Source organism: Neisseria sp. P0006.S009 (assembly GCF_051962915.1).
In the GTDB taxonomy this organism is placed as follows: Bacteria; Pseudomonadota; Gammaproteobacteria; order Burkholderiales; family Neisseriaceae; genus Neisseria; species Neisseria subflava_E.
The window spans coordinates 57,672-115,342 of sequence record NZ_JBQCUV010000001.1 but is presented as its reverse complement, the minus strand read 5'-3'; the positions used below and the strand labels follow the sequence as shown (position 1 = coordinate 115,342).

At 48.1% G+C, this 57,671-nt stretch carries 44 protein-coding genes, 1 other RNA gene and 2 pseudogenes (2 of these 47 cut by a window edge); 34 read left to right on the top strand and 13 right to left on the bottom strand.

From position 1 onward, the window contains the following. Nucleotides 1-2,294, bottom strand: partial view of a calcium-binding protein gene (locus ACTHTK_RS00510; protein WP_107723227.1) — the 5' portion only. It extends 175 nt beyond the left edge of the window; only the first 2,294 of its 2,469 coding nucleotides appear in the window; the start codon lies at nt 2,292-2,294; its stop codon lies off the left edge, out of view. Between the two features lie 185 nt (nt 2,295-2,479). Beyond that, nucleotides 2,480-4,108, bottom strand: coding sequence for an ABC-F family ATPase (locus ACTHTK_RS00505; protein ID WP_003683571.1), 1,629 nt, complete (start codon nt 4,106-4,108; stop codon nt 2,480-2,482). Nucleotides 4,109-4,294: 186 nt separating this feature from the next. Between ACTHTK_RS00505 and ACTHTK_RS00500 the strand changes: the two genes are divergently transcribed. From ACTHTK_RS00500 to ACTHTK_RS00480, 5 genes are all read left to right on the top strand, one after another. Next, on the top strand, nt 4,295-4,489 hold the full coding sequence (locus ACTHTK_RS00500) for a hypothetical protein (RefSeq protein WP_070632972.1): 195 nt from the start codon (nt 4,295-4,297) through the stop codon (nt 4,487-4,489). 12 nt (nt 4,490-4,501) lie between these two features. Further along, nucleotides 4,502-4,951 carry a DUF4124 domain-containing protein gene (locus ACTHTK_RS00495; protein WP_107723226.1) on the top strand — a complete coding sequence of 150 codons (450 nt, stop codon included), beginning with the start codon at nt 4,502-4,504 and terminating at the stop codon, nt 4,949-4,951. Nucleotides 4,952-5,111: 160 nt separating this feature from the next. Continuing rightward, a complete protein-coding gene (gene cysT, locus ACTHTK_RS00490) occupies nt 5,112-5,948 on the top strand; it encodes a sulfate ABC transporter permease subunit CysT (RefSeq protein ID WP_003683475.1) in 837 nt (278 codons plus the stop codon). Nucleotides 5,949-6,032: 84 nt separating this feature from the next. Further along, on the top strand, nt 6,033-6,893 hold the full coding sequence (gene cysW, locus ACTHTK_RS00485; RefSeq protein WP_107723225.1) for a sulfate ABC transporter permease subunit CysW: 861 nt from the start codon (nt 6,033-6,035) through the stop codon (nt 6,891-6,893). Beyond that, nucleotides 6,890-7,963, top strand: a complete 1,074-nt coding sequence (locus tag ACTHTK_RS00480; RefSeq protein ID WP_107723224.1) for a sulfate/molybdate ABC transporter ATP-binding protein — start codon at nt 6,890-6,892, stop codon at nt 7,961-7,963. The genes cysW and ACTHTK_RS00480 overlap by 4 nt, the downstream gene beginning before the upstream one ends. A gap of 54 nt (nt 7,964-8,017) precedes the next feature. Here the strand turns inward: ACTHTK_RS00480 and ung are convergent, their stop codons facing one another. Next, the gene (ung, locus tag ACTHTK_RS00475) at nt 8,018-8,677 is read right to left on the bottom strand and encodes a uracil-DNA glycosylase (RefSeq protein ID WP_107723223.1); all 660 of its coding nucleotides are present in this window, start codon (nt 8,675-8,677) and stop codon (nt 8,018-8,020) included. 125 nt (nt 8,678-8,802) lie between these two features. Here ung and ACTHTK_RS00470 point away from each other — a divergent pair, with 125 nt between their 5' ends. From ACTHTK_RS00470 to ACTHTK_RS00445, 6 genes are all read left to right on the top strand, one after another. Next, a complete protein-coding gene (locus tag ACTHTK_RS00470; RefSeq protein ID WP_107723222.1) occupies nt 8,803-9,228 on the top strand; it encodes an NfeD family protein in 426 nt (141 codons plus the stop codon). A 9-nt stretch (nt 9,229-9,237) separates the two neighbouring features. Continuing rightward, the gene (locus ACTHTK_RS00465) at nt 9,238-10,200 is read left to right on the top strand and encodes an SPFH domain-containing protein (protein WP_039863787.1); all 963 of its coding nucleotides are present in this window, start codon (nt 9,238-9,240) and stop codon (nt 10,198-10,200) included. 75 nt (nt 10,201-10,275) lie between these two features. Further along, complete coding sequence (locus ACTHTK_RS00460; RefSeq protein WP_063069006.1) at nt 10,276-11,538, top strand: multifunctional CCA addition/repair protein; 1,263 nt, start codon at nt 10,276-10,278, stop codon at nt 11,536-11,538. Next, nucleotides 11,538-12,149, top strand: a complete 612-nt coding sequence (locus ACTHTK_RS00455) for a hypothetical protein (protein WP_107723221.1) — start codon at nt 11,538-11,540, stop codon at nt 12,147-12,149. The genes ACTHTK_RS00460 and ACTHTK_RS00455 overlap by 1 nt, the downstream gene beginning before the upstream one ends. A 63-nt stretch (nt 12,150-12,212) precedes the next feature. Next, nucleotides 12,213-12,524 carry a hypothetical protein gene (locus ACTHTK_RS00450; RefSeq protein WP_003679235.1) on the top strand — a complete coding sequence of 104 codons (312 nt, stop codon included), beginning with the start codon at nt 12,213-12,215 and terminating at the stop codon, nt 12,522-12,524. Nucleotides 12,525-12,691: 167 nt separating this feature from the next. Further along, nucleotides 12,692-13,909, top strand: coding sequence for a uracil-xanthine permease family protein (locus tag ACTHTK_RS00445; RefSeq protein WP_003679234.1), 1,218 nt, complete (start codon nt 12,692-12,694; stop codon nt 13,907-13,909). A 117-nt stretch (nt 13,910-14,026) separates the two neighbouring features. On the opposite strand, the gene ffs is transcribed toward ACTHTK_RS00445, so the two are convergent. Further along, nucleotides 14,027-14,123: signal recognition particle sRNA small type (gene ffs / locus ACTHTK_RS00440), an RNA gene on the bottom strand. Nucleotides 14,124-14,383: 260 nt separating this feature from the next. Here ffs and ACTHTK_RS00435 point away from each other — a divergent pair. Beyond that, nucleotides 14,384-18,217, top strand: a complete 3,834-nt coding sequence (locus tag ACTHTK_RS00435) for a DUF3683 domain-containing protein (RefSeq protein ID WP_440378216.1) — start codon at nt 14,384-14,386, stop codon at nt 18,215-18,217. Between the two features lie 187 nt (nt 18,218-18,404). Here the strand turns inward: ACTHTK_RS00435 and ACTHTK_RS00430 are convergent, their stop codons facing one another. Genes ACTHTK_RS00430 through ACTHTK_RS00420 form a run of 3 tightly spaced genes read right to left on the bottom strand, consistent with a single transcriptional unit; the run spans nt 18,405 to nt 21,333 of the window. Further along, nucleotides 18,405-19,859, bottom strand: a complete 1,455-nt coding sequence (locus ACTHTK_RS00430) for a LutB/LldF family L-lactate oxidation iron-sulfur protein (protein WP_049333852.1) — start codon at nt 19,857-19,859, stop codon at nt 18,405-18,407. After that, the gene (locus tag ACTHTK_RS00425) at nt 19,856-20,557 is read right to left on the bottom strand and encodes a LutC/YkgG family protein (protein WP_371492925.1); all 702 of its coding nucleotides are present in this window, start codon (nt 20,555-20,557) and stop codon (nt 19,856-19,858) included. Before ACTHTK_RS00425 ends, ACTHTK_RS00430 begins: the two co-directional genes overlap by 4 nt. After that, nucleotides 20,554-21,333 carry a (Fe-S)-binding protein gene (locus ACTHTK_RS00420; protein ID WP_049323225.1) on the bottom strand — a complete coding sequence of 260 codons (780 nt, stop codon included), beginning with the start codon at nt 21,331-21,333 and terminating at the stop codon, nt 20,554-20,556. Before ACTHTK_RS00420 ends, ACTHTK_RS00425 begins: the two co-directional genes overlap by 4 nt. Nucleotides 21,334-22,000: 667 nt before the next feature. Between ACTHTK_RS00420 and ACTHTK_RS00415 the strand changes: the two genes are divergently transcribed. The 11 genes and pseudogenes from ACTHTK_RS00415 to clpP all read left to right on the top strand — a co-directional run bounded on the left by ACTHTK_RS00415 (nt 22,001) and on the right by clpP (nt 34,298). Further along, nucleotides 22,001-23,911: an alpha-amylase family protein gene (locus tag ACTHTK_RS00415; protein WP_371492924.1), complete on the top strand. Its 1,911-nt coding sequence runs from the start codon at nt 22,001-22,003 to the stop codon at nt 23,909-23,911. 155 nt (nt 23,912-24,066) lie between these two features. Then, nucleotides 24,067-24,891 (top strand): amino acid ABC transporter substrate-binding protein, encoded by an 825-nt coding sequence (locus ACTHTK_RS00410; RefSeq protein WP_440378215.1) that lies wholly within the window; start codon nt 24,067-24,069, stop codon nt 24,889-24,891. Beyond that, nucleotides 24,881-25,597 carry an amino acid ABC transporter permease gene (locus tag ACTHTK_RS00405; RefSeq protein ID WP_049336124.1) on the top strand — a complete coding sequence of 239 codons (717 nt, stop codon included), beginning with the start codon at nt 24,881-24,883 and terminating at the stop codon, nt 25,595-25,597. Before ACTHTK_RS00410 ends, ACTHTK_RS00405 begins: the two co-directional genes overlap by 11 nt. A gap of 9 nt (nt 25,598-25,606) precedes the next feature. After that, nucleotides 25,607-26,374, top strand: a complete 768-nt coding sequence (locus ACTHTK_RS00400; RefSeq protein ID WP_070826255.1) for an amino acid ABC transporter ATP-binding protein — start codon at nt 25,607-25,609, stop codon at nt 26,372-26,374. 169 nt (nt 26,375-26,543) lie between these two features. Beyond that, complete coding sequence (locus ACTHTK_RS00395; RefSeq protein ID WP_107723215.1) at nt 26,544-28,463, top strand: ATP-binding cassette domain-containing protein; 1,920 nt, start codon at nt 26,544-26,546, stop codon at nt 28,461-28,463. A gap of 47 nt (nt 28,464-28,510) precedes the next feature. Next, a complete protein-coding gene (locus tag ACTHTK_RS00390; RefSeq protein ID WP_070826253.1) occupies nt 28,511-28,864 on the top strand; it encodes a nucleolar protein in 354 nt (117 codons plus the stop codon). Between the two features lie 36 nt (nt 28,865-28,900). Continuing rightward, entirely contained in the window at nt 28,901-29,452 is a 552-nt protein-coding gene (locus tag ACTHTK_RS00385) for a hypothetical protein (RefSeq protein ID WP_070765493.1), read from the top strand. 188 nt (nt 29,453-29,640) lie between these two features. Next, a pseudogene (locus tag ACTHTK_RS00380) lies at nt 29,641-30,343 on the top strand (DNA translocase FtsK 4TM domain-containing protein); the annotation flags it as partial. A 101-nt stretch (nt 30,344-30,444) separates the two neighbouring features. Next, nucleotides 30,445-32,085, top strand: a pseudogene (locus ACTHTK_RS00375) (DNA translocase FtsK); the annotation flags it as partial. Nucleotides 32,086-32,277: 192 nt separating this feature from the next. Next, entirely contained in the window at nt 32,278-33,588 is a 1,311-nt protein-coding gene (gene tig, locus ACTHTK_RS00370) for a trigger factor (RefSeq protein ID WP_440378214.1), read from the top strand. A gap of 89 nt (nt 33,589-33,677) precedes the next feature. Further along, on the top strand, nt 33,678-34,298 hold the full coding sequence (gene clpP / locus ACTHTK_RS00365) for an ATP-dependent Clp endopeptidase proteolytic subunit ClpP (protein ID WP_003683589.1): 621 nt from the start codon (nt 33,678-33,680) through the stop codon (nt 34,296-34,298). A 65-nt stretch (nt 34,299-34,363) separates the two neighbouring features. On the opposite strand, the gene ACTHTK_RS00360 is transcribed toward clpP, so the two are convergent. Further along, complete coding sequence (locus tag ACTHTK_RS00360; protein ID WP_107723212.1) at nt 34,364-36,352, bottom strand: site-specific recombinase; 1,989 nt, start codon at nt 36,350-36,352, stop codon at nt 34,364-34,366. A 229-nt stretch (nt 36,353-36,581) separates the two neighbouring features. Next, complete coding sequence (gene clpB / locus ACTHTK_RS00355; protein ID WP_107723211.1) at nt 36,582-39,155, bottom strand: ATP-dependent chaperone ClpB; 2,574 nt, start codon at nt 39,153-39,155, stop codon at nt 36,582-36,584. A gap of 257 nt (nt 39,156-39,412) precedes the next feature. On the opposite strand from clpB, the gene trpS reads away from it, so the two are divergent. The 3 genes from trpS (at nt 39,413) to tpx (ending at nt 41,584) form a co-directional block, all read left to right on the top strand. Continuing rightward, nucleotides 39,413-40,423 carry a tryptophan--tRNA ligase gene (gene trpS, locus ACTHTK_RS00350; RefSeq protein ID WP_107723210.1) on the top strand — a complete coding sequence of 337 codons (1,011 nt, stop codon included), beginning with the start codon at nt 39,413-39,415 and terminating at the stop codon, nt 40,421-40,423. Between the two features lie 83 nt (nt 40,424-40,506). Beyond that, nucleotides 40,507-41,046 (top strand): hypothetical protein, encoded by a 540-nt coding sequence (locus tag ACTHTK_RS00345; protein WP_107723209.1) that lies wholly within the window; start codon nt 40,507-40,509, stop codon nt 41,044-41,046. 43 nt (nt 41,047-41,089) lie between these two features. After that, nucleotides 41,090-41,584, top strand: coding sequence for a thiol peroxidase (gene tpx, locus ACTHTK_RS00340; protein WP_107723208.1), 495 nt, complete (start codon nt 41,090-41,092; stop codon nt 41,582-41,584). Between the two features lie 110 nt (nt 41,585-41,694). Here tpx and ftsH read toward each other — a convergent pair whose 3' ends face one another. Then, nucleotides 41,695-43,656 (bottom strand): ATP-dependent zinc metalloprotease FtsH, encoded by a 1,962-nt coding sequence (ftsH, locus tag ACTHTK_RS00335; RefSeq protein WP_107723207.1) that lies wholly within the window; start codon nt 43,654-43,656, stop codon nt 41,695-41,697. A 70-nt stretch (nt 43,657-43,726) separates the two neighbouring features. After that, nucleotides 43,727-44,347 carry an RlmE family RNA methyltransferase gene (locus ACTHTK_RS00330; protein ID WP_107723206.1) on the bottom strand — a complete coding sequence of 207 codons (621 nt, stop codon included), beginning with the start codon at nt 44,345-44,347 and terminating at the stop codon, nt 43,727-43,729. Nucleotides 44,348-44,458: 111 nt separating this feature from the next. Between ACTHTK_RS00330 and yhbY the strand changes: the two genes are divergently transcribed. From yhbY to ACTHTK_RS00290, 8 genes are all read left to right on the top strand, one after another. Continuing rightward, nucleotides 44,459-44,746 carry a ribosome assembly RNA-binding protein YhbY gene (gene yhbY, locus ACTHTK_RS00325; protein ID WP_107723205.1) on the top strand — a complete coding sequence of 96 codons (288 nt, stop codon included), beginning with the start codon at nt 44,459-44,461 and terminating at the stop codon, nt 44,744-44,746. Between the two features lie 224 nt (nt 44,747-44,970). Then, nucleotides 44,971-46,398, top strand: a complete 1,428-nt coding sequence (locus ACTHTK_RS00320) for a tetratricopeptide repeat protein (protein ID WP_107723204.1) — start codon at nt 44,971-44,973, stop codon at nt 46,396-46,398. 616 nt (nt 46,399-47,014) lie between these two features. Further along, nucleotides 47,015-49,678 carry a pyruvate dehydrogenase (acetyl-transferring), homodimeric type gene (gene aceE, locus ACTHTK_RS00315; protein WP_107723203.1) on the top strand — a complete coding sequence of 888 codons (2,664 nt, stop codon included), beginning with the start codon at nt 47,015-47,017 and terminating at the stop codon, nt 49,676-49,678. Between the two features lie 148 nt (nt 49,679-49,826). After that, nucleotides 49,827-51,437, top strand: a complete 1,611-nt coding sequence (gene aceF, locus ACTHTK_RS00310) for a dihydrolipoyllysine-residue acetyltransferase (protein WP_107723202.1) — start codon at nt 49,827-49,829, stop codon at nt 51,435-51,437. Nucleotides 51,438-51,514: 77 nt separating this feature from the next. Continuing rightward, the gene (gene lpdA, locus ACTHTK_RS00305) at nt 51,515-53,299 is read left to right on the top strand and encodes a dihydrolipoyl dehydrogenase (RefSeq protein WP_440378213.1); all 1,785 of its coding nucleotides are present in this window, start codon (nt 51,515-51,517) and stop codon (nt 53,297-53,299) included. A gap of 89 nt (nt 53,300-53,388) precedes the next feature. Next, complete coding sequence (locus ACTHTK_RS00300; RefSeq protein WP_063069030.1) at nt 53,389-53,727, top strand: P-II family nitrogen regulator; 339 nt, start codon at nt 53,389-53,391, stop codon at nt 53,725-53,727. Between the two features lie 412 nt (nt 53,728-54,139). Next, the gene (gene mpl / locus ACTHTK_RS00295; protein ID WP_440378212.1) at nt 54,140-55,516 is read left to right on the top strand and encodes a UDP-N-acetylmuramate:L-alanyl-gamma-D-glutamyl-meso-diaminopimelate ligase; all 1,377 of its coding nucleotides are present in this window, start codon (nt 54,140-54,142) and stop codon (nt 55,514-55,516) included. A 224-nt stretch (nt 55,517-55,740) separates the two neighbouring features. Then, nucleotides 55,741-56,394 carry a DUF1287 domain-containing protein gene (locus ACTHTK_RS00290; RefSeq protein WP_440366427.1) on the top strand — a complete coding sequence of 218 codons (654 nt, stop codon included), beginning with the start codon at nt 55,741-55,743 and terminating at the stop codon, nt 56,392-56,394. Between the two features lie 113 nt (nt 56,395-56,507). Here ACTHTK_RS00290 and ACTHTK_RS00285 read toward each other — a convergent pair whose 3' ends face one another. Both ACTHTK_RS00285 and feoB read right to left on the bottom strand, forming a co-directional pair. Continuing rightward, entirely contained in the window at nt 56,508-56,636 is a 129-nt protein-coding gene (locus ACTHTK_RS00285; RefSeq protein WP_003683546.1) for a FeoB-associated Cys-rich membrane protein, read from the bottom strand. After that, nucleotides 56,633-57,671 carry the 3' portion of a ferrous iron transporter B gene (gene feoB / locus ACTHTK_RS00280; RefSeq protein WP_049333813.1) on the bottom strand. The gene runs 830 nt beyond the window's last position, so the window shows 1,039 of its 1,869 coding nt (coding positions 831-1,869); its start codon lies beyond the right edge, outside the window; the stop codon is at nt 56,633-56,635. Before feoB ends, ACTHTK_RS00285 begins: the two co-directional genes overlap by 4 nt.

The window sequence follows — 57,671 nt, the reverse complement described above, 5'->3', positions numbered from 1 at the left end:
CGGAAGGTATCAATCACAGCATCAGTTTTACCGGAAACGAATTGGTCATTGATGGTTATGCTGTCCCCTTCTGATCCCTTGATGGTAATTTTCCAATCGATATTACCTCGAACATCAGTGATGGCATCAATATGCAGGTCATTAACAGAGATATTTTGGCCGAATTGCAGTGCATTATGTTCGCCCACATTATCGGTAATCGTATCCTTACCTTCTCCAAGGCTGAAAACATAAGTATCGGCACCCTTACCGCCTACCAAGTAATCGGTTCCTTGTCCGCCGAACAAAACGTCGTTACTATCGCCGCCATTCAAACGGTCATTGCCACTTTCGCCCCATAAAGTATCGTTGCCATTGCCTCCATGTACAGAGTCGTTACCAAGACCGCCATTAAGACGGTCATCTCCACCATAGCCGAAAATGATGTCATCACCTGAATCACCGTTAATCGTATCATTGCCCAAACCGCCTCTGATACGGTCATTGCCATCGCCGCCGCTGACAAGAGCATGGCTGCTGTCTGTAATTGTGATGATATTATCAGCACCTAAATGATTCGCAGCTTGGGTAAGACTGTGATCATCTATTTCCGCTACATTTTTTGCAGAAGTATTTTCTGCTACCGAAAGGCTATGATTATTTTCGATGGTTAATGTAGTCTCGTTTACAGGCTCCGGAATATTGCCTTCTTTAGGATTACGGGTTTTAGTAATCTCTTGGTCGGAAAGATTATTCACAATAGTGTTATTTTCAATTTTGATATTGTTGAGTTCTCCCAAAATAACATTTTCTGGAGTAGCATAATCCCTGCCTTCTTCCAAATCTATAGAACCTTTAACACGACCATATGTGTCCGTATTAGTCCCATTGTTTACCAGCAAGTTATCATGAACGGAAATACCCGTATCATTGAAATCAAAATTATGGCTGTTTTTGAATACAGTGTTTAAGCGTACGCCACCCCAATTGGCATTATCTTTAATAAGGTTATTGGCTACTTCATGACCTTTACCGCCAAAGATACCAATACCTGCTGCACGCCAGCCTAATTCAACGGTATTATTCAAAAAGCGGTTATTTTCAGCAACATGGGCATTGGTATTCTCATGATGACTTGACCATGTTGCTAAGCCATCATCACCATTGCCGCGGATATTGGAATTGATAACGGTGGAATTACTGGTACCTTGGGCAAAGTTAACGCCGTCTGCAAAGTTATTACGAATAGTGGCATTGGAGATAGTCAAACCATCGGTGTAATTTAAAGGTTTGTTTTTAGAATAATCCCCAATCCAAACACCTACTTCAAAATGTTCAATTTTGATATCGTGAATAGAAGAGCCAGTACCTAAAGTGCCGGATATCCCTTTATAATTGGCTTTCTCATCATGTCTTGAATTTAGATTTGAATCCATAGAGAGATTGCCCAAATCTATATCTTTACTACCGGGCTCAAAAGTAATACCGCCACCACCGCTCACATACCCATTATCATCGTATTTAGCAGCTTCAGTATTCAAAAAATGTAACTTAGTGTGCCATTGCCCTGCACCGGTAATCTTAATGCCATCAGGAACATAAAGAGAAATCGGTCGTGAAAAATCAAATTGACCTTCAGGAATGTAAACAGATTTTTTAGACGCTTTTGCAGATTCAATCGCAGCCATAAATGCTTGGTAATCATCCGAGCCGTCATTGGCAATTGCGCCGAAATCAGTAATGCTGACACTGTTTTCAGGCTGTCTAATGGCGTCCGGTGCCTTTTCCAAGTCAACCAAGTCAATGCCTACGGGCGTGCTGTCGAGATTAGTGATAGTAACTGTATCTCCTTTATTGATATGGGCATCTTTAAATAATTGGCTGACTTCGTCAAATTGGAAGCGGGCAAGCCTATCTGCCGCAGGCGTATCATGAACTTTAATATCGTCATTCGGATGATATGTATAGTTATCCAAATATTGCCAGTTGGATTTGGAAGATAAATCCAAAGTACCGATCACTGTATTATTGACTTTGACTTCTACTTTACCGCTTTCACCGTCAGGAACGGTATAACGGATGGTTGCGGCATTGGCTTCTGCTTGCGCAATAAATGAAACGGACGCATTGGTCGGCAAATCGACATATGCCTGACCGCTTGCTTCACGGGCAGTTGCGCGATCTGTTTCTTTAGAAGAAGAGTGGTTCTCAACGATACCGTTCTTCAACTCGCCTTGTTCTGCCTCATAAGTCGTGTAGGCAAGTTTTGCACCATATTGGGAAGCGTTTGGCACTACAGTTTTAAGGTCTACCATTTGATATATTCCTTCAAAAATATTGTATTTTTAAATTAATCTACGATACAAGCTCCTATTGGTCATAAAATTAGCATAAAAGTTCAGTAATCTATTATTAAGTTTGATAAAGAAAAAAATGCCGTCTGAAAACACAACGGTTTTCAGACGGCATTTCAATACCTTAATAGGTTATCAGTATGAGCTTAAACTAAGCCTTTTTTCTCCAGATAGCTTTCGTAATCACCCAGGTAGTGTTCATATCCGCCTTTGCCATCCAATTCGATGATTTGGGTAGCCAATGAAGATACAAACTGACGGTCGTGTGAGACGAAAATCAGCGTGCCGTTGTATTTTTCCAGCGCCATGTTCAAGGATTCGATGCTTTCCATGTCCATGTGGTTGGTCGGTTCGTCCATAACCAAGACATTGGGTTTCAACAGCAACAGTTTGCCGTAAAGCATACGGCCTTTTTCGCCACCGGAGAGAACCTTCACTTTTTTCACGACATCGTTGCTGCCGAAGAGCAAGCGGCCCAAAGTGCCGCGGATGACTTGTTCGTCGTCGCCTTCCTGTCCCCATTGGCGCATCCATTCGCTCAGGTCCATATCGACGTCGAAGTCGTTTTCATGGTCTTGCGGATAGTAGCCGACACTGGCTTTTTCCGCCCATTTGATGGTGCCTTCGTCCGGCAACAGGCCGTCTGAATATTCGGGGTTGTACGCGCCTGCCAAGAGTTTCAGCAAGGTGGATTTACCTGCGCCGTTCGGGCCGATGATGGCAAGGCGTTGGCCTGCTTCAAGGATGAAGTTCAGGTTTTTAAACAACTGGGTTTCAAAACGTTTGGCCAGTTTTTCAACTTCCACAGCCTGACGGTGCAATTTGGCTTTTTCGTCGGCTTCAAAACGGATATATGGGTTTTGACGGGTAGAAGGTTTGACTTCGACCATCTCCGATTTAATTTTGTCTGCCTGTTTCAGACGGCTGGTTGCCTGACGAGCTTTGGATTTGTTGGCAGAGAAGCGGGCGACGAACTCTTGCAGCTCTTGCAGTTTCTCTTTGGCTTTGGCGTTGTCTTTCAGGGCGCGCTCACGCGATTGGGCGGAAGCGAGCATATAGTCGTCGTAGTTGCCCGGATAGATGGTGATGGTGTTGTAGTCCAAATCCGCCATGTGGGTGCAGACTTCGTTCAAAAAGTGACGGTCGTGCGAGATGATAATCATGGTGGAGTCGTATTGGTTCAACACGCCTTCCAACCAGCGGATAGTATTAATATCCAAGTTATTGGTCGGTTCGTCCAAGAGCAATACGTCTGGTTTGGAGAACAGGGCTTGCGCCAGCAATACGCGCAGTTTGAAGCCTGGGGCAACTTCTGCCATGGTCGCATTGTGCAAATCTTCAGAAATGCCCACGCCGCTCAACAATTCGGCAGCGCGTGCTTCGGCGGTGTAGCCGTCGTATTCGGCGAACTTGGCTTCCAGTTCTGCGGCTTTCATGTAATCGTCTTCAGTAGCTTCGGGATTGGCGTAAATCGCGTCGCGTTCGGTCATTGCCGCCCACATTTCGGTGTGACCCATCATCACCACATCCAGCACGCGCATGTCTTCGTAGGCAAACTGGTCTTGGCGCAATTTACCCAAACGCACGCCGTTTTCAATCGCGACTTCGCCGGCAGTCTGTTCCAAATCGCCGCCGAGGATTTTCATGAAGGTGGATTTGCCTGAGCCGTTGGCGCCGATCAAGCCGTAACGGTTGCCTTCGCCGAATTTGACGGATACGTTTTCAAACAGCGGCTTTGCGCCGAACTGCATGGTGATGCCGTTGGTAGAAATCATTATTCGTAAAACCTTTATAAATAGAATGTTATAATCGGACGCGATTGTAGCATATTTTTGCAAAGACCTCAGGATTGAGGCCATGGCGAATGTGCCCAATTTCGATGTTAAGATGAAAACAGGCAGCGCTTCACACAAAAATGCGTTGTAGTCAGCATTTCAGGCCGTCTAAAACGGAGAAACGATATGGAAACGCACAAAATCTATTACGCCGTGATTATCTTGGTATGTGCCGCCTCTATGCTGCTCAGCCCGTTTTTCTATATCCGCCGCACGCGATCTGGCACTGAATTACGACGCGCACCCAGACAGTGGAAACCCATCCTCTTCGCCAACATCATCATGATTGCGGCTTTGTTTGTTTGGTGGAAATGGTTTTAAGGAAAAATAAAAATGAACAAAATCTGGATCTGCACATTACTGCTCGCTTTGACAACTGCGGTTTCCGCCGCGCCTATTTTTGAATGCACCGATTCTGCCGGCCGCAAAGTCTATACCCAAGCCGGCGGCAAAAACTGCAAAGCCAGCAATATCGGCAAACCGTCCGTATATACTTCTGCGCCTGTTTCAACACCGGCAACGCCGACTTCCCCAAGCAAAGCCGAGCAGGCGGAAGAAGCTGTCGCCCCGGTCAATCCGGCTGATGTCGGTGCGGCCAAGCGTGCTTTGGATACCGCCAAGAAAAATTTGGAAGAAGGCAAAAAAGTGCGTTATGGCAATGAACGCAACTATGCCCGCTATCTCGAACGGATCAAGGGTTTGGAAAAAGCCGTCCGCTCGGCTCAGGAAAACTATGACGCGGCGCAACGCCAACCTGCATCTCAAGATCCTGTTGCCTATTGATCCTTACCACACCAGCAAGGCCGTCTGAAATTTGGTTTTCAGACGGCCTTTTCATCTTTTCAATATAACAAAATCGTCTTTATACCTAACAAAGCATTCTTTCCAGTTTTCAGACGGCCTTGTTAAAGTAAGCGTGTATTAAATTCTGACGGTTGCCATTATGTTGTTACTCAAAACGCCTTCTGTATTGCCGGGTTTCAAGCTCAGCCTGGGTTTGACGGTTTTATGCCTGTCGCTTTTGGTGGTTTTGCCGTTTGCGATGATGGCGGCCAAAGCGGCGGAAATCGGCTGGAGCGGATTTTGGAACACAATTACCGAACCCAATGTCTTGGCGGCCGTCTGGCTGAGTTTGCGGATGTCGTTTTATGCGATGTTGACCAATATCGTGTTCGGCACGTTGGTTGCCTGGGTATTGGTGCGCTATGAATTTCCGGGCAAAGGATTGGTAAACGCTTTGGTCGATTTGCCGTTTGCGCTGCCGACGGCGGTAACAGGCATTGCGTTGGCAACCTTGTATGCGCCCAATGGCTGGATAGGTCGTTTTTTCGAGCCTTTGGGCATCAAAATCGCCTTTACGCCCATCGGCATCTGGATTGCACTGATTGTCGTCAGCCTGCCCTTTATCGTCCGTGCCGTACAGCCGGTATTGGAAGAATTGTCGGGCGAGTATGAAGAAGCGGCGGCGACGTTGGGCGCAAGCCGTTGGACTACGTTCCGCCGCGTCCTTTTACCTGAAATCACGCCGGCCCTGTTGACCGGCGCAGGCATGATGTTTGCCCGCTCTACCGGCGAATACGGCTCGGTCATTTTTATCGCGGGCAATATTCCGATGGTGTCTGAAATCCTGCCCTTGATTATTACCGGCAAACTGGAGCAATACGATGCTCAGGGTGCGTCTGCCGTTGCTCTGTTTATGCTGATGATTTCGTTTGTCATCCTGCTGATTTTAAACATCATGCAATGGACCTTGAGCCGCCGTGCCGGAGCGAAGGTTTAACAAACAATAGGCCGTCTGAAACATCAAGCAAACATTTTTCAGACGGCCTAAACGGATACAAGAATAAATCGAGACTTCACTAACATGAAAACCCATTCTACCAATCCAAACCTGAGCGAACCGCGTTGGCTGCGCGTGTTGCTGACTGCTACTGCCTTGGGCTTTCTGCTGCTGATGCTGGTCGTGCCTTTGGTTGCCGTATTCTACGAGGCCTTAAAAGGCGGTTGGGATTTGTACCTGCAATCTCTGACCGATCCCGAAGCATGGTCTGCCATCAAATTAACACTGATTACCGCGCTGATTGTCGTTCCCGTCAATGCCGTACTGGGTGTGGCGATGGCGTGGCTGCTGACCCGTTTTGACTTCCTAGGCAAGCAGTTGCTGACCACCCTGCTCGATTTGCCGTTTTCCGTATCACCCGTGGTGGCCGGTTTGATGTTCGTCTTATTGTTCGGCGCGCACACGGCATTGGGCGGCTGGCTCGAAGCGCAAGGCATACAGATTATCTTCGCCATCCCCGGCATTATTTTGGCGACGCTGTTCGTTACCTTCCCCTTTGTTGCGCGTGAAATCATTCCTTTGATGCAGGCGCAGGGAGACAACGAAGAACAGGCCGCGCTGATTCTCGGCGCAAGCGGCTGGCAGATGTTTTGGCGCGTTACCCTGCCCAACATCAAATGGGCGCTACTCTACGGCATCATCCTTACCAACGCCCGCGCGATGGGCGAATTCGGCGCAGTCAGCGTAGTATCGGGACACATACGCGGCGAAACCAACACCATCCCGCTTTTGGTCGAAATCTTCTACAACGAATACAACTTCACCGGCGCATTCGCCCTCTCCGGCGTATTGGCACTTTTAGCCTTGGCCACCTTGCTGGTGCAAAACATCATCACAAAATTACAAGACAAAAAACTCGCCGCCGCCGAAAGGAACGCAGTATGAGCATCACTATTCAAAATTTAAACAAACACTTCGGAGCATTCCACGCGCTGAAAAACATCAACCTCAACGTCCCCACCGGCAAACTCGTTTCCCTGCTCGGCCCTTCCGGCTGCGGCAAAACCACGCTCCTGCGCATCATCGCCGGGCTGGAAAACGCCGACGGTGGCCAAATTCTCTTTGACGGGCAAGACGTCACCGCCAAGCATGTGCGCGAGCGCAAAGTCGGTTTCGTGTTCCAACACTACGCCCTTTTCCGCCATATGAACGTGTTTGACAACGTTGCTTTCGGTTTGACCGTATTGCCCAAATCCGAACGCCCGTCCAAAGAACAAATCCGCGCCAAAGTCGAAGAATTGCTGAAACTCGTACAGCTCTCCCACCTCGCCAAATCCTATCCGCACCAGCTCTCCGGCGGACAACGCCAACGCATCGCCCTCGCCCGTGCGCTTGCAGTCGAACCGAAACTCCTGCTTTTGGACGAACCCTTCGGCGCTTTGGATGCCAAAGTACGCAAAGAATTGCGTACCTGGCTGCGCGACATCCATCACAACTTGGGCGTAACCAGCATTTTGGTCACACACGACCAAGAAGAAGCCCTTGAAGTTTCCGACGAAATCGTCGTCATGAACCACGGCAAAATCGAACAAACCGGCAGCGCCGAAGCCATTTACCGCAAACCCGAAAACGCCTTCGTTACCGAGTTCCTCGGCGAAACCGATGCTTTTGAAGGACGCATCGAAAAAGGCATCTGGCATTACAACGGCTTCGCATGGAAATTGGACGCGCAATACAAATGGCAGGAGCAAACTGCCATCGGCTACATTCGTCCGCACGAATGGCAGCTGGCCGCCGAAAACGAAACACCGATGATCCGCGCCGAAATCGAAAAAATCCACGCCGTCGGCGCATTGACGCATATTGTGGTGAAACACGACAAACAGGACGTACATATCACGCTGGCTGGCAGCGATGCCGCGCGTTACCAAATCGCCGAAGGCAAAGAATTGAAGCTGATTCCGAAACAGGTTTATGTCTTTTCTCAAAACGAACTGATTGAATATTCGATTTGAGACTAAATCATAAGGCCGTCTGAAAATCTGCTTTCAGACGGCCTTTCATCTTATTTAAACCTGCCAATCAATCGGCTCTAAACCATGCGCCTGCAAATAAGCGTTTGCCTGCGAAAAATGTTTGCAGCCGAAAAAGCCACGATACGCCGATAAAGGCGAAGGATGCGGCGCGGTCAGCACCAAATGACGGTTGCGGTCTATAAACGCGCCTTTCTTCTGCGCATGGCTGCCCCAGAGCATAAAGACTAAATGTTCGCGTTCCTTATCCAATTGTCGGATGACTTCATCGGTAAACGCCTCCCAGCCAAAAGTCGCATGGGAATGCGCCGCACCGGCACGGACAGTCAACACCGTGTTCAATAGCAACACGCCCTGTTCCGCCCAATGCTGCAAATAGCCATGTTGCGGAATCTGGAATCCCTCAATATCCGTCGCCAATTCTTTATAAATATTGACCAGTGACGGTGGCACCGCAATTTCAGGCTGCACGGAAAACGCCAAACCATGCGCCTGACCCGCGCCGTGATACGGGTCTTGCCCCAATATCACTACCTTTACTTGTCCGAACTCCGTTGTCCGAAAGGCATTGAATACATCGCGCTCGGGCGGATAAACGGTTATCCCCGCCTGCCTTTCATGGCGAACCTTCTCCAAAATCGTTTGAAAATACGCCTTCTCTTTTTCCGCACCAATTGCCTCGTGCCAAGTCTGCATTGTTTGCCGCTCCGTATTTGAATGGACTTATTATAACTGAAATAATTTTCAGCCTTAGCCTTTTCATTTTAAGCCATTGCCATTATGATAAGGATTATCAAAAGATTATTAAAAGGATATGCCGCATGACGATATGGTTTGTTGCCGCCGCCGTTGTTCTGATTGTCGAATTGTTTATCGGAACGGTTTATCTTTTGGTGGTCAGCGTAGCGCTGGCCGCCGCCGGAATCATGTACGGATTAAGCAGTCACTTTTCTACCGCCGTTTTGACCGCTGCCATCATCAGCGCACTTGGTATCTGGCTGGTACACGGCCGTCTGAAAAACCAGTTGGCTCCCCAAGCACTCAACGATGATTTGGATATTGGGCAAAATGTCCGCATCCTATGCCACCTGCATGACAATATTTACGAAGTCGCCTACCGCGGTACACACTGGCAGGCGCAAGCCGAACGGCCCCAAGATACTTTTCAGACGGCCTCAAGTGCAGTCATTACTGCCAAAAACGGTAATCTACTGATTATCCGCACACTCTCCCAACCATCATCATAAGGAAACATTATGGAATTTCTGCTCAGTCTCCCCGTCCTCATCCTCATCGTTGTTGTTGTTTTTGGTTTCAAATCCTTTATCGTTGTACCGCAACAGGAAGTTTATGTAGTCGAACGATTAGGCCGTTTTCACAAAGCGCTGACTGCAGGTCTGAACATCCTTATCCCATTTATCGACCGTGTCGCCTATCGTCACTCGCTGAAAGAAGTTCCTTTGGATGTTCCCAGCCAAGTCTGTATTACCCGCGACAACACTCAGCTGACTGTGGACGGCATCATCTACTTCCAAGTTACCGATCCTAAACTCGCTTCATATGGTTCCAGCAACTACATCATGGCGATTACCCAGCTTGCGCAGACAACTTTGCGATCTGTCATCGGCCGCATGGAATTGGATAAAACCTTTGAAGAACGCGACGAAATCAACAGCATTGTTGTTGCTGCTTTGGACGAAGCGGCAGGCGCTTGGGGTGTGAAAGTATTGCGTTACGAAATCAAAGACTTGGTTCCGCCGCAAGAAATTCTGCGCTCAATGCAGGCGCAAATTACCGCCGAACGTGAAAAACGCGCGCGCATTGCCGAATCCGAAGGCCGTAAAATCGAGCAGATCAACCTTGCCAGCGGTCAGCGCGAGGCAGAAATCCAACAATCCGAAGGTGAAGCGCAAGCCGCCATCAATGCGTCAAACGGTGAAAAAATCGCCCGCATCAACCGCGCACAAGGTGAAGCTGAAGCCCTGCGCCTGGTGGCCGAAGCCAACGCCGACGCCATCCGTAAAATCGCCGAGGCGGTTCGCTCAGAGGGCGGTGCTGAAGCCGTCAACCTGAAAGTTGCCGAGCAATACGTTGCTGCCTTCAGCAATTTGGCTAAAGAAAGCAACACGCTGATTATGCCTGCCAACGTTGCCGATATCGGCAGCTTGGTGTCCGCCGGTTTGAAAATCATCGACGGCAACAAGCCTAAAGCCTCATAATAGCGTTCTGACTCAGGCCGTCTGAAAACCCAATACGGCTTTTCAGACGGCCTTTTTATATCGTTCGATTTTTATATGAATACACAAACCATCAAAACCTATCTTGTCGGCGGCGCCGTCCGCGACCATCTGTTAGGCCTGCCCGTCAAAGACCGCGATTGGGTAGTCGTCGGTGCAGATGCGCAAACCATGTTGGCTCAAGGCTATCAGCCGGTCGGCAAAGATTTTCCCGTCTTTCTCCATCCGGACAGCCACGAAGAATACGCCCTCGCCCGTACCGAGCGCAAAACCGCCAAAGGCTATGCCGGATTCAGTTTTCATGCCGATAAAGACGTTACGCTGGAACAAGACCTGATGCGCCGCGACCTGACCATCAATGCCATGGCTCAGGATGCAGATGGCACGATCATCGACCCTTTCGGCGGACAACAAGATTTGGCGGCCGGCATCCTGCGCCACGTTTCGCCTGCCTTTGCCGAAGACCCCGTACGGATTTTGCGTATTGCCCGTTTTGCCGCGCGTTATGGTTTTCAAATTGCCGATGAAACCATGTCGCTGATGCGGCAAATGGTAGAAAACGGAGAAGCGGATGCCTTGGTTGCCGAACGCGTCTGGCAGGAATTGGCCAAAGGTTTGATGGAGAAAAATCCGCGCCGAATGATTGAAGTTTTACGCGAATGCGGCGCACTCAAAGTCTTGCTGCCCGAAGTCGATGCCCTTTTTGGCGTACCGCAACGCGCCGATTATCATCCTGAAATCGACAGCGGTATTCATACGCTGATGGTTGTACAACGAGCCGCAGAAATGAATCTGTCCCTCGCCGAACGCTATGCCGCCTTATTGCACGACTTGGGCAAGGCAAAAACACCGGCCGATATCCTGCCGAAACACTACGAACACGACGTCAACGGCGTCGAACCCGTCCGCGAAGTCAATCAACGCCTGCGCGCACCCAAACACTGCGCCGAGCTTGCCGAACTCGTCTGCCGTTGGCACATCATGCTCCATCAAGTCGGGCAGTTTAAAAGCAAAACCATTTTGAATGTTTTGAAAAAAACCGATGCATTCCGCCGCCCCGAACGTTTTCAGACGGCCTTAAACGTCTGCGTGGCCGACAAACAAGGCCGTCTGAACCTTAAAGACACCCCCTATCCGCAACGCGAACACTGGCTGGCCTTACTTGAGGCCGCCAACCAAGTAGATGCAGGCAAAATTGCCACCGAGTGCCGCGCACAAGGGAAAGCCCATTTAATTGCCGAACAAATCGATCATGCCCGCTTAGCACAAATTACACCGCTGCAAAAAGCGTATCAGGCAGACAAAGTAAGAGGATATTGATGACATCTTCGCGTTATAAAATTGAACAAACACCTAGCAAAATTACCTTGTCAGCAAAAATTATACGTAACCGACTCAAACTTCTATTAACTTGCAGAGACCTTGTAATCGTACTATTGATATTGGCAAACATTCCAAATTTAAACTTTGAATCAGTATTTAATATCATACTCCTCATATTTTTGGGTCTGCTTTCTTTCCAATGTATTTATGACTTACTGTGGCAACTTTTTGGACAAGAACATATTCATGTTCAAAATGGAATACTTTCACACCAGTTCACGCTGTTTGGATTGGGAAAAGGTAAAAAATTTTCACTCGTAGAAATAGCGCAATGGCAGCCACATGAGAACCATGCAAATACTAAAAACACTAAAATAACACTACGTAACTATTTGAGCCAGAGAAGGAATACATCCACCATCTCCAGCCCCTTACGACAACCAAATAGTAAACAAGGTGCATGGTCATTTGTTTATCATGGGGAAACCATATATATCGGAGAATTTTTTTATAGCGACGATTACCAAGCAATTAACTCAAAATTAAATAGCCTAATGCCAAAAAAAGCCAAAACAGAGGCACTTTCCGAACCAGAACACAGCCTTTAAAACAGCCACCACGATATCTGCTATAATCCGCACCTTGACCATCTTATTTCAACAATAAAAATCATGACTATCCAGACCGATTTACTTCACGAAAAAATCAGCAATGAAGATTATCAACGTCTCATTGTCAAACACAGCGAATCTTTCAGCGACGGCGAAATCCGCCTATTAAACGAAATCCTTGAAAAATTCCGCTTTGATGTCGTACAGGCGCAAGCTTTGGCGCAAGCCGTCATGCAGCAGGTGCGCTTCGATCCAAACGACTACCATATCGACAGCGACGATGAAGACACAACCGGCATCTGTCCGCACTGCATCAATCCGCCCATGCCGCCCCTGCGCGATTATTTGGTTTGGCGCGAAACACGCGGCTGAAAATTTTCCTAATCGATTTTGATAAGTTATTAACCATCCGCTATTGAACAAGGCCGTCTGAACAGGTGTCATCGTTACATATGTTCAGACGGCCTTTTGTAAATAAATGTTCACAATTAGGATAAATCAGTATAATCTGCGCCGTTTGAATTTTCTTCGGAGCTTTTATGAATCAGCTTAAAACGGCGGTAGCCGGTGCGCAGATTTTGTTTGTCGCATTCGGTGCCATGGTGCTTGTACCGCTTCTGACGGGACTGAACCCGGCTTTGGCATTATTGGGCGCAGGCTTGGGCACCTTGTTGTTCCAATTGGTTACCAAACGTAAAGTGCCGATTTTCCTCGGCTCTTCTTTTGCCTTTATTGCACCGATTATCTACTCCATCGGCGAATGGGGCCTGCCTTCTACCATGTTCGGTCTGTTTGCGGCAGGTTTCATGTACTTTGTTTTTGCCGCTCTGATCAGATGGCGCGGTCTGGATGCGGTACACAAGCTGTTGCCGCCCGTGGTTATCGGTCCGGTAATTATGGTAATCGGCTTGTCCGTGGCCGCTGCAGCCAGCAGCATGGCTATGGGTCAGGCGGATGGAAAACAGGTCATCGACTATATCGACTCGCTGATTCTCTCCGGCTTTACCTTTGCGGTAACCGTCATTGTTTCTGTCTTCGGCAGCAAGATGATGAAGCTGATTCCGATTCTGATCGGCGTGGCTTCAGGCTATGTGTTGGCGTTGATCATGGGCTTGGTCGATACCAGCGCCATCATCAACGCTCCTTGGTTTGCCGTCCCTCATTTTGAAACGCCTCAAGTCAATTGGCAGGCTGCCTTGTTTATGTTACCCGTTGCCATTGCCCCTGCCATCGAACACATTGGCGGCATTATGGCCATCGGTAATGTGACCGGCAAAAACTACACCAAAGACCCTGGCTTAGACAAAACCCTCGCCGGCGACGGCTTGGGCGTGTGCGTGGCCGGTTTGATCGGCGGCCCTCCTGTGACCACTTACGGCGAGGTGACCGGCGCGGTGATGATTACCAAAAACAGCAACCCCGTTATCATGACTTGGGCGGCAATTTTTGCGATTTTCATGGCGTTTTTCGGTAAGTTCAACGCGTTTTTGGCTTCGATTCCTATGCCGGTTATGGGCGGCATTATGTTGCTGCTGTTCGGTACAATCGCCTCTTTGGGCATCAAAACGTTGATTGATGCGAAAGTCGATTTGATGCAGCCGAAAAATCTGGTTATCGTCAGCTCCGTATTGACGACCGGTATCGGCGGCATGATTATCAAAGTAGGTACTTTGAGCTTCGCCGGTGTAGGTTTGTGCGCCGTATTGGCGATTATTCTGAACTGCGTTTTGCCCAATACAAAATCAGAAGAAGCATAAATAGCTGGTTCATAAACTCAAAGGCCGTCTGAAAATGAGATTTCAGACGGCCTTTTTCTTACGCTTTATACAATGAAAAATGCCGGAGACTTAACCATCTCCGGCATTTTTGAATAAGGTGGCGAGCCGAACCCCCGGCACTGGCTCATCAGAGTGGGCTGCTGGCTTCCGCCCCTGACCCGGTGTTCCGAATTACCATGCGGGGAGACCCGCCATAGAAGAAACGCATTATAGCGGTTTTACAGAAAAACTCAAGCGATAAAATCTCTCAGGCCGTCTGAAAACCATTTACACGACAAGATTGTAAACAATATTGCCTAGTTGCAAATCATTCCCATTGAAATGTTTATTGTCTTTTCCGTTGAAAAATATCGAAAATTACACTACATTAACACTTTACGCCATCAAGAAGAAATTGCATTTTTCAGACGGCCTTTAATATAAAAACATTACATCCATCAACGGAACACGACCATGACCACGACTACTGCCCCTCAGCGTATTCGAGAAATTCCCTATAACTATACTTCTTATACCGACCGCGAAATCGTCATCCGACTGTTGGGCAACGAAGCGTGGCAAATTCTGCAAGACCTGCGCGGTCAACGCAAAACAGGACGTTCAGCACGAATGCTGTTTGAAGTATTGGGCGATATTTGGGTGGTCGTGCGCAATCCGTATCTAGTCGATGACTTGCTGGAGCACCCAAAACGCCGCGCCGCGTTGGTACGCGAAATGCGCCACCGCTTAAATGAAATCCGCAAACGCCGCGACGATAATCGGCAAGTGGATGTCTTGGTTGCCGCAGCAGAAAAAGCAGTCGAGCATTTTGATAGCAGTTTTGATGAAACCAGCCAAAAACGCCATCAGATTTTGGAACGCTTAAGCAAAATCACCAAGCCGCACAACATCATGTTTGACGGCTTGGCTCGCGTAACGCACGTTACCGATGCGACCGACTGGCGCGTGGAGTATCCATTTGTCGTCGTCAATCCTGATACCGAGGCAGAGATCGCGCCTTTAGTGCGCGCCTTAATCGAGTTGGACTTAGTTATTATCCCGCGCGGCGGCGGTACGGGTTATACCGGCGGCGCAGTACCTTTGGACGCAAACAGCGCAGTCATCAATACCGAAAAACTCGACAAGCATCGCGGCGTCGAATACGTTGAGCTGGCAGGCTTGGACGGCAGACATCCGATTATCCATTGCGGCGCAGGCGTAGTAACCCGCCGGGTAGAAGAAACCGCGCATCAGGCAGGTTTAGTGTTCGCCGTTGATCCGACTTCCGCCGATGCGTCTTGCGTGGGCGGTAATGTGGCGATGAACGCAGGCGGTAAAAAAGCCGTGCTGTGGGGTACTGCCTTGGACAACCTCGCCTACTGGAACATGGTCAATCCTCAAGGCGAATGGTTGCGTATTGAACGCGTGCGCCACAATTTCGGCAAAATCCACGACGAAGAAATCGCCGTGTTTGACGTACATACGCTGGATTCAGACGGCCGCAATATCGTCAATACCAAACGTTTGGAAATCCCCGGCCACAAATTCCGCAAAGTCGGTTTGGGCAAAGACGTTACCGACAAATTCTTGAGCGGCCTGCCCGGCGTACAAAAAGAAGGCACGGACGGCATCATCACCAGCGTTGCTTTCGTGTTACATAAAATGCCGAAATACACGCGCACTGTGTGTATGGAATTTTTCGGTACGGTCGCCACCGCCACGCCGTCCATTGTCGAAATCCGCGACTTCTTGCTTACCCATGAAAGCGTACGGCTGGCGGGTTTGGAGCATTTAGACTGGCGTTACGTCCGCGCTGTCGGTTATGCCACCAAAGCAGCAGGCAAAGGGCGGCCGAAAATGGTCTTGCTGGCAGACGTGGTTTCCGACGACGAAACCGCCGTACAGGCAGCCGCCGAACACATCTGCGAACTCGCCCGCGCCCGCGACGGCGAAGGCTTTATCGCCATATCTCCCGAAGCCCGCAAAACCTTCTGGCTTGACCGCAGCCGCACCGCCGCCATAGCCAAACACACCAACGCCTTTAAAATCAATGAAGACGTGGTAATCCCACTCGAAAGACTCGGTGAGTATTCAGACGGCATCGAACGCATCAACATTGAGCTTTCCATCCAAAACAAGCTCAAACTCTGTGCCGCCTTGGAGCAATATCTGTCCGGCAAACTCCCCATCGACAAAATGGGAACAGACCTGCCAACCGCCGAACTATTGGGCGAACGCGGCAAACACGCCCTAGCCCACGTTTCCGCTGTCAAAGCGCGTTGGGAATGGTTGCTTGCTAACTTGGATGCGCCACTTGCCGACTATAAAGCTCGCTATGGCGCAGCCGTCCATGCCGCTCCCGAAGCCAAAGACAATGAAAGCTGCTTTATTGCCTTCCGCGATTTCCGCCTGCGCGTGTCTGTCAAAGCAGACGTAATGAAGCCTCTTTCTGAAATTTTCAGCGGCAAAACCGATACCAAAATTATCCAAGGCTTGGGCAAAATCCATGCCAAAACCGTACGCAGCCGCGTCTTTGTCGCCCTGCATATGCACGCCGGCGACGGTAACGTTCATACCAATATTCCGGTTAACTCAGACGATGCCGAAATGCTTCAGACGGCCTACCGTTCTGTAGAACGCATCATGAAAATCGCCCGTTCGCTCGGCGGCGTAATTTCCGGCGAACACGGCATCGGCATTACCAAGCTCGAATTTTTGACCGATGAAGATTTGCAACCGTTTTGGAACTACAAAAACCAAGTCGATCCCAAACACACCTTCAACCGTCACAAACTGATGAAAGGCTCGGACCTGCGCAACGCCTATACGCCGTCCTTCGAGCTTTTGGGAGCGGAATCGCTGATTATGGAAAAATCAGACCTCGGCACCATCGCTGATTCCGTCAAAGACTGTCTGCGCTGCGGCAAATGTAAACCCGTTTGCTCTACTCACGTTCCGCGTGCCAACCTGCTGTACAGTCCCCGCAACAAAATCCTCGGCGTAGGCTTGCTGACCGAAGCCTTCTTATACGAAGAACAAACCCGTCGCGGCGTTTCCATCAAACATTTTGAAGAACTGATGGACATCGGCGACCACTGCACCGTGTGCCACCGCTGCGTTAAACCTTGCCCTGTCAACATCGACTTTGGCGACGTTACCGTAGCCGTCCGTAACTACCTTGCCGATTCCGGCCACAAACGCTTTGCGCCTGCGGCTTCAATGGGCATGGCATTTTTGAACGCCACAGGCCCAAAAACCATCAAAGCTCTTCGTGCCGCCATGATACAGACCGGCTTCCCAGCGCAAAACTTTGCCTACAAAATCGGCAAACTTCTTCCGATTGGCACTAAAAAGCAAAAAGCCGAACCGAAATCCACCGTCGGTACCGCCTCAATCAAAGAACAGGTTATCCATTTCATCAACCGTCCTTTGCCCAAAAGCGTGCCCGCCAAAACACCGCGCTCCATGCTCGGCATAGAAGACGACAAAAGCATCCCCATCATCCGCAATCCCGCCGCGCCCGAAGATGCCGAAGCTGTGTTCTACTTCCCCGGCTGCGGCTCTGAGCGCTTGTTCAGCCAAATCGGGCTTGCCGTTCAAGCCATGCTTTGGCATGTCGGCGTACAAACCGTCCTGCCACCCGGCTATATGTGTTGCGGCTATCCACAAGACGCAGGCGGCAATAAGGCTAAAGCCGAAGAAATGAGCACCAACAACCGCGTGGCTTTCCACCGTATGGCAAACACCCTCAACTACCTCGACATTAAGACCGTCGTCGTCAGTTGCGGTACCTGCTATGACCAACTGGAAAAATACCGTTTTGAAGAAATCTTCCCAGGCTGCCGTATCATCGATATCCACGAATATCTGCTTGAAAAAGGGGTGCAACTAAACGGCGTGAAAGGTCAGCAATACCTCTACCACGACCCTTGCCATACCCCGATTAAAACTATGAACGCCACCCAAATGGCCAGCAGCCTGATGGGACAGAAAGTCGTCTTAAGCGACCGCTGTTGCGGCGAGTCCGGTATGTTTGCCGTCAAACGACCAGACATTGCCACTCAGGTCAAGTTCCGCAAACAAGAGGAAATTGAGAAAAACCTCAAAGAGCTGCCGCAGGGCGAACCTGTCAAAATGCTTACCTCCTGCCCAGCCTGCCTGCAAGGCTTGAGCCGCTACGCCGACGACAACAATATGCCTGCAGACTACATCGTCATCGAAATGGCAAAACACATCCTCGGCGAAAACTGGCTGGATGAGTTTGTGAAAAAAGCCAATAACGGCGGTGTAGAAAAAGTATTGCTCTAAGGACTTAGACAAAAACTTTTGGATGTAATAAAGGCCGTCTGAAAATCTTTCAGACGGCCTTTTTATTCAAAAGAATCAAAATACAATAATCAAATCAAATGCCTTTACAAATAGCGATGCTACACCAGCAGTATTTAATAAAAAATAAAACCTGAGGCTTTTATCCCTCAGGTTTTATTTTCAAGTCTTATGCTTTTTCTTGCTGACGTTTTCTTTCTGCCATCATCTCATGCAATGTTTGCTTGGCAGGTTTCATCGGAACATGGTTATTGGTCCAGCTTAACTGCTTGCTTGGCGTCAATGCACGGAATTTGGTAGCAGCCCAGCCGAATGCTCGATAAGCTTTACTGCCGCTGAAAATACCGTTAAACGTACGCCATGCCATTTGTTCGCCGAAAGTATGCGATGCACCTTGACCACGGATAGGATGAGGAACGGTTTCGGTTGGCGAACGTTGCGCTTCAACACGCAGACGTTGCATTTGTTCGGTAATCGGAATACGTACCGGACAAACCTCAACACAGGCGCCACACATGGTACACGCAGTCGGCAGATCGCGTGTTGCATCCAAGCCTAACAAATGTGGAGAGATAATCTCGCCAATCGGACCAGGATAAGTCGTACCGTAAGCCGCGCCACCGATACGGGTATAAACCGGACAGTGGTTCATACACGCACCGCAACGGATACATTGCAAGGTACGGCGCATTTGATCTTCTGCATACGCTTGGCTACGGCCGTTATCAAGCAGTACCAAGTGCATTTCTTGAGGGCCGTCCAGCTCTTCGCTACGGCGAGGGCCGGTAATCATATTGAAATAAGTGGTAATGTTCTGACCGATGGCGGAGCGTGGCAGCAGGCTGTACAAAGGCGGAACATCCGACAGCTTCGCAACCACTTTTTCAATACCGGTAATGGCGATGTGCACAGGCGGTACAGTGGTACTCAAGCGGCCGTTGCCTTCGTTTTCAACCAGACACAAAGTACCCGTTTCCGCAACGGCAAAGTTCACACCGCTCAAACCAACATCGGCAGTGCTGTAAATATCGCGCAATGCTTTACGGGCAAATCCGGTTAGCTGATCTACATCGTCTGTCAAAGGCGTGCCAAGGTTTTGATGGAAAAGCTCGCTAACCTGCTCTTTGGTCTTGTGAATGGCAGGCATCACGATATGGGTTGGTTTCTCGCCAGCCATTTGAACGATAAACTCGCCTAAGTCGCTCTCAACTGCTTTGATGCCTTGGTCTTGCAGATAATGGTTCAGCTCAATCTCTTCGCTGACCATAGATTTGCCTTTCACCATCAGCTTACCGTTTTTATCGGTAATGATGTTGTGAATGATTTGGCAGGCTTCGGCAGGTGTTTCCGCCCAGTGGACTTTAACGCCTAACTTGGTCAGGTTTTCTTCCAGTTGTTCCAATAATGCAGGCAATTTGGACAACGAACGTTGACGGACATGCTCACACAAATCACGCAGGCTTTGCAGCTCTTCTTCATCTGTCAAAACGGCTTTGCGCTTGGTCATCAGCATATCCATCGCCGTGCGCAAGCTTTTACGCAGAGGCTTGTCTTGCAAAGAAATCGCGGCGTTTTGCTTGAATGTTTCCGGCTTCATATGGAATTTAATGGTTTGGGAACTCATGCTTTTTCCTCCAACTTGGCAGGGGAAATGTAATCAGGCAGAACGGCCAAAACCACCAAATCGCGCGGGCCGTGTGCACCATAGGCCAAAGTCAATTGAATATCGGCAGTCTTAGACGGGCCGGAAATCAAAATAACGTTGGTAGGCATGCCTTTTTCTACCAGTTTTTCGCCTTCAACAGCATTATGGAATTCGTTGTACATTTTGCTGGTGTCAAACAGGCAGAAATGCACAGGCGGAACCAAACTCAGGCTGCGCGGCTCGACAGGGCTGGACTCCAGCATAATCGTACCGGTACGGGCAATACCGCATTTAGAGCCGCTAAATCCAGCCTCAATATCGGCAAAAAATTCATTTTTCCAGTCGTCGATTTTTCGCTCAAAACCGCGCGGTTCAATATTGGTATCGGCCAAAGCTGCACGAGCCAGCTGACCATGTTCCGTTTCCAATGGAAGCAGAATGTTTTTCAAGCCTTTGCCTTCGGCTGCTTGGCAAAATACTTGCGGCCAGTTGGTTTTAGTAACCCAATAGATTTCAGTTTTGACGGCACGCATGGCAGCCGCCCAATGTTTCAAGCGTTCGACATCGTTTGCCCAAGAAACACCCATTTCACGGTAATAATCGAAAACCGGCGGTTCTTCCATCGGCAAGGCATCGGCTTTTTTCAATTTCGCTAAAATATTTTCGCGCGCGCTCATGCTTTACCTCCGGTACGTTCCAACAGGAAAGATGCAATATGTTTCGGACGTGGCATATTGGGTTCGTCTTTGGCAATTTTGCCGCCAATATTCATCATGCAGCCACAGTCCGCGCTAATGATTTCAGTTGCGCCTGTTTCTTTCAGTGCTGCAACTTTGTCGGTTACCATCGCGCCGGAAATATCGGCTTGTTTTACAGAGAATGTACCGCCAAAACCGCAGCATTCACTTTCATGGTCGTGAACGATACGTTCAACATTTTCCATGCCGTCAATCAGCTGCCAGCCTGACAAATGGACATTCATCTCGCGACGTGCCGCGCAGGAAGTATGAACGGCCACTTTAACCGGCTCGCCTTTATCTTCAGGTTTGTAACCAATCGCCAGCAGGAAGTGGGTAAATTCAATGATACGATTGGCGCAATCAATGGCTTTTTGTTCGTACTCGGTGCCTTTGAACAAAGTCGGCCAGTGGTGTTTCATCATGCCGCCGCAAGAACCAGAAGGCACGACAATCGGCCAATTTTCAGGGAATAAATCCAGTTGCGCTTTGGCAACATCAAAGGCTTCTTTAGGATGACCTGACGAATAGGCCGGTTGACCACAGCAGCTTTGCTCCATCGGATAATGGATACGGATGCCCTGTTGTTCGATTAAAGTGATGGCATCCATGCCTGCTTCGGGCATGAAAAGGTCAAGAACGCAAGTACCGAAGAAATAAGCATCGGTTGGCTTGCTGTCGAATACGGTGATTTGTGGTGGTTTGATTGCGCTCATTTTTTTGGAACGGGACAACCCGTTTTCTTGTGTAAAAATAAGATGGGTACTTTAAGTAATTGCTTGTAATGGGTCAAGTCTAATTTTAAAAAATAATATTAAAAAAGCATGACAAACCAGACAAACACCTTTTCCTTATTAACTTGATAATCTACATAATAACCACTATCAATAAGAAAACTGATGGATTCATTTTTTAATAAATGAAACTCGTACATTCCTTCCCTCTTCAAAACACAATCACTGCCTCTTTATAGAATTTTGATTTACATCAGAAGTCATGAACTTAATCTCTATGACACGTTTTTAGATGAAACAAGCAATCCGCTATGCTGTAAATATGTTTCAGACGGCCATATTGGAATAAAAAGATATCTAAGACAATAAAAATAAAAGTTTTTCTCACAAGACTCAGGCCGTCTGAAAGATAAGTTCGTCAAAAGGCCTCTTTCCATCTGCTTAATCCTACTTTTAATCAAAATCAAACACTTGAAAAATCATCGTTCCTAACCTTGAAAACCCTTTGCACACTCAAGCACTTCCAGTATCATTGAGACAGTTTCTTGACGCAAAATTACAGTCTTAGCCGCCCACAATCGGCATGGATTTGCAAAAGAAGTGAAACCAAGCTTCAAAACAATTTCACCTTAATTTCGGAGTAGGCATTATGTTGACCCAGACTCAACAGGTTGATTTGACCTTGCATCACCTTAAAGAACGCACCCTATCGATATATACTCCCGAACAGCGTGCAAGCATCGAGGCATCTGAAGACTGGAAACAGTTTGACAGACGGCTTGAAGAACACTTTCCAAAACTGATGCACGAGCTGGACAACGTTTACAACAACAACGAAGCCGTCCTCCCCATGTTGGAGCAACTGATTGCCCAAGCATGGCAAAGCTATTCCCAACGCAACGCATCTTTAAAAGATATCGATATCGCGCGCGAAAACGATCCTGACTGGATTTTGTCCAACAAACAGGTCGGCGGCGTGTGCTACGTCGATTTGTTCGCAGGCGATCTGCAAGGTTTGAAAGCCAAAATCCCTTATTTCCAAGAATTGGGCCTAACCTATCTGCACCTGATGCCCCTGTTTAAATGTCCTGAAGGCAAAAGCGACGGCGGCTATGCGGTCAGCAGCTACCGCGATGTCAATCCGGCTTTGGGTACGATAGACGACTTACGCGATGTCATTGCCGCTTTGCACGAAGCAGGCATTTCCGCCGTTATCGATTTCATCTTCAACCACACTTCCAACGAACACGAATGGGCAAAACGCTGCGCCGCCGGCGATCCGCTCTACGACAATTTCTACTACATTTTCCCTGACCGTTGGATGCCCAACCAATACGACCGCACCCTGCGTGAAATCTTCCCCGACCAACACCCGGGCGGCTTCTCCCAACTGGAAGACGGACGCTGGGTATGGACAACGTTCAATTCTTTCCAATGGGACTTGAATTACAGCAACCCATGGGTATTCCGTGCCATGGCAGGCGAAATGATGTTCCTTGCCAACTTGGGCGTTGATATTCTGCGCATGGACGCCGTTGCCTTTATTTGGAAGCAAATGGGCACAAGCTGCGAAAACCTGCCTCAGGCACACGCTCTGATTCGCGCGTTTAACTCTGTAATGCGTATCGCAGCGCCAGCCGTATTCTTCAAATCGGAAGCCATCGTCCACCCTGACCAAGTTGTCCAATACATCAGCCAAGACGAATGTCAAATCGGCTACAACCCTCTGCAAATGGCATTGTTGTGGAACACCCTCGCCACACGCGAAGTCAACTTGCTCCATCAAGCACTGACCTACCGTCACAACCTGCCCGACCACACGGCATGGGTTAACTACGTCCGTAGCCATGACGACATCGGCTGGACGTTTGCCGATGAGGACGCATGGCAGTTCGGTATTCACGGCTACGACCACCGACAATTCCTCAACCGCTTCTTCGTCAACCATTTTGACGGCAGCTTCGCGCGCGGCGTCCCCTTCCAATACAATCCAAGCACAGGCGACTGCCGTGTCAGCGGTACAGCAGCAGCTTTGGTCGGCTTGGCGCAAAACGATCCATATGCCGTTGAGCGCATTAAACTTTTGTACAGCATTGCTTTGAGTACCGGCGGCCTACCGCTGATTTACCTAGGCGACGAAGTCGGTACGCTCAATGACGATGATTGGTCGCAAGACAGCAATAAGAGCGATGACAGCCGCTGGGTACACCGTCCTCGTTACAATGAGGAGTTGTACAACCAACGCCATGACAGCTCGACCACTGCCGGTCAAATCTTCCAAGGTTTACGCCATATGATTTCCATCCGCCAAAGCAATCCGCGCTTTGACGGCGGCAGGTTGGTTACCTTCAATACCAACAACAAACACATCATCGGCTATATGCGCAACAACGCGCTTTTGGCATTCGGCAACTTCAGCGAACATGCGCAAACCATTAGTGCGCACACCCTGCAGGCCATGCCGTTTAAAGCGCACGATTTGATCAGCGGTCAAACCGTTTCTCTGAATCAGGATTTGGTCCTGCAACCCTATCAAGTCATGTGGCTTGAAATTGCATAAGCTGAATTTTTTATACATCATTCAAGGCCGTCTGAACAAATCAGCATTCAGACGGCCTTTTAAGGCATTAAGATGTATTTTGTATTTTGGGTAGTTTCGCTTAGAATGCATGCTTTAATACCAAATGACACACTTAAAGTCAGGAGTAAAAATCCATGTTGAAAAAATTCGTACTCGGTACCATCGTTGCAGTAGTTTTGGCTGCTTGCGGCGGAGAAGGCAGCAACTCAGCTTCTTCTGCTCCAGCACAATCCGGTTCGGCCGCCGGCTCACTGATTGAGCGTATCAACAACAAAGGTACCATCACTGTCGGTACGGAAGGCACTTACGCACCATTCACCTACCACGACAAAGACGGCAAATTAACCGGCTACGATGTCGAAGTAACCCGCGCAGTTGCCGACAAACTGGGCATCAAAGTTGAATTTAAAGAAACACAATGGGACTCCATGATGGCAGGTTTGAAAGCCGGCCGTTTTGACGTGGTTGCCAACCAAGTCGGCCTGACCAGCCCTGAGCGTCAAGCGACTTTTGATAAATCCGAGCCTTACAGCTGGAGCGGTGCCGTATTGGTTGCCCGTAAAGACAGCAACATCAAATCTATCAACGACATCAAAGGCGTGAAAACCGCACAATCCCTGACCAGTAACTATGGCGAAAAAGCCAAAGCTGCAGGCGCAGATTTGGTGGCTGTTGATGGTTTGGCGCAATCGTTGACCCTGATTGAACAAAAACGTGCCGACGCAACCCTGAACGACGAATTGGCGGTATTGGATTACCTGAAGAAAAACCCAAATGCCGGTGTAAAAATCGTTTGGTCTGCCCCGGCTGACGAAAAAGTCGGCTCCGGCTTGATTGTCAATAAAGGCAATGATGAAGCATTGGCTAAATTCAGCACAGCCATGACTGAACTGAAAGCCGACGGCACGCTGAAAAAACTGGGTGAACAATTCTTCGGAAAAGACATCAGTGTTAAATAATTTCCTTGCCTCTCTGCCGTTTATGACGGAAACACGTGCTGATATGCTCATCAGCGCGTTTTGGCCCATGGTTAAAGCCGGCTTCGCAGTGTCTTTGCCTTTGGCGATCGCTTCTTTCGTTATCGGCATGATTATTGCCGTAGCCGTTGCTTTGGTGCGAATCATGCCCTCCGGCGGCATTTTCCAAAAATGCTTGCTGAAGCTGGTGGAATTTTATATTTCCGTCATTCGCGGTACGCCGCTTTTGGTGCAGTTGGTCATCGTATTCTATGGTTTGCCTTCCGTCGGCATCTATATCGATCCGATTCCTGCCGCTATCATCGGCTTTTCGCTCAACGTCGGCGCATACGCTTCCGAAACCATACGCGCGGCAATTTTGTCCGTACCTAAAGGCCAATGGGAAGCAGGTTTCTCTATCGGTATGACCTATATGCAGACTTTCCGCCGCATTGTCGCACCGCAGGCATTCCGCGTTGCCGTACCACCTTTAAGCAACGAGTTTATCGGCCTGTTCAAAAACACCTCGCTTGCCGCAGTGGTAACGGTAACCGAGCTTTTCCGTGTTGCCCAAGAGACAGCAAACCGTACTTATGACTTTTTGCCCGTTTATATCGAAGCCGCATTGGTTTATTGGTGTTTCTGCAAAGTGCTGTTTTTGATTCAGGCGCGTTTGGAAAAACGTTTCGACCGCTATGTCGCCAAATAAGGAGTTGTCATGATTAAAATCCGCAATATCCATAAGACCTTTGGCGAAAATACCATTTTGCGCGGCATCGATTTGGATGTCGGCAAAGGACAGGTGGTTGTTATCCTAGGCCCGTCCGGCTCAGGTAAAACCACGTTTTTGCGCTGTTTAAATGCTTTGGAAATGCCAGAACAAGGTCAGATCGAGTTTGACAACGCGCAGCCGTTAAGCATCGATTTTTCCAAAAAACCAAGCAAACACGATATTTTGGCACTGCGCCGCAAGTCCGGCATGGTGTTTCAACAATACAACCTCTTTCCGCACAAAACTGCGTTGGAAAATGTTATGGAAGGGCCGGTTGCCGTACAAGGTAAGCCTGTCGCCAAAGCGCGTGAAGAGGCTGTCAAATTGCTTAAAAAAGTCGGTTTGGGCGATAAAATTGACCTCTACCCCTACCAGCTTTCCGGCGGTCAACAGCAGCGTGTCGGCATTGCCCGAGCATTGGCGATTCAGCCTGAACTGATGCTGTTTGACGAGCCGACTTCCGCGCTTGACCCTGAATTGGTGCAAGATGTTTTGGATACCATGAAGGAGTTGGCACAAGAAGGCTGGACCATGGTTGTCGTTACGCATGAAATCAAATTTGCCTTGGAAGTGGCAACCACCGTTGTCGTGATGGACGGCGGCGTTATTGTCGAACAAGGCAGCCCGCAAGATTTGTTCAATCATCCCAAACATGAGCGGACACAAAAATTCCTGCGCCAAATCCGTGCGGACAATGGCGATCTTCAAATTTAATTGAAACGACAGACAATTTGAAAGCCTTTCCGACCGTCATTTCATAAAGGCCGTCTGAATAAGTGAAATAGAAATCGTTGATTTCGTTTTCATACTTGTTCAGACGGCCTTTTATATGTCTTTTCAGGTAAAATAACGCCTTTCGTTTTACACCCTCTTGCCTGCCATCATGATAGAAATCAAAAAACTCACCCTGCAACGCGGTTTGAAAGTCCTGCTCGATAAAGCCGATGCCGTAATCAACCCCGGCCAACGCGTTGGTTTAATCGGTAAAAACGGTACGGGCAAATCCAGCCTGTTTGCGCTGATAAAAGGTGAAATCACACAAGATGGCGGCGAAATTCTTATTCCCAAAACATGGCGTCTGGCTTCTGTCTCTCAAGAAACGCCTGATTTAGATATTTCCGCTTTAGACTACGTTTTGCAAGGCGATGCCGAATTGCAGGCTTTTCAGACGGCCTTGACCCATGCAGAAGCGCAAAACGACGGCATGAGGCAAGCCGAATATCACGCCAAACTTGAAGAAATCGATGCCTATACCGCGCCGGCACGCGCCGCCAAACTGCTTAACGGCTTAGGTTTTGCGCAAGAAGAACATACCCGCCCCGTCAAATCCTTCTCCGGCGGCTGGCGTATGCGCCTCAACCTTGCCCAAGCGCTGATTTGTCGTGCCGATTTGTTGCTTTTGGACGAACCGACCAACCATTTGGATTTAGAAACCGTGTTGTGGCTGGAAAACCATCTCGCTTCCCTGCCCTGTACGCAAATCATCATCTCCCATGACCGCGACTTCTTGAATGCCACCACAACACAAACCATCGAACTGTCGCAACAAAAACTGACCCAATACGGCGGCAATTACGATTTCTATCAAGCCGAACGCGCCCAACGTCTGGCGCAACAACAAGCCGCCTACGTCAAACAGCAGGCGCAAATCAAACATCTGCAATCCTTTATCGACCGTTTCAAAGCCAAAGCCACAAAGGCCGTACAAGCCCAAAGCCGCATGAAGGCATTAGCCAAACTTGAGCGCATCGCCCCTGCGCATTTGGATAGCGAGTTTTCCTTTGAGTTTGCCAATCCGACCCACCTGCCCAATCCATTGTTAAAACTCGACCATGCCGACTTGGGCTATGGCAACAATACCGTTTTGCACGATATCACCTTGTCTCTGGAAAGCGGCGCACGTTACGGCCTGTTGGGCGTTAACGGCAGCGGTAAATCCACATTTATCAAAGCATTGGCAGGAAAAATCGATTTACTTTCCGGCAGCATCGTCCGCTCCGAAAAGCTCAATATCGGCTATTTTGCCCAGCACCAACTGGATACCTTACGTGCAGACCAAAGTCCGGTTTGGCATATCCAACAGCTTTCGCCCGAAGTCCGCGAACAGGAAATCCGCAACTTTTTAGGTGGTTTCAACTTTGTCGGCGATATGGCGGTTCAAAAGACCGAGCCTTTTTCGGGCGGTGAAAAAGCGCGGCTCGCCCTTGCCATGATTATCTGGCAAAAACCTAATCTGCTGCTGCTTGACGAACCGACCAACCACCTAGACTTGGATATGCGCCACGCCCTGACACTTGCCCTGCAAAGTTTCCAAGGCGCATTGATTGTTGTTTCGCACGACCGCAGCCTGCTTGAAGCGACTACCGACAGCTTCCTCCTTATCGACAAAGGCCGTCTGAACAACTTTGACGGCGATTTGAACGACTACCGTCAATGGCGGTTGGCACAAGAAAACGCTGCAACGGCCCCCGCCGCATCTGCACAAAGCCAAAGCCGCAAGGACACCAAGCGTATCGAGGCACAAATTCGTCAGGAAAAAGCCAAACGCAGCAAACCGATTCAGCAAAAAATCGACAAAGCCGAAAAAGAAATCGCACGATTGACTGATATTCAGACGGCCTGTGAAGCATTTTTGGCACAAGAATCTGCTTATTCAGAAGAAAATAAACCCAAATTGCAAGAGACACTCGCACAATTAACAGAAACTAAAGTAAAATTAACGCAACTGGAAGAAAACTGGCTGCAATGGCAGGAAGAGCTTGAGCAAATCCAAGTTGATGTCGAAGCCGAGTTTTCCCAATAAAAATAGAGCCATCAGGCCGTCTGAAAAAAAACACAATACGGAAAAACATGACTTCAACCATCAAACAAGCCGGATACTTCCTCGTATCCTCTTTCGTCTTGGGCATTTCTCTTCACGCAGCCGCCGCAGTTTATTCCTGCGGCAACGGCAGCTATACTTCCGAACCCAAATCCTCCTGCGCACAGGCCGAATTGCCTAAAATCAGCGGCCATCAAGGCAGCGGTTACCACCTCAACATCCGCAGCCTCAATGCCTCTGATGAACGCGCAAGTGCAAAGCCTAAGAAAAAGGCACGCGCGGAAAAATCCGATAAACAAGAGAAAAAAGCCGACAAACCGAGCAAAAACAAGAACGGTAAAAAAGCTAAAAAACAGCAGCCCATGCCGTCTGAACAAGAATAAAATGCTCAACTGCAACGAATCAGCCCTACCTGAATCATGAAAAAATATCTGCTTACCCTATCCCTGCTGCCGCTTGCTGTTTTCAACAGCCAAGCCCACGCCGCAAAAATCTACACCTGCGAAGTCAACGGCTCGATTGTCTATACCTCGCGCCCAAGCGGAAACTGCCAAGCCGTCAACGACTTGCCGATTGTCGGCAAATACAGCAGCAGCCGATACGATGCCCCGGTTAGCGATGCGCCTACACTCAATGCGCCGACATCACAAACTGCTCCGGCAAAAAGCAAAAATACAGCGGCAAAATCCAACAATAAGGCAACACCCAAACCTGCCCCTGTCCGCACCGCTTCTGAAACAGCTCCTCCTCCGGTTCCAAAATCCTCCGGCGTCAACAGTCGCCGTTCTATTTTGGAAACCGAGTTATCCAATGAACGCGCGGCTTTGGCCGATGCCAAAAAGCAACTGAGCCAAGCACGGACAGCCAAAGGCGGCAGCGTCAATCAACAGGCCATCAGCACATTGCAAGGTGCGGTTTTGGATAGGGAGAAAAATATTCAAGCCCTCCAGCGCGAACTGGGCAGAATGTAAGTCCAAATCAATCAAAACATCAGGCCGTCTGAACAGGTGGAAACGAAATCCAAAATTTTCGTCACGCCGAACAGACGGCCTGAATCCTAAAATGATTACGCCCGTTTCAATTTCTTGTGCCTAGTAAATACGGTATAATTTGCCCTTTACGCACATTACCTCCGGTCTTTTCAGACGGCCTTTATCTCATGACTGCAAAATCTTCTAAAACCCAAACAAAAAAACGCGTCTCTACCAAACCGGCAGCCAAACCGACCACACGCAAATCCACTAAAGCACAAACTCAAGCCGACAATAAAGTCTCCCAACGCCTGAAAGCCGCCAAAGAGCTGCAAAAAAACGAAGAAAAAAAAGCGCGTCCCGAGCATGTCGTCAACTTGATTAATGATGCTTTATGGCTGTTTGGCTTGGTTATCACCATTTATCTGGCCATTTCCCTGGCCAGCTTCAGCATGGACGATCCTGCATGGTCGCGCAGCGTTCCCAAAAGCAATGATGTTGCCAACCTCGGCGGCCTCTTTGGCTCCTATCTTTCCGATGTTGGATATTATCTGTTCGGCTTATCGTTTTGGTGGTGGATAGCCGCCTCTTGCGTTTTCCTCTACAAAAATTTCCGCCCCATGAAAAAGCAGGAAAACCACAAGCCCTACAATCATGGCGTAGCCGCTTTGGCATTGTTTCTCCTGCTGGTGTGCAGCCCGATTATCGAACACTTCCTGTTTGACAACGCATTAAGCGAATCCCTTCCCGTTGGCGCCGGCGGCTTGGTCGGCTTACTTGCGGGCTCAGGCTTGGCTTGGCTGTTGGGCAAATCAGGCAGCCTGTTGATTATGCTGGTGATGTTGCTGTTGTCCATTTCCCTGCTGGCTCAGGTGTCATGGTTGGAAGTCATGGCCAAATCCGGCAGCCATATGGGCGGCCTGTTTGGCAGCCTAATGAAAAAACTGTCTCAATTCCAAAATAAAAAAGAAGATGTCCACTCCGAAGCTTTGGAAACCCAAAATACGCGCCGCATGGTTAAAGAGGCCAAAACCATTACCGCCACCCCGGTTGCTCCGTTGGCAGGCAGCAGCAGCAACCGCAAAACCGTTGCCGTATCCGTTGCGCCGCCCCCTAAAATCCAAACTTCCCTGTTTGACGATACCGAGCCTAAAAACAACGGCGAATACCACAAACCCAACATGAACCTGTTGCGTATGCCGTCTAAAGAACCGGTTGCCGTCAATCCGGATGAATTGCAACAGACCGCAGAATTAATTGAAGCCAAACTGGCTGAATTTGGCATTGGCGTACAGGTTGTTTCCGCCACTTCCGGCCCTGTGATTACCCGCTACGAAATCGAACCGGCACAAGGTGTCAAAGGCAGCCAAATTGTCGCCCTGTCCAAAGATTTGGCGCGCTCAATGTCTCTGCAAGCGGTACGTATCGTAGAAACCATTGCCGGTAAAAACACCATGGGCATCGAATTACCCAATGAGAAACGCCAAGACGTGATGTTGAGTGAGATCCTCTCTTCTCCCGTGTTTACCGATGCCAAGTCCAAACTGACCGTTGCTTTGGGTAAAGATATTGCAGGTACGCCCATTGTCGGCGACTTGGCAAAAATGCCTCATCTTTTGGTCGCAGGTATGACCGGATCGGGTAAATCCGTCGGCGTGAACGGCATGATTATGTCCATGCTCTTCAAAGCCTCGCCCGACGAAGTCCGCTTCATTATGATTGACCCGAAAATGCTGGAATTGAGCATTTACGACGGCATTCCACACCTGCTCTGCCCGGTTGTAACCGATATGCGCGAGGCAGGGCAAGCGTTAAACTGGTGCGTTGCCGAAATGGAAAAACGCTATCGCCTGCTTTCCCATGCCGGCGTGCGCAATCTGGACGGCTTCAACCAAAAAGTCGAACAGGCCAAAGCGGCAGGCAAGCCATTACTCAATCCGTTCAGCTTAAATCCCGATGATCCCGAGCCTCTGGAAAAACTGCCGTTGATTGTAGTCGTTATCGATGAGTTGGCTGACTTGATGATGACCGAACGCAAATCCGTCGAGCAGCAAATCGCACGCCTTGCCCAAAAAGCGCGTGCAGCAGGCATACACATGATTGTCGCCACCCAACGCCCAAGCGTTGATGTGGTTACCGGCCTGATTAAAGCCAACATTCCGACACGCATGGCCTTTACCGTACAAAGCAAAATCGACAGCCGCACCATTCTTGACCAAATGGGTGCGGACGAATTACTCAAATACGGCGACTCATTATTCCTGCAACCGGGTAGCGCAGAACCGACACGCCTGCAAGGTGCGTTTGTTTCCGATGATGAAGTGCATCAGGTCGTCAATTTCGTCAAAGAACAGGCTCCAACCAATTATGTGGAAGGTCTGCTCAGTGGCGAAGCGGCCATCGAAACCACCAATATTGTCAATCCGAATGCAAACAGCGATGAGCTATTCGATCAAGCCGTTGCCTTCGTATTGGAAAGCCGGAAAACTTCCATCTCCGCACTGCAACGCCAATTACGCATCGGCTACAACCGTGCCGCCAATTTGGTAGATGCGCTTGAAAATGCCGGAGTTCTCTCTCCGGCAGACATCAACGGCAGCCGACGGATTCTGGCTCAAAAAGACCAGCTGTAAAAAACAACAATATCGAAACGCAAAGGCCGTCTGAAAAGAATTCCCCACTTTTCAGACGGCCTTTTTATGTTATTCATGAAACATTGTGTTATACTAAGCAGCTAAATTTTGACCTTATGCACGCTTCCGAAATTCTTCGGAATACTGAGCAGAAGGATAACCGTTTAAACACAACAAATTTAAGGGCTTACGATGAGCGTAACTGTTGAAACTTTAGAAAATCTGGAACGCAAAGTAGTATTGTCTCTGCCTTGGTCCAAAATCAACGCAGAAACTGAGAAAAAACTGAAACAAACCCAACGCCGCGCAAAAATTGACGGCTTCCGTCCGGGTAAAGCACCGTTCAAAATGATTGCCCAAATATACGGCGCAAGCGCACAAAACGACGTTATCAACGAATTGGTACAACGCGAATTCTACGAAGTTGCCGTTGCCCAAGAATTGAAAGTTGCCGGTTACCCACGCTTTGAAGGCGTTGAAGAACAAGACGATCAAGAGTCTTTCAAAGTTGCCGCTATTTTTGAAGTTTTCCCTGAAGTAACTATTGGTGACCTGTCTGCCCAAGAAGTAGAAAAAGTTACTGCAACCGTTGGCGATGCCGAAGTTGACCAAACTGTAGAAATTCTGCGTAAACAACGCACCCGCTTCAACCATGTTGACCGCGAAGCCCAAAACGGCGACCGCGTCATCATCGACTTTGAAGGCAAAATCGACGGCGAACCTTTCGCTGGCGGCGCGTCTAAAAACTACGCTTTCGTATTGGGCGCAGGTCAAATGTTGCCTGAATTCGAAGCCGGTGTTGTCGGCATGAAAGCCGGTGAAAGCAAAGATGTTACCGTAAACTTCCCTGAAGACTACCACGGTAAAGATGTTGCCGGTAAATCTGCCGTATTCACCATCACTCTGAACAACGTTTCTGAAGCTACTTTGCCTGAAGTTAACGCTGACTTTGCTAAAGCTCTGGGTATTGAAGACGGCGACGTTGCCAAAATGCGTGAAGAAGTGAAGAAAAACGTCGGCCGCGAAGTTGAACGTCGCATCGGTGAACAAACCAAAGAATCTGTCATGAACGCCCTGCTCAAAGCGACTGACTTGCAAGTTCCTGTTGCTTTGGTCAACGAAGAAGCGGCCCGCTTGGCAAACGAAATGAAACAAAACTTCGTTAACCAAGGTATGGCTGACGCTGCCAACTTGGATCTGCCTTTGGATATGTTCAAAGAACAAGCAGAACGCCGCGTTGCCTTGGGTCTGATTTTGGCTAAATTGGTTGAAGAAAACAAACTTGAGCCAACTGAAGACCAAATCAAAGCCGTTGTTGCCAACTTCGCAGAAAGCTACGAAGATCCTCAAGAAGTTATCGACTGGTACTACGCAGAGCCTTCCCGCCTGCAAGGCCCGACTTCTTTGGCAGTAGAAAGCAACGTTGTTGATTTCGTTCTGAGCAAAGCTAAAGTAACCGAAAAAGCGCTGTCTTTTGACGAAGTAATGGGCGCACAAGCTTAATTGCTCCAAGGCCGTCTGAAACAGACAATCAAAAGCACCGAAGCGCTTTAAATGCTTTGGTGCTTTTCCAACATTAACAGGAGACAAAAATGTCCTTCGATTTCAATAATTACCTTGTCCCTACCGTTATCGAACAAAGCGGTCGCGGCGAGCGCGCATTCGACATCTACTCACGCCTTTTGAAAGAGCGCATCGTTTTCTTGATCGGCCCGGTGACAGACGAATCTGCCAACTTGGTTGTTGCGCAATTACTGTTCTTGGAAAGTGAAAACCCTGATAAAGATATCTTCTTCTATATCAACTCTCCGGGCGGTTCGGTTACTGCCGGTATGTCGATTTACGACACCATGAACTTCATCAAGCCTCATGTTTCTACTTTATGCTTGGGCCAAGCGGCAAGCATGGGAGCATTCCTGTTGTCCGCAGGCGAAAAAGGCAAACGCTTTGCCCTGCCAAACAGCCGCATCATGATTCACCAACCGCTCATCAGCGGCGGCTTGGCCGGTCAGGCTTCCGATATTGAAATTCACGCTAAAGAGCTGCTGAAAATCAAAGAGAAACTGAACCGCTTACTCGCCAAACATTGTGATCGCGATTTGGCCGACTTGGAACGCGATACCGACCGCGACAATTATATGTCTGCCGATGAAGCTAAAGAATATGGTTTGATTGACCAAGTTTTGGAAAACCGCGCCTCTCTGCAAGCCTAATCTTTATAGTTTTTAAATCAAAAGGCCGTCTGAAAAATATATATTCAGACGGCCTTTCTTCAATCTTACTTCGCGTTGTCTTTATTATTCACTTGAACCGGATACAGCAAAATCAAAGGATTGGCTTTCACTTGACTCCAGAAACTCTTCAGCAGATTACGCATACTGCCCAAACGCGTGCCTCGAGAACGGAGCGCAACGGCCAAAGCTAAAGAAAAGCTGACCACCAGATTCACCATACCGATTGCCAATACACTTGCCAAGCCAAGCATAAAAGTGAATATATCTGCATGACCGCTAATCGCGGCATAACCCAAATTTGCCGAAGAAAACGCCACATGGCGAATATCCAGCGGCAAGCCGAAAAGATGGCCGAAATAGCCGGTCATCCCCAAAAGCATACCGAAAATAAAATTGCCCATAAGCGAGCCGTAATGCTTATGAATATAAGCGGCCAAACGGCGGCGCGGCTGCGGACGCATGATTTTTCGTAAAAACGGATTAAACGGCAGGCGCTGACGCAGGTTCAGATAATCAGAACGGTTGTCAAAGAAGCCGGCAATAATCCCCGAGCAAAACAACCATACACCGGCAATAGCGGCATACCATAAGGTCGGCTGAGTAAAAATCTCAATAGATTTAAGCTGGTAGGCTGTAACCGCCTCATTCAACAAAGGCTGGCCATGCGTGTAAGCATAGCCCCAAGCGATCCCCGCCGCCAACAATACGGCAATCGATACATTGCCAAACACGGCAACACTTTGCGAACGACACACGTCAATCAGCAGTTTTGCCAATTTGTTGTCCACTGCTTTGCTGCCTTCATTTGAGTCCACCTGCTCGGCAAAGCTCGCCGCCGTCATAGCAGGCTGTTTGGTCGCAACGGTACAGTGCAGCATATGAATCAGCATAAAGCCTAAGCCGTAGTTAAGCCCGGCAAGGAATGAAGTAGTAAACTCGCCGAATCCCAAAGACGCAATATGGATTTTATTCAATGCCATCAAAGCAATAATTACACCGCCACCTGCTGCAGAATAAAACATTTTGAAATATTCACTACGGTTGCGCGTAATGTAATGCTCACCATGATGGCTTTTGTTTTCCGTAATACTGCGTGCCAGCATTCGGATACTGCTTTTACGCAAGTGGCTGGTGCTGTATTGCTCCACCGCCGCATAAATCATCGCATTCATCAGATTGATGGTTAAGCGGGTGCGGCTGCCGGTTTCAATTTGAATATTGGTCAACAGTTTCAGACGGCTGATAGTTTGCTGCAAACGCTCCAGCAAGTGCGCCACTTTCACTGATGAGCCAGACCCTGCTCCTGTACCACGACGACGCAGATACTCAATTTGCTTGTCGCACTGGTCAAACATGACCTCCAAGTGCGCCGTGTCGTAAGTTTCTTCACTGTGGCGATAGTGTTCTACCAATTTTGCAATTTCACGTTGTAAGGCAACAAATGCCGAATCTGCCTCCAACAAACGGGGGGCAATCCGTATTAAATCCGGCTCAATCGCTTCGGAAGCAATCCAAATAGACAGCATTTCTACTGCACGCAAACGGGCATCTGCCAACTGTCGGCTGGCCGTCTGAAGCAAAGTAGGATCCGCCTTACCCTGCAACAACTCATACATACTCAACCATTGGCGCAAACTCAAAGTTTGCAACCATTTATCATCGTTTTTCGAATGAAAAAGATATAAAAATACTTCGCGCAGATTGGAAAAGTCTTTATAAGACGGGCTGAAACGTTCGTAAATCCGTATGCCCATCTCCCGAGTAAAACTATGGCGCGAGAAAATACCCAGCTTAATCAGCGCAGGATAGATGTGAACTTTGGACAGCCAGGCATAGAAGCGCAGGCTGAATTGACGGCATAAAGCATCGTCTTGTTTTAAAGTAGATAAAATCAAATCGAAACGTTCGGAAGCCTGTTTTTTGCCTCCTCTGCGCAAAAATTTGATTAATGCATTGAGAATAAGAACAAAGTCGGTATCATTTAAGCGCTCCGACAAAATAATGTGAAGATTTTGATTAGTCAGTTTTTGCATTGTAGTATTATTACACAAAATGAGATATTTAGCAAGAACCTCGGCAAACAGGTCAGATTATATCGCATTCTTTGTCAACCTATAGAACAAGATTTTCAATTAATATTCTCTAGAATTCAATGAATAATCAAATTACATAACAAATATATGATGTGAATCAATAACTAAGAAAGGCCGTCTGAATTCTTTCAGACGGCCTTTTACAACAACATACTACATTGTTTTAACCTTATGCAAACAAGAGCTTACCATCCTCTTCTTTAACATGGATTGTGCTATCAGGTGCATATTTACCTTCAAGTAATGCTTTTGCCAGCGTATTTTCGATTTCTGACTGGATGGCGCGTTTGAGCGGACGGGCACCATACACAGGATCAAAACCGGCTTCGGCAATCAGATCCAAGGCAGCATCATCGACTTTCAGATGCAGATGTTGTGCTTCCAAACGTTTCTCCAAACCTTTAAGCTGGATTTTCGCAATGCTGCGGATATTGGCCTGATCCAAACCATGGAACACGACTACTTCGTCAATACGGTTGATCATTTCAGGACGGAAATGTTCTTTCACATCCTCCATCACAACTTCTTTCACCGCTTCGTAGTCCTGAGTACCCATTTGTTGGATATGTTGGCTACCGATGTTGGAAGTCATGACGATAACAGTATTTTTAAAGTCCACAGTGCGGCCTTGTCCATCGGTCAGGCGACCGTCATCCAATACTTGCAACAGGATGTTGAACACGTCTGGATGGGCTTTTTCCACTTCATCCAAAAGAATCACACTGTATGGTTTGCGGCGGACTTGCTCAGTCAGGTAACCGCCTTCTTCGTAGCCGACATAGCCCGGAGGCGCGCCGATTAAGCGGGCAACAGCATGTTTTTCCATGTATTCGGACATATCGATACGAATCAAATGATCTTCGCTGTCGAACAGGAAACCTGCCAATGCCTTACACAATTCGGTCTTACCCACACCAGTCGGGCCTAAGAACAGGAAGCTGCCATAAGGTTTATTCGGATCGGCCAAACCGGAACGGCTGCGGCGGATAGCGTCGGACACGGCACGCACGGCTTCGTCTTGACCAACCACGCGGCGGTGCAATACTTCTTCCATCTTCAGCAGCTTATCGCGTTCACCTTCCATCATTTTGGACACAGGGATACCGGTCATACGGGAAACGATTTCGGCCACTTCGTCCGCACCAACTTCGGTACGGAAGAGTTTGTTTTGTTTTTTGCCGTCGGGGTTACTTTCCGCAGCTTGCAACTGTGCGCCCAATTTAGGCAACTCACCGTATTCGAGTTCGGACGCACGGGCAAAATCGCCTTGACGTTTGGCCTGCTCGATTTTGACTTTGATGTCGTCCATCTGTTTTTTGATGTCGGCGGTGCTGGAAGAGGCGGCTTTTTCTGCTTTCCAGATTTCGTCCAAATCGGCGTATTCTTTTTGCAAGCCGTCGATTTCTTCGTCTATCAATTCCAGACGTTTCTTGCTGGCATCATCGCTTTCTTTGGCAACGTGCATTTTCTCCATTTTGAGCTGGATAATGCGACGGTCAAGTTTATCCATTTGCTCAGGTTTGCTGTCCAACTCCATTTTGATGCGGCTGGCTGCTTCATCGATCAAATCAATCGCTTTATCAGGCAGGAAGCGGTCGGTAATATAACGGTCGCTCAACTCCGCTGCGGCAACGATAGCAGGGTCGGTAATATCGATACCGTGGTGGATTTCATAACGCTCTTGCAAACCGCGTAAAATAGCGATGGTATCCTCCACGCTTGGCTCGCCAACCAATACTTTTTGGAAACGGCGTTCGAGTGCCGCGTCTTTTTCGATGTATTGACGGTATTCATCCAAAGTGGTCGCACCGATACAGTGCAATTCGCCGCGCGCCAAAGCCGGTTTCAACATATTGCCCGCATCCATTGCGCCGTCGGTTTTGCCCGCGCCGACCAAAGTATGGATTTCATCAATGAAAATCAGAGTGTTACCGTCATCTTTAGCCAAGTCGTTCAACACGCCTTTCAAGCGTTCTTCAAATTCGCCACGGTATTTCGCGCCGGCAATCAAAGCCGCCAAATCCAAAACCAGCAGGCGTTTGTTACGCAGGGATTCAGGCACTTCGCCGTTAACAATACGTTGCGCCAAACCTTCAACAATAGCGGTTTTACCCACACCAGGCTCACCAATCAGCACAGGGTTGTTTTTGGTACGGCGTTGCAATACCTGAATTGCACGACGAATTTCATCATCACGACCAATAACAGGGTCGAGCTTGCCGTCTCGGGCGCGTTGAGTCAGGTCGAGTGTGTATTTTTTCAAAGCATCGCGTTGGTCTTCGGCATTCGCATCGTTCACGTTTTGTCCTCCTCGTACCGCATCGATCGCGGCATTGATATTTTGTTCGGTCGCACCGGCTTCTTTCAGGATTTTGCCGGTCGCATCGTTCTGTTGTACCAAGGCAAGCAGGAAAAGTTCGCTGGCGATATAGGCATCGCCGCGTTTGGTTGCAGCCTTATCCATCAGGTTTAACACAGCTTGCAGCTCACGGCTAGGCATAATGTCGCCACCTTGACCGGATACTTTTGGCAAGCTGCTCAAATGTTGCTGCAAACGTTGTTTTACTTGAGGCACATTCACACCTGCATGAGCAAGTAACGCAGCGGCACCACTGTTTTGATCGTCAAGCAACGCTTTTAAGATAAAGCCGGCCTCAAGGTAGCTGCTGTCCGCAACCAAAGCCAAACTTTGACCTTCTTGCAAAGCTTGCTGAAATTTGGCAGTCAATTTATCAAATCTCATTTTAAGTTCCTCTTCAAATATATTCTGTTAGAGCCTATATAAGCGCAAATGTGGATAACTCAATAGCTATTTACTCCATTAACCAAAAATTTTTATTACCTTATTGTTTTATAAAGTTTTATTTTTATAATTTTATGTGTATAACTTTATTATCCAGTTACCCTTTACTCAAAAGGCCGTCTGAAAAATCAAGAATAATCAGGTATAATCGGCACCATATTTATTTTCAGACGGCCTTTGTGCCGAAGGATACTTTCATGAGCAAAAAACGAGTTTTAACAGGCGTTACCACAACAGGTATTCCACACTTGGGCAACTATGTCGGTGCCATCCGCCCGGCTATCCGCGCAGCACAAGATTCCAATACCGAATCATTCCTCTTTTTGGCCGACTATCACGGCATCATCAAATGTCATGAGCCAGAAATGATTCATCAATCTACTCAAGCTGTTGCCGCCACATGGCTCGCCTGCGGACTCAACCCTGAACAGACCACTTTCTACCGTCAAAGCGATATTCCCGAAGTAATGGAGTTGAACTGGATTCTGACCTGTATCACCGCAAAAGGCCTGATGAACCGCGCCCACGCTTATAAAGCCGCAGTACAGGCAAATACCGAAAACGGTCAGGAAGATCCGGATCATGGCGTGGAAATGGGCCTGTACAGCTACCCTATCCTCATGACTGCCGACATTCTTATGTTCAATGCCCATGAAGTACCGGTCGGTCGCGACCAAATCCAACACGTTGAAATGGCTCGCGATATTGCCGGCCGCTTCAACCACCGCTTCCAAGAACTCTTCACCCTGCCAGAAGTGAAAATCGACGAAAATGTCGAACTCTTGGTCGGCTTGGACGGACGCAAAATGTCCAAATCCTACGGCAACACCATTCCGCTTTGGGAAAACGACAAGAAGACCCAAAAATCGGTTAACAAAATCATCACCAATATGAAAGAACCCGGCGAGCCGAAACAGACTGATGAAAGTCCTCTGTTTGAAATCTACAAAGCCTTCTCCACGCCGTCTGAAACTGCCGAGTTCACGCAAATGCTGGCCGAAGGCCTTGCTTGGGGTGAGGCTAAGAAACTCTTGGGTACAAAAATCAATGCCGAACTCGCAGAACCCCGCGAGCGTTACAATGAGTTAACAGCCAAACCCTCTCAAATTGAAGACATTTTGCAGGCCGGCGCACAAAAAGCGCGTAAAGAAGCACGCGAATTGTTGGATAAAGTACGCGATGCAGTAGGTATTCGTCCGTTGAAATAATAATAGTAAGGCCGTCTGAATATTTCAGACGGCCATAATATCGTTTATCATTTGAAATATAATCGTTTTCTAGGGTTTCTCATATGAAAAAAACCTTCCCCCTTATCTTACTCAGCCTGTCTTTGGCTGCCTGCGGCGGTAAATCTGAAGATACTGTAGCCAATGATGCTGCTTCAGGCAAAGCACCCAAGCCTACCTTCAAAGTTAAATATATCGATGAACAAGCCATATCCGGTTTGGATTTGGGTACAGCACAAGAAGGCGAAACCAAAGAAGGCAAAAAACAACGTACCTACCCGATTAACGGCATAGAGGGTGGTGTCATTAATCTGATTGGCAAGCACCCTACCGACTTAGAAGTCATCAGCGGCCAATGCATGGAAAAAAATGAAAAAGGTGTTCCAGCCGGCTGGTCAGCCAACGGCGTCTGCCACACTGCCTTTGCAAAAATGGTGGACAATATTGCCCAAGACGGCAGCAAGCTGACTGACTATTTGATTTCACACGCTGCTTTACAGCCTTATACCGAAGGCAAAAGCGGTTATGCTGCCGTCCAAAACGGCCGCTATATTTTAGAAATTGACAGCGAAGGCATGTTCTATTTCCGCCGCCGTCATTACTAAACCCCTGACCATCCTATTTTCCCCCTGACACAAGGACTGAATCATGGCCCAAGTTACTTTCCAAGGCTCACCTATTTCTACAAACGGCAATTTGCCTGCCATCGGCCAGGTTGCACCTGATTTCACATTGGTAGCAGCAGACCTATCTGAGAAATCATTGGCTGACTTTGCAGGCAAACGCAAAGTGCTGAATATTTTCCCCAGCATTGACACCGGCGTATGCGCCCAGTCCGTCCGCACTTTCAACAAACATGCCTCGTCTTTGGATAATACCGTTATTTTGTGCATTTCTGCCGATTTACCGTTTGCACAAGCCCGTTTCTGCGGCGCAGAAGGTTTGGAAAATGTAGTGACACTTTCCACATTCCGCAGCAGCTTTTCTAACGATTACGGTGTTACACTGACAGAAAGCCCATTACGCGGCCTGACTGCCCGCGCAGTGGTGGTTTTGAACGAGCAAAACCAAGTTCTCCACGCTGAGTTGGTTTCTGAAATTGCAAATGAGCCTGACTACGAAGCGGCTTTGGCTGTTTTGTAATTAACCAAATAAAATTAGGCCGTCTGAAAATTTTCAGACGGCCTGAGACCTTTAGCTTATCTTCAAAATAAAAACGGTAGCTTAAAAGCTACCGTTTTCTGTTTCAAGCCTTATACAGATTTATCTGTTTTGTCTGCTTCTACTGACTCAGTATTCTGAACCTCATTTTGCTCAACAGGTTCAACAGCTTCAGCAACAGGTGCTTCAGGCTCTTCTACTTTGTCATCGCGGACATTGTGGCTGTAATCCTTAGGTGGACTAGGCTGTTTACCGGCCATAATTTCCAAAACTTGGTCTCGATCGATGGTTTCCCAATCCATCAGTGCCTTGCACATGGTTTCCATCTTATCGCGATTTTCATCCAAGATTTTGTAAGCCACTTGGTATTGCTCATCCAAAATACGGCGGATTTCCGCATCGATATCTTGTTGGGTTTTCTCGGAAATATTTTGAGAACGGGTTACGCTGCGACCCAAGAATACCTCACCTTCGTTCTCAGCATAAACCATCACACCCATTTTGTCGCTCATACCATAACGCGTTACCATCTCGCGTGCCATTTGAGTTGCACGCTCGAAGTCGTTAGATGCGCCGGTAGAAATACGGCCAATAAAAATATCTTCAGCAATACGGCCACCAAACAAGATTGAGAGCTGGCTCAGCATTTGGTCTTTGTACATACTGATGCGGTCACGCTCAGGCAGTTGCCAAGTCAAACCCAATGCACGGCCACGAGGCATAATGGTTACCTTGTGAACCGGATCGGTAAACGGCAGGCTTTCCGCTACGATTGCATGACCGGCCTCATGATAGGCTGTCGCACGTTTTTCATCTTCGTGCATTACCATACTGCGACGCTCCGGACCCATGTAGATTTTGTCTTTAGCATCTTCAAAGTCGCTTTGATCGACTTTAACTTTATTACGACGACCGGCAAACAAAGCTGCTTCATTGACCAAGTTTGCCAAATCCGCACCTGAAAAACCAGGTGTACCGCGAGCTAAAGAAGTTAAATCTACGGATGCATCCAAAGGTACTTTTTTAGCGTGTACTTTCAAGATTTGCTCACGGCCACGGATATCAGGCAATGGAACAACGACTTGACGGTCAAAACGGCCCGGACGCTGCAACGCAGGGTCAAGTACATCAGGGCGGTTGGTTGCTGCAATCACAATAACGGTTTGATTACTTTCAAAACCATCCATTTCAACCAATAATTGGTTTAATGTTTGCTCACGCTCATCATTGCCACCGCCCAAACCGGCACCGCGCTGACGGCCGACAGCATCAATTTCATCGATAAAGATGATACATGGCGCGTTTTTCTTGGCCTGCTCGAACATATCGCGGACACGGCTCGCGCCGACACCGACAAACATTTCTACGAAGTCAGAACCTGAAATACTGAAGAATGGCACACCGGCCTCACCAGCAATCGCTTTGGCCAGTAATGTTTTACCTGTACCAGGGCTACCGGCCAACAAAATACCGCGCGGTACGCGACCACCCAGGCTTTGGTAACGGTTAGGCGATTTCAGGTAATCCACGATTTCTTGTACTTCTTCTTTTGCCTCATCACAACCGGCAACATCAGCAAAAGTCACTTTATTGGAATCTTTGTCCAACAAACGTGCACGGCTCTTACCAAAAGAGAATGCGCCGCCTTTACCGCCACCGCCGCTTTGCATGCGCATGAAGTAGAACCATGCACCAATCAACAACAAAACAGGCAGCAGGCTGTAAAACAGACTGGCCAGCATGCTTGGTTTTTCTTCCGGAGTCACTTTGACGCGTACTTTGTTGTCCAACAGTGTTTTAACCAAGTTGTCATCCAAAGGCGCATTGGTATAGAAGGCAGTTTTATCGGTGCGCTCACCTTTAATCAGATAGCCGCTGACAACAGATCCTTCAATATTGACATTGGATACTTCGCCACTATTAACTTGCTGAATAAATTGAGAATATTCGATTTGCTGTTTATCTTCCTGCTTATCGCTGAGCGCATTGAATGCTGCTAAAAGCATAGCACCACCCACTACCCAGACTAATATGTTTTTAATGGTATTCCCCACTGAACAGGCTCCATGGTTACAAAATAAATAAAATCAAGGGAAAGAATTTTAAAGCACCCACCCTACATTGTCAGCGTTTATTTTTACCTAATAGGTAAATCTCACTGGAACGATTGCGGGAAGCATCCGGCTTTCGAGTTTGTACACTGGCAAAAATTTCGCGCATAGCCGCCGTATACTCCTGATAACCCGCACCTTGAAACACCTTCACTAAAAAACTGCCTCCGGTTTTCAAATGTTGGGAGGCAAAATCTAAAGCCAGTTCACACAAATAAAAACTGCGTGCCTGGTCTGTTACGGCATTGCCTGACATATTGGGTGCCATATCGCAGATTACAAGGTCTAACGGACGATTATCCAATAAGGCTTCAAACTGCTCCAAAACAGCATCTTCCCTAAAGTCGCCCTGGATAAACGACACACCATCAATCGCATCCATCGGTAAAATATCCAAAGCGAACACTGCCCCTGTTTTACCGACCAGCTTGGCCGCTACCTGTGACCAACTTCCCGGCGCGCTACCCAAATCCGCCAAAACCGTACCTGGCTTGATTAATTTATCTTTTTGATTGATTTCCAATAATTTATAAGCCGCTCTGGCACGATATCCGTCCTTTTGTGCCATATGGACATAATGATCGTTGACGTGCTCATGCAGCCATGCTTTTGAAGATTTTGAGCGTACAGCCATCTTGATTTGAAATGCTTAAGTTAAAATCAGCATTGTACGTTATTTCCCCCGTAAATGTTCTAAATCGCGTACAATATAGCCATTATTCTTTTTAATTGGATACTTATTAATATGAGCGACAACAAATTAAGCACCAAAGAAATTTTGGCATTGAAAGCCCAAGCACACCACCTTCATCCCGTTGTTATTGTTGGCCAACAAGGTTTGACCGACTCCGTCATTAAAGAAACCGACGCCGCATTGACAGCACACGAATTGATTAAAGTCCGTGTTTTTGGCGATGACCGTGCAGAACGTATTGAAATTTGCAATACCCTGTGTGAAACACTGGGTGCTCAACTGGTGCAACATATTGGCAAATTACTTGTTTTGTGGCGTAAAAAACCGGACGATAAATAATTTAAAGTGAATAAACAGCAGAAGTATTTTCTCAACCCACTTTATCACATGCCTCTGTTGTATTTATGCAGCATAAGACAAATTATTCCATTATTCTAAGTATAAAAATACAAATACGGTTGCCTGTTTTTGTAAATAACCTCAAAATTACAAAATCATAACGGCCGCACCCTGTCGGCCGATTATTTTATTCTTAATCCTTCACAAAATATAAAAGCAAACCGATGAATGCTCAACAATATGAAGAATCTTTTCTTCTGGCAGAAAAATTAATCACTCAAGACCCACCTGACTTTGCACGGGCCATCCCATTGCTCTGCGAAGCAGCAGAAGCCGGGCATGTTGAGGCTGCATTTCAGCTGGCAGGATGCCTGATCGAACACCACGAAAATGCACAAGATTTGGCAATTGCAGTTGAATATTTAAAGCAAGCTGCAAGAGCTGGTCATCCATACGCCCGCTATAATCTTCTCCAATTACAAGAAAATAATGGAATAGAAGTAGAAAAGCTCATCGCAGCCTATCAAGAGCTTGCCGAAGAAGGATTGGCTCCTGCCCAACTGCGCCTGATGCGTTTATATGCAGACAATGGCAATGACCAAGAAGCAGTCAAATGGGCACTGAAAGCTGCCGAACAACAAAATCCTCAGGCACAATACTTCTTAGCCCAGCATTACCAATATTCCAGCTCTCCTGATTTGGAATATTCCCATAAACTTTATCAGCAATCCGCTGCACAGGGATTTATTGCGGCACACTGGCAACTCGGCCTTCAATACAAATTGGGGCAAGGTGTTGCACAAAACCCTGAAAAAGCAATCGAACATTTGCGTATTGCCGCTGATTACGACATTGTTCCAGCGCAAACTTCTCTTGCAGAACTCTTAGCCGTATCAAATCCTGCTGAAGCATTGGAATGGTTTGAAAAAGCTGCCGAACAAGGTGACAGCAATGCGCATGTAGCACTTGCCGAAATCTATCTTCTGGGTAAAAACACCGAACGAGACCCTCAAAAGGCCTATCAGCATGCTAAATTGGCTGCAGATCAAAATGACCCGGAAGGATTGCGTCTTTTAGGCGATATCCATCGCTACGGATTGGGACGAGCAGTTGATGCAGACACCGCGCGTCAATATTATCAACGCTCGGCTGATTTAGGTAATCTTGTCGCTTACCAAAAACTTCTGTCTGACAGCGCATTGAATAACCAGCAAAACTATCAGCTGACGAAAGAAATCGCCCTCCAACGTCAGGAAGCTGAACGTCTTTACAAGCTGGCATTTGCAGCGCACTATGGCTTAAAACGCCAACAAAATTATGCTGAAGCACTGGAGCTATACCTTCAGTCTGCAGAACGAGGACACAGTAAATCACAAACCAATCTTGGCATGATGTATTACAGCGGACAAGGTGTACCTGTCGATTATGCCCAAGCGGCGAAATGGTTTGAGGCAGCAGCCAAACAAAGGGATACAATGGCTCAATATAATCTTGCCTGTCTGTATTACCACGGCCTGGGTGTAGAGAAAGACATCAATAATGCATGTTTTTGGCTGCAAGAAGCCATCCAACATGGACATGAGCAGCAAGATGTTCTCAAAGAGCTTTTAGCTCAATGGAAGCAATTTGCTCAAAAATCCTCTGCAGTTTAAAGGCCGTCTGAAATTCTCAGACTACTAACAAATGACATGCCAGCTATTCAACCAGCCTGTGCATGTCATTTTTTAATTTTCCCTTCCTCAATCATCGTCCTCTTAAAATTTCACTCTTTCTTAACCTCTTCCAAAATCTTCAGACGGCCCATTCGCTTGTAAAAAATAACACGGTCTGAATTTTCTTTTTCAAACTCAAAGTTTAAATTTAATTTTCGATTTTAGACAAATTTTGAAAATTAATTTTCGTATTTGATTTTTTTCATCCAAACAACAGAGACTTTTACCGTGTCTGTTTAATATTCTAATTTTAAAACCATCATAAGGGCACTTTTAAAAATTATCAATTCAACCTCTACCCTCCTATTAATATCAACAGCGCGATTTGCCAGTTTGCCCAATTACTGATAGCATTTGCAGGTTAGCCAGTTTGCAAAAAATTTTAATTTTTCAGAATTTTCATTGCCTCATATAACGTATTGAAAATATTTAAATAATTAAAATTTTTTCGAATTTGACTCTTGGAATTTTCGTTTATAAGCCGTATTTATTCACAAACGAAAATATCGGAGTAATACTCCGTCATTGAAAAACACTCAACACAAGGATAGATATTATGTCCACCCAATTACACGATGTTGACCCAATTGAAACCAAAGAATGGTTAGACGCGTTAAGCTCTGTTTTAGAATATGAAGGCAGCGAACGCGCCCAGTATCTGCTGGAAAGTTTGGTCAAATACAGCCGTGACAAAGGCATCCGTATGCCTCATGGCACCACTACTCCATACTTGAACACCGTTTCCGTTGAAGACGAAAAAGGCATCCCCGGCGACCAAAACATCGAACACCGTATCCGTGCATTCGTTCGTTGGAACGCTGCCGCTATCGTTTTGCGCGCAGGTAAAAAAGATTTGGAATTGGGTGGACACATTGCATCTTTCCAATCAGCCGCCACTATGTACGAAGTCGGCTTCAACCACTTCTGGAAAGCTAAAGGTGAAGGCGAAGAAGGCGATTTGGTATTCTTCCAAGGCCACGTTGCCCCTGGTATCTACGCACGCGCTTTCGTTGAAGGCCGTCTGACTGAAGACCAATTGAACAACTTCCGTCAAGAAGTTGCCGGTCATGGTCTGCCTTCCTATCCTCACCCTCACCTGTTGCCTGACTTCTGGCAATTCCCAACCGTATCTATGGGTCTTGGCCCATTGATGGCGATTTACCAAGCCCGTTTCCTGAAATACTTGGAATCTCGCGGCCTGGCTAAAACCAAAGGCCGTAAAGTATGGGTATTCTGTGGCGACGGCGAAATGGATGAACCTGAAAGCCAAGGTGCTATTGCTCTGGCTTCACGCGAAGGCTTGGATAACCTGGTATTCGTCATCAACTGTAACCTGCAACGTTTGGACGGTCCAGTACGCGGTAACGGCAAAATCATTCAAGAGCTGGAAGGCAACTTTGCCGGCGCCGGCTGGAATGTTGTGAAAGTCATCTGGGGTCGTCGTTGGGACCGCCTCTTGGCAAAAGACAAAGATGGCATCCTGCGCAAACGTATGGAAGAGTGCTTGGACGGTGACTACCAAACTTACAAATCCAAAGACGGTGCATACGTTCGCGAACACTTCTTCAATACGCCTGAACTGAAAGCATTGGTCGCCGATATGACTGATGAACAAATTTGGGCATTGAACCGCGGCGGCCATGATCCTCAAAAAGTGTACAACGCTTACGACCGCGCAGTGAACCACGCTGACGGCAAACCTACTGTCATTTTGGCTAAAACCATTAAAGGTTACGGCATGGGCGCATCCGGCGAAGGTCAAAACGTTGCCCACCAAGCCAAGAAAATGGACAAAGCTTCTCTGAAACAATTCCGTGATCGCTTTGACATTCCTGTTACCGACGAGCAAATCGACAGTGGCAACCTGCCTTACCTGACTTTTGCTCCCGACAGCGAAGAATACAAATACCTGCATGCACGCCGTGAAGCTTTGGGTGGCTACCTGCCTCAACGCAAACCTACCCAAGAAGTTCTGGAAGTGCCTGAGTTGTCAGCATTTGAGACTCAACTGAAATCCAGCGGTGACCGTGAATTCTCAACCACCATGGCTTTCGTCCGCATCCTGTCTACTTTGCTGAAAGACAAAAAAATCGGCAAACGCGTGGTGCCTATCGTTCCAGATGAAAGCCGTACGTTCGGTATGGAAGGTATGTTCCGTCAATACGGTATTTGGAACCCTAAAGGCCAACAATACACTCCTCAAGATAAAGACCAACTGATGTTCTATAAAGAGTCTGTTGACGGTCAAATCTTGCAAGAAGGTATTAACGAACCAGGTGCCATGGCTGACTGGATTGCTGCTGCGACCAGCTACGCAAACAACGACTTTGCCATGATTCCTTTCTACATCTACTACTCTATGTTTGGCTTCCAACGCGTTGGTGACTTGGCATGGGCAGCAGGCGATATGCATGCACGCGGTTTTCTGCTGGGTGGTACAGCCGGCCGTACAACACTGAATGGCGAAGGTTTGCAACACGAAGACGGCCACAGCCACATTCAAGCAGACTTGATTCCAAACTGTGTAACTTACGATCCGACATTCCAATATGAAGTAGCCGTTATCGTACACGATGGCTTGCGCCGCATGTATGTTAACCACGAAGATGTGTTCTACTACATCACCCTGATGAATGAAAACTACACCCATCCGGACATGCCTGAAGGCGTAGAACAAGACATCCTGAAAGGTATGTACTTGCTGAAAGCCGGCGGCAAAGGCGATAAAAAAGTCCAATTGATGGGTTCCGGTACCATCCTGCAAGAAGTAATTGCCGGTGCCGAATTGTTGAAAGCCGACTTCGGCGTAGAAGCAGACATTTGGTCTTGCCCATCTTTCAACCTGTTGCATCGCGACGCTATCGAAGCAGAACGTTTCAACCGCCTGAATCCTTTGGAAACTGCAAAAGTACCGTTTGTTACTTCTCAACTTCAAGGTCATGACGGTCCGGTTATTGCCGCTACCGACTACATCCGCAGCTATGCCGACCGTATCCGCGCCTACATCCCTAACGACTACCACGTCTTGGGTACCGATGGCTTCGGTCGTTCCGACAGCCGTGCCAACCTTCGTAGCTTCTTCGAAGTTGACCGCTACAACGTTGCCGTTGCTGCATTGAGCGCTCTGGCCGAACAGGGCAAAGTCAGCAAAGAAACCGTTCAACAAGCCATTGAAAAATATGGTATCAAAGCCGATGCAGCTCCTAGCTGGAAACGCTAATTGATGTTTCAGACGGCCTGTTTGCTTCATGCCAACATTAGGCCGTCTGAAAACCGAATGCTTGAAAGGTTTGAACAGACAAACTGTACCGATGCCGTGTGAAACAGTTTTCAGACGGCATCAAACTGAAAATATTAAAGGAACTCAAATGAGTATCGTAGAAATCAAAGTCCCTGATATCGGCGGTCATGAAAACGTCGACATCATCGCCGTAGAAGTCAAAGTAGGCGACACTATTGCCGTTGACGACACCCTGATTACATTGGAAACCGACAAAGCCACTATGGATGTACCTGCTGATGCAGCCGGCGTCGTGAAAGAAGTTAAAGTTAAAGTTGGCGATAAAATCTCTGAAGGCGGCGTTATTCTGACCGTTGAAACCAGTGCTGCCGCTACTGATGCCGCTCCTGCCCCTGCAGCAGAAGCTCCTGCTGCTCCAGCTGCTGCGCCTGCCGCAGCCCCTGCAGGCGGTGCAACTGTAAAAGTTGTTGTACCTGATATCGGCGGTCACTCTGACGTAGACGTTATTGCCGTTGAAATTAAAGTTGGCGACACTGTTGCCGTTGATGACACCCTGATTACTTTGGAAACCGACAAAGCCACTATGGACGTACCATGTACAGAAGCCGGTGTGGTTAAAGCCGTATTTGTAAAAGTTGGCGACAAAGTATCTGAAGGTTCTGCCATTATCGAAGTAGAAACCGCCGGTTCCGCCGCAGCTGCTCCTGTCGCTCAAGCTGCCGCATCTGCACCAGCCGCTGCTCCAGCTCCTGCTGCCGCTCTCGCACCAGCCGCTGCACCTGCACCTTCTGCACCTGCAGCTGCCAAAATCGACGAAGCTGCATTTGCCAAAGCTCATGCCGGTCCTTCCGCACGCAAACTGGCACGCGAATTGGGCGTAGATCTGGGTCAAGTCAAAGGTACCGGTCTGAAAGGCCGTATCATGGGCGAAGACGTTAAAGCCTTCGTTAAATCCGTTATGCAAAGCGGTGTAGGCAAACCTGCCGCTGCCTCTTTGGGCGGTGGTCTGGACTTGTTGCCATGGCCTAAAGTTGACTTCTCTAAATTCGGCAGCGTCGAAGTTAAAGAACTGTCTCGCATTAAGAAAATCTCCGGTCAAAACCTGTCTCGCAACTGGGTTGTGATTCCTCACGTTACCGTACACGAAGAAGCGGACATGACCGAATTGGAAGAATTCCGCAAACAACTGAACAAAGAATGGGAACGTGAAGGCGTGAAATTGTCCCCATTGGCGTTCATCATTAAAGCCTCTGTTGCTGCGCTGAAAGCCTTCCCTGAATTCAATGCCTCTTTGGATGGCGACAACTTGGTGCTGAAAAACTACTTCAACATCGGTTTCGCAGCAGACACGCCAAACGGCTTGGTTGTTCCAGTAATCAAAGACGTAGATCAAAAAGGCTTGAAACAAATCAGCCAAGAGCTGACCGAATTGTCTAAAAAAGCCCGCGAAGGCAAGCTCAAACCACAAGAAATGCAAGGCGCATGCTTTACTATTTCCAGCTTGGGCGGTATCGGCGGTACAGGTTTCACACCAATCGTGAATGCTCCTGAAGTTGCTATCTTGGGCGTGTGCAAATCCCAAATCAAACCGGTTTGGAACGGCAAAGAATTTGCTCCTCGCCTGATGTGCCCGTTGAGCCTGTCCTTTGACCACCGTGTCATCGACGGTGCCGCCGGTATGCGCTTCACCGTATTCCTGGCTAACCTGTTGAAAGACTTCCGCCGCATTACCCTGTAATCCGAGCATTTTCAGACGGCCTATATAGAAAGGCCGTCTGAAAAAAGAAGTCCGAACATCATTCAGAAAGATTAGACATGAGCTTAGTTGAATTGAAAGTGCCCGACATTGGCGGTCACGAAAATGTAGATATTATTGCGGTTGAAGTAAATGTGGGCGATACCATTGCTGTGGACGATACCCTGATTACTTTGGAAACCGATAAAGCCACTATGGACGTACCTGCCGAAGTTGCAGGCGTAGTCAAAGAAGTAAAAGTTAAAGTGGGCGACAAAATCTCTGAAGGCGGTTTGATTGTTGTCGTTGAGGCCGAAGGTGCAGCTGCTGCCCCTAAAGCCGAAGCGCCTGCCGCTCCTGTACAAGAAGCACCTAAAGCAGCCCCTCCTGCTCCTCAAGCTGCTCAATTTGGCGGTTCTGCCGATGCCGAATACGACGTAGTTGTATTGGGTGGCGGCCCTGGCGGTTATTCTGCTGCATTTGCCGCTGCTGACGAAGGCTTGAAAGTTGCCATCGTTGAACGTTACAAAACTTTGGGCGGCGTTTGCTTGAACGTCGGCTGTATCCCTTCCAAAGCCCTGTTGCACAACGCTGCCGTTATCGATGAAGTACGTCACTTGGCTGCCAACGGTATCAAATACCCTGAGCCTGAACTCGATATCGACATGCTGCGTGGCTACAAAGACGGCGTGGTTTCCCGCCTGACCACCGGCTTGGCCGGTATGGCGAAAGGCCGTAAAGTGGACGTTATCCAAGGTGATGGCCAATTCTTGGATCCTCACCACTTGGAAGTGTCGCTAACTACTGGCGACGTGTACGAGCAAGCGACTCCTACCGGCGAGAAAAAAATCGTTGCCTTCAAAAACTGTATCATTGCAGCAGGTAGCCGCGTAACCAAACTACCTTTCATTCCTGAAGATCCACGCATCATCGATTCCAGCGGTGCACTGGCTCTGAAAGAAGTACCAGGCAAACTGTTGATCATCGGCGGCGGGATTATCGGTCTCGAAATGGGTACGGTTTACAGCACGCTGGGTTCTCGCCTCGACGTCGTTGAAATGATGGACGGCCTGATGCAAGGCGCAGACCGCGACTTGGTTAAAGTATGGCAAAAACAAAACGAATACCGTTTTGACAACATCATGATCAACACCAAAACTGTTGCTGTCGAGCCTAAAGAAGACGGTGTTTACGTTACCTTCGAAGGTGCAAATGCGCCTAAAGAGCCACAACGTTACGATGCCGTACTGGTTGCCGCCGGTCGTGCGCCTAACGGCAAACTGATCAGCGCTGAAAAAGCAGGCGTTGCCGTAACCGACCGCGGCTTTATCGAAGTCGACAAACAAATGCGTACCAACGTGCCGCACATCTACGCTATCGGCGATATCGTCGGTCAGCCTATGCTGGCACACAAAGCCGTTCACGAAGGCCACGTTGCCGCTGAAAACTGTGCCGGCCACAAAGCCTACTTCGACGCACGCGTTATTCCGGGCGTTGCCTACACTTCTCCTGAAGTGGCATGGGTTGGCGAAACCGAGTTGTCTGCCAAAGCTTCCGGCCGCAAAATTACCAAAGCCAACTTCCCATGGGCTGCTTCCGGCCGTGCGATTGCCAACGGTTGCGACAATGGTTTCACCAAGCTGATTTTTGATGCTGAAACCGGCCGCATCATCGGCGGCGGTATCGTTGGTCCTAACGGCGGCGATATGATCGGCGAAGTCTGCTTGGCGATTGAAATGGGCTGTGATGCAGCCGATATCGGTAAAACCATCCACCCACACCCAACCCTGGGCGAATCCATCGGTATGGCTGCGGAAGTGGCATTAGGCGTATGTACCGACCTACCTGCTCAGAAAAAGAAATAAGTTCACTCAAATAAAATTTGAACGAACTTGATGGAACAAAGGCCGTCTGAATGTTTCAGACGGCCTTTTCTCAAATAAGGAGAATTAATATGAAAAAAATCGAAGCCATTATCAAACCTTTCAAACTCGACGATGTGCGCGAAGTCTTGACCGAAATCGGCATTACCGGCATGACTGTCAGCGAAGTCAAAGGTTTCGGCCGCCAAAAAGGCCATACGGAAATTTATCGCGGCGCGGAATACGCAGTCGATTTTCTGCCTAAAGTAAAAATCGAATTAGTATTGGCTGACGATAAAGTCGATCAGGCTGTGGATGCCATTTTAGAAACCGCGCATTCCGGCAAAATCGGTGACGGTAAAATCTTTATTTATCCGGTTGAAGAAGCCATCCGTATTCGTACCGGAGAACGCTCAGAAGCAGCACTTTAATAGAAATCGTAAAACACAGGATATAAATGCCGTCTGAAAAAAGTCATGACTTGTTTTAATCAAGACTTATTTCTCAGACGGCATTATTTTAATAACAACAACCATCCATTTTCTAAAGTCTATCCAAATAAACCAGTTACCGAAAACCTCACGCCATCAAGTATGGAGGAATTCAAGGCAATGCTTCACCTGACCTTCGTGAACAACTTTACCGTATCAAATAACTCTTTCCAAAGCAGGGCTAACCCCAATCCCATACTTGCAAAACCTCAATGCCCTCCTTTTAAAATCAAATTCCTCGTATTTGTTTCCTATTCTTATTGTTGTCTAACTTTTCAGACGACCCCTTTCTTTATCCAAACTCCGTTATAATGACGGCTTTAAAATTAATTTATCCAAAGACAGTCTTATCATGAAACACATCCACATTATCGGTATCGGCGGCACATTTATGGGCGGCGTAGCGGCTATTGCCAAAGAAGCAGGTTTTAAAGTCAGCGGTTGCGACGCAAAGATGTATCCGCCGATGAGTACCCAGCTTGAAGCCTTGGGCATAGACGTACACGAAGGTTTTGATGCCGCTCAATTGGACAAATTTAAAGCCGATATTTACGTTATCGGTAATGTTGCCAAACGCGGCATGGATGTGATTGAAGCCATTTTGAACAAAGGCCTGCCTTATACTTCCGGCCCGCAATGGCTGGCTGAAAACGTATTGCACCAGCACTGGGTACTCGGCGTAGCCGGAACACACGGCAAAACGACCACAGCCTCCATGCTGGCCTGGGTCTTAGAATATGCCGGACTCGCGCCGGGCTTCCTAATTGGCGGCGTACCGGAAAACTTCAGCGTTTCCGCCCGTCTGCCGCAAACTCCGCACCAAGACCCGAACAGCAAATCGCCGTTTTTCGTTATCGAAGCCGATGAATACGATACTGCCTTTTTCGACAAACGCTCCAAATTCGTACACTACCGTCCGCGTACCGCCATTTTGAACAATTTAGAATTCGACCACGCCGACATTTTTGCCGATTTGGGCGCCATTCAAACCCAATTCCATCATTTGGTACGCACCGTGCCGTCTGAAGGCTTAATCGTCTGCAACGGCCAGCAGCAAAGCCTGCAAGATACTCTGGATAAAGGCTGCTGGACGCCCGTAGAAAAATTTGGTACCGAACAAGGCTGGCAGGTTGGTACCGTCCATGCCGACGGCTCGTTCGACGTACGCCATCACGGCGAAACAGTCGGACACGTCGCGTGGGAACTGATGGGCGAACACAACCGTATGAACGCCCTCGCCGTTATCTCCGCTGCACGTCATGCCGGCGTCGATATTCAGACGGCCTGCGAAGCTTTAAGTGCATTTAAAAACGTCAAACGCCGTATGGAAATCAAAGGCACGGTAAACGGCATCACTGTTTACGATGACTTTGCCCACCACCCGACCGCCATCGAAACCACTATCGAAGGTCTGCGCCAGCGCGTCGGTAACGCACGCATCCTCGCCGTCCTCGAGCCGCGTTCCAACACCATGAAACTCGGCACCATGAAAGCCGCTCTACCCGCAAGTTTAAATGATGCAGACCAAGTATTCTGCTACGCCGGCGGCGTGGACTGGGATGTTGCCGAAGCCCTCGCGCCTTTAGGCAGCAAGCTGCACGTCGGCAAAGACTTCGATGCCTTTGTTGCCGAAATCGTGAAAAATGCCGAAGCAGGCGATCATATTTTGGTCATGAGCAACGGCGGTTTCGGCGGAATACACGGAAAGCTGTTAGAAGCATTGAAATAATGCCTTCCCCAATAACTAAGGCCGTCTGAAAAGTTTTCAGACGGCCTTTTATCATGTACCAATTTAAAATCTATATTTACGAAAAATGTTTTGGTAATACCCAAATAACACTCATCTATTATTTACCCGTACATACTTGCTCAAGACCATTTTTCCATTATGCATTGCCAACCCACTCAAAAATCTGATAATAATGCAGACAACATCTAAGCCGTGCATATATCATGAAACACAAAATAGCCTTTAAGCCCATAGTTCTCAGTATTGCGCTTTCTATCCTTCTGATTACAACAGTTGTATTTTTTGCTCGTCATCACAATTCTATCCTAAGTATTAATACCGATTTCCTACAACAAAAAATTACCGAACCCAAAGGACCATCACCGCAAATCGTACAATCTGCGCGCAACCAAATCGGCAAAACCCTTCGTTACGACCCAGCTTACACGAAGCTCACTTATCCGATGGGAGATGTGCCGATATCAAAAGGCGTTTGCACAGACGTCATTATCCGTGCCTTGCGCGACCAAAATATAGATTTGCAAGATCTTGTTCATCAAGACATGAGCCGCAACTTTTCCGTCTATCCGAAACGCTGGGGTTTGAAACAACCTGATACCAATATTGACCACCGCCGCGTACCTAACCTAATGACTTATTTCACGCGTCAAGGCTGGGCAGTTCAAGATACAAACTATCAAGCTGGCGATATTGTAACTTGGGAACTGAAAGGCAACCGTCCCCATATCGGTATCGTCTCCGATCGAAAAATCGGAGACAGGCCCCTGATTATCCATAATATCGGTTCAGGAACCCGTGAAGACGATGTCCTCTACCGCTACACCATTACCGGACATTTCAGACTTCCCGTTCAATAAATCCTGGTGCTAAGCTCTAAATACCTAGTTTTGCATCTGAAAAGCCATAGAGCAATAAAAAAGGCCGTCTGAAACAGTTTCAGATGGCCTTTTACTTACCTAACCCTCTTTATTTAACCGCAACCGCCGCATTTGCCGCAGCCGCTGCTGCAGTCGCGTTTTTTCGGTTTGAACACGAATTTTCGCAAAAGGAAGAATACGCAGGCGAGCATAATCAAGCCGACGATAATATATTGAGTCATGACGATAGTATCCTTGAAGAAATTTGGTAAACCACGAATGCGGCAAAATAAGCCATCAGGAACAAATAGCCTGTAATCATAAGCATATTTTTCGTGGATTTGGTTTCGCGTTTAATTACGGCCAAAGTTGCGGCACACATCGGAGCATACACATACCAAGCCAAGAAGGCAAAGGCAGTCGGCAAGCCCCAGTTGTTGTGTATGATAGGAATCAGTGCGTTTTGTACTGCATCTTCAGACGATGCGCTGACGGCGTAAACAGTACCCAAAGCGGCAACGACCACTTCGCGCGCGGCAATACCCGGAATCATGGCGATACACATTTCCCAAGTAAAGCCTAAAGGTGCAAAAAACGGCTGAATAGCATGACCAAGCGTACCTGCCAAGCTGTAATCGATGGCGGCACCGGTTGCGCCTTCAGGCGGTTGCGGCCAGCTTACCAAGCCCCACAGAACCACGGCCAACGCAAAAATGATGGTACCCGCGCGTTTCAGGAAGGCTTTTACCCTATCCCACAAGCTGGTCATGATGTGTTTGAAGTTAGGCGTACGGAAAGTCGGCAATTCCATCAAAAGTGGGAATTGTTGCACATTGCCTTTCATCCGCGCCAAGCGTTTCATGATATACGCTGCCAATGCGGCCGACAGAATGCCTACGATATAAAGAATAAACAATGTCAGGCCTTGCAGGTTGAAAATCCCACCCACTGTACGGTCAGGAATAACAGCGGCGATAATCAGCGCATACACTGGCAAACGTGCGGAACAAGTCAGCAACGGCGCAACCGCGATGGTAACAAGGCGTTCGCGCGGGTCGTTAATGGTACGCGCCGACATCACGGCAGGAACGGCACAGGCAAAGCTGGACAAAAGGGGAATAAACGAACGGCCGGACAAACCGCTTTTTGCCATGATGTTATCCAGCAGGAAGGCTGCACGCGGCAGATAGCCTGAGTCTTCCAATAGCAGGATAAAGGCAAACAAAATCGTAATCTGAGGCAGGAACACCAACACGCTGCCCAAACCGGCAATGACG

Coding starts and splice junctions, on each gene's coding strand:
- ACTHTK_RS00505 (WP_003683571.1), bottom strand. CDS start 4,108: ATGATTTCTACCAACGGCATCACCATGCAGTTCGGCGCAAAGCCGCTG.
- ACTHTK_RS00500 (WP_070632972.1), top strand. CDS start 4,295: ATGGAAACGCACAAAATCTATTACGCCGTGATTATCTTGGTATGTGCC.
- ACTHTK_RS00495 (WP_107723226.1), top strand. CDS start 4,502: ATGAACAAAATCTGGATCTGCACATTACTGCTCGCTTTGACAACTGCG.
- cysT (WP_003683475.1), top strand. CDS start 5,112: ATGTTGTTACTCAAAACGCCTTCTGTATTGCCGGGTTTCAAGCTCAGC.
- cysW (WP_107723225.1), top strand. CDS start 6,033: ATGAAAACCCATTCTACCAATCCAAACCTGAGCGAACCGCGTTGGCTG.
- ACTHTK_RS00480 (WP_107723224.1), top strand. CDS start 6,890: ATGAGCATCACTATTCAAAATTTAAACAAACACTTCGGAGCATTCCAC.
- ung (WP_107723223.1), bottom strand. CDS start 8,677: ATGCAGACTTGGCACGAGGCAATTGGTGCGGAAAAAGAGAAGGCGTAT.
- ACTHTK_RS00470 (WP_107723222.1), top strand. CDS start 8,803: ATGACGATATGGTTTGTTGCCGCCGCCGTTGTTCTGATTGTCGAATTG.
- ACTHTK_RS00465 (WP_039863787.1), top strand. CDS start 9,238: ATGGAATTTCTGCTCAGTCTCCCCGTCCTCATCCTCATCGTTGTTGTT.
- ACTHTK_RS00460 (WP_063069006.1), top strand. CDS start 10,276: ATGAATACACAAACCATCAAAACCTATCTTGTCGGCGGCGCCGTCCGC.
- ACTHTK_RS00455 (WP_107723221.1), top strand. CDS start 11,538: ATGACATCTTCGCGTTATAAAATTGAACAAACACCTAGCAAAATTACC.
- ACTHTK_RS00450 (WP_003679235.1), top strand. CDS start 12,213: ATGACTATCCAGACCGATTTACTTCACGAAAAAATCAGCAATGAAGAT.
- ACTHTK_RS00445 (WP_003679234.1), top strand. CDS start 12,692: ATGAATCAGCTTAAAACGGCGGTAGCCGGTGCGCAGATTTTGTTTGTC.
- ACTHTK_RS00435 (WP_440378216.1), top strand. CDS start 14,384: ATGACCACGACTACTGCCCCTCAGCGTATTCGAGAAATTCCCTATAAC.
- ACTHTK_RS00430 (WP_049333852.1), bottom strand. CDS start 19,859: ATGAGTTCCCAAACCATTAAATTCCATATGAAGCCGGAAACATTCAAG.
- ACTHTK_RS00425 (WP_371492925.1), bottom strand. CDS start 20,557: ATGAGCGCGCGCGAAAATATTTTAGCGAAATTGAAAAAAGCCGATGCC.
- ACTHTK_RS00420 (WP_049323225.1), bottom strand. CDS start 21,333: ATGAGCGCAATCAAACCACCACAAATCACCGTATTCGACAGCAAGCCA.
- ACTHTK_RS00415 (WP_371492924.1), top strand. CDS start 22,001: ATGTTGACCCAGACTCAACAGGTTGATTTGACCTTGCATCACCTTAAA.
- ACTHTK_RS00410 (WP_440378215.1), top strand. CDS start 24,067: ATGTTGAAAAAATTCGTACTCGGTACCATCGTTGCAGTAGTTTTGGCT.
- ACTHTK_RS00400 (WP_070826255.1), top strand. CDS start 25,607: ATGATTAAAATCCGCAATATCCATAAGACCTTTGGCGAAAATACCATT.
- ACTHTK_RS00395 (WP_107723215.1), top strand. CDS start 26,544: ATGATAGAAATCAAAAAACTCACCCTGCAACGCGGTTTGAAAGTCCTG.
- ACTHTK_RS00390 (WP_070826253.1), top strand. CDS start 28,511: ATGACTTCAACCATCAAACAAGCCGGATACTTCCTCGTATCCTCTTTC.
- ACTHTK_RS00385 (WP_070765493.1), top strand. CDS start 28,901: ATGAAAAAATATCTGCTTACCCTATCCCTGCTGCCGCTTGCTGTTTTC.
- tig (WP_440378214.1), top strand. CDS start 32,278: ATGAGCGTAACTGTTGAAACTTTAGAAAATCTGGAACGCAAAGTAGTA.
- clpP (WP_003683589.1), top strand. CDS start 33,678: ATGTCCTTCGATTTCAATAATTACCTTGTCCCTACCGTTATCGAACAA.
- ACTHTK_RS00360 (WP_107723212.1), bottom strand. CDS start 36,352: ATGCAAAAACTGACTAATCAAAATCTTCACATTATTTTGTCGGAGCGC.
- clpB (WP_107723211.1), bottom strand. CDS start 39,155: ATGAGATTTGATAAATTGACTGCCAAATTTCAGCAAGCTTTGCAAGAA.
- trpS (WP_107723210.1), top strand. CDS start 39,413: ATGAGCAAAAAACGAGTTTTAACAGGCGTTACCACAACAGGTATTCCA.
- ACTHTK_RS00345 (WP_107723209.1), top strand. CDS start 40,507: ATGAAAAAAACCTTCCCCCTTATCTTACTCAGCCTGTCTTTGGCTGCC.
- tpx (WP_107723208.1), top strand. CDS start 41,090: ATGGCCCAAGTTACTTTCCAAGGCTCACCTATTTCTACAAACGGCAAT.
- ACTHTK_RS00330 (WP_107723206.1), bottom strand. CDS start 44,347: ATGGCTGTACGCTCAAAATCTTCAAAAGCATGGCTGCATGAGCACGTC.
- yhbY (WP_107723205.1), top strand. CDS start 44,459: ATGAGCGACAACAAATTAAGCACCAAAGAAATTTTGGCATTGAAAGCC.
- ACTHTK_RS00320 (WP_107723204.1), top strand. CDS start 44,971: ATGAATGCTCAACAATATGAAGAATCTTTTCTTCTGGCAGAAAAATTA.
- aceE (WP_107723203.1), top strand. CDS start 47,015: ATGTCCACCCAATTACACGATGTTGACCCAATTGAAACCAAAGAATGG.
- aceF (WP_107723202.1), top strand. CDS start 49,827: ATGAGTATCGTAGAAATCAAAGTCCCTGATATCGGCGGTCATGAAAAC.
- lpdA (WP_440378213.1), top strand. CDS start 51,515: ATGAGCTTAGTTGAATTGAAAGTGCCCGACATTGGCGGTCACGAAAAT.
- ACTHTK_RS00300 (WP_063069030.1), top strand. CDS start 53,389: ATGAAAAAAATCGAAGCCATTATCAAACCTTTCAAACTCGACGATGTG.
- mpl (WP_440378212.1), top strand. CDS start 54,140: ATGAAACACATCCACATTATCGGTATCGGCGGCACATTTATGGGCGGC.
- ACTHTK_RS00290 (WP_440366427.1), top strand. CDS start 55,741: ATGAAACACAAAATAGCCTTTAAGCCCATAGTTCTCAGTATTGCGCTT.
- ACTHTK_RS00285 (WP_003683546.1), bottom strand. CDS start 56,636: ATGACTCAATATATTATCGTCGGCTTGATTATGCTCGCCTGCGTATTC.